We start from the raw sequence: 53,565 nt of genomic DNA on the forward strand, positions 1-53,565 counted from the left end.
AAGTATATTATCTATTACAATAACGTCAGAATTAAATCAAAATTAAACAAAATGAGTCCGATAAAATATCGAACTCATTATTATCAAAATTAATTATAAATTTGTCTAAACTTTTGGGTGCAGTCTAAATCAAGGTTTTTTTTATTCTATCTTTTATGCACCAAGTTCATTGCGAGGCACGAAGCAATCCGAAACCATAATATAAAAGCACCAAAATTACTTGTTGCTGCCATTTACAAACCTGTAGCTACCTTAATTTCTAATTTTTGTTAATGTAGCATAATTTTACCGTAAAATTACTTTTAGACACCTTCTACAATGTTGCCGAGGGCATAATTTTACAATTGTAGATAAAAAATTATAATTTTTAGGCATAAAATTAAATGTAGATGACATCTACAACATTGCCGATGGCATATTTTAATAATTTCAAGGTAAAGTAATACAACATTTTGGCATAAAAATATTTGCAGGAAATACAAATAGTAATAAAGATAATTTTCTATACAAAAGTTTTGATATAATTTAATTACTTTTGCAGTCGTAATAATTATTTTTTTATTGTGAACTAATACTACTCTAACCTGTTTCATTGATCACTTAAAACAATATTTTAACACTTACAATTAAACACCAACGACTTACACAAATACAAAATACACCATGTTTCATAAAGAAGGCGCAAAGATTATTCTTATTTCTACATTTGTTTTTACTATTTTATTACTAGCAACTCCTTATATATCTAACAATCCTTGGGTATTAAAACCAATTCAACTGTTTTTAGTAGCAATGCTTCTAATAGTTTTGCAGTTTTTTAGAAACCCAATTCGAACATTAGAGCCAAACGATAATTTGGTATATGCTCCAGTAGATGGTAAAGTTGTAGTTATTGAAGAAGTATTTGAACCAGAATATTTCAAAGACAAACGAATTCAAGTATCTATTTTCATGTCCCCTATCAATGTGCACGTTACTCGTTACGCCATTAGCGGAAAAGTAAAATACAGCAAATACCACCCAGGAAAATACCTTGTGGCTTGGCATCCAAAGGCAAGTACCGAAAACGAACGAACTACAGTAGTTATTGAAAATCGAGTTTTTGGCGAAATTTTATACCGTCAAATTGCAGGGGCTTTAGCCAAAAGAATTGTAAATTATGCTAAAGAAGGAATGCAAGTTAGACAAGGTGACGATGCCGGATTTATAAAATTTGGTTCAAGGGTAGATATGTATTTCCCACTTGGAACAACTATTAATGTAAGCTTGAATCAAAAAGCTATAGGAAATCGAACTATTATTGCAACTAAATAAATGCCAATAAACGATCTAGAAACACGTTTTGAAGAAGCCGTAGAATTAGCAAATTCTATGACACAAACTTCGTTACCTCAAGATGTTCAGTTACGACTTTATGCCTTATACAAACAATCTACTCACGGTACTATTGATACTAGAATATACCCAGTTTATGATTTAAGAAATGCCTTCAAAATGAATGCTTGGATGCAAATAAGTCATTTAACCGAAGACCAATGTAAAGAATTGTATATTGAAGCCATCCATTCATTAGTTAAAAAGAAATAACCCAATGAAAAAAATAGTAGTCCTTTTATTCAGTGCTTTTTTTATTCTTGCTGTAGGTTCTTGCAAAAGAAAAAAATATACCGAAGTGGTAGAAGTGCCGCTTCCTTCGGTTGCAGAAAAATTAACTCTTGGTTCTCCAGAAGATGCAAAAGCAGAACCTGGAGCTTTTGAAATTACTAAACTACCCTTTGGTTATGATGCATTGGCACCAAATATAGATGCTCAAACTATGGAGATACATTATTCCAAACAATATGTAACCTTTACCAATAATCTAAACAAAGCTCTTGTAGAAACTGAATCCGAAAATATCCCAATAGTAGATATCTTTAAAAAATTAGATATATCCAATACCGATTTAAAAAACAATCTTGGTGGCTATTACAACCATACCTTGTATTTTGATAATTTAACTCCAAAAGGTAATGGTAAACCAACCGATACTTTGGCAAGTTCTATCGATAAAGATTTTGGCTCGTTTGAAGATTTGAAAACCCAATTCAAAGAAGCTGCTAACAAGCAATTTGGCTCTGGATGGACTTGGTTGGTAGTAGATAAAACTGGAAAACTCCAAATAACTTCTACCCAAAACCAAGATAATCCATTAATGCCGAGAGCAGAAGTTACTGGAACTCCTATTTTAGCTTTAGATTTATGGGAGCATGCGTATTATTTAAACTATCAAAATAATCGAAAAAAATATATCGATAACTTCTTCAATATAATTAACTGGAAAAAAGTTAGTGAAAAATACGAAGAAGCTATAAATAATTAAAAATAGTTACTGAGAATATCCCAAAAAGGTAAAAACTATTTGGGATTTTTTTTTATCAATTCAGTACCTTTAAACATTAATAAAAACACCTCATTTAATTCAATAAAATGTATTCAAATACCATTAAAAGGAATTCCTTTTTTCAATTATTAGTAGTATTGGTATGCTTTAATGCTATCGGACAAGAAAAAAATCTAAAAAATATTCAAAAACTTACTTTTGGTGGCGATAATGCCGAAGCCTATTTTAGTCCGGATGGCAAAATGCTTACCATGCAAGTAAACAATCCTAAAATGGGAATGTCTTGCGACCAAATTTATCTATTGGATTTACAAAACCCACCCTATTCTACCGATAAATTAAAAGCAATTTCATCTGGAAAAGGAAGAACAACTTGTTCATATTTTATGCCTGATGGGAAGCACATTATTTATGCTTCTACTTTTGCTTCTAATGATGCATGCCCTGCACCACCAAAACCACACGATGGTAAATACCTTTGGGCAGTGTATCCAGAATTTGAAATTTATATGGCCGATTTAAATGGTAAAATTGTAAAACAATTAACCAATTCTCCAGGATATGATGCCGAAGCAGTAGTTTCTCCCGATGGTAAAAAAATAGCCTTTACCTCTATTCGTTCTGGAGATTTAGAGCTTTGGACCATGGATATTGATGGGACTAATTTGAAACAAATTACTTTCGGATTGGGTTACGATGGCGGAAGTTTCTTTTCACACGACAGTAAGAAATTAGTTTTTCGATCTTCTCGACCAAAAACCGAAGCCGAAATTGCCGATTATAAAGCTTTACTACAAGAAAACGTAGTTGCTCCTACCGAAATGGAAATCTATACATGCAATATAGATGGTTCGGATATTAAACAAATTACTCATTTAGGAAAAGCCAATTGGGCACCATTTTTCCATCCTTCCGATAAGAAAATTATTTTTTCATCCAACCACCATTCTACACATGGATATGATTTTCAGTTGTACCTGATTGATTTGGATGGCACTAATTTGAAACAAATTACTTGGGAGAGTGAATTCAATGCGTTTCCTATGTTTTCTCCAAATGGAAAAAAATTAGTTTGGTCTAGCAATCGAATGCAAGATTCTAAAAGAGAAACCAATGTTTTTATTGCAGATTGGATGGATTCTGACGAATCAGAAAATACAAAACCAGAATTACTAAAAAAACACATTTCCTTTTTAGCTTCTGAGGAATTAAAAGGTAGATTAACCGGATCTGTTGGCGAACAAAAAGCAGCCGATTATTTATCAACACAATTCAAAGCATTAGGATTAAAACCATACGAAGGAAAAAATTACATTCAAAAATTTGATTATAAAATTCGATTAAATCCTAAGGACTCCATTAACGATAGTAGCGTTACTAACACTGGAAGAAATGTAATTGCCTACCTAGACAATAAAGCTTCTAAAACCATTGTTATTGGAGCACATTACGACCATTTGGGTTTAAACGAGCACAACAATTCTACCAAAGTAAATTCGAAAGGCGAAATCCACAATGGTGCTGATGATAATGCCTCTGGAGTTTCGGGAGTGTTAGAATTGGCGCGTATGTTTAGCAAAAATAAAACAACCGAAAAAGCAAATTATATTTTCGCACTTTTCTCTGGAGAAGAAGATGGTTTGATTGGCTCCAAGCACATGGCAGAAACACTAAAAGCAAATTATCCAAATGTAGTAGCAATGATTAATATGGACATGATAGGTCGTTTAAACCCGAAAAAAGACCTAATTGTTGGAGGGATAGGAACTGCATCCGAATTTAAAGCACTAGTAGAAAAAAATAAGTCCGCAGGTTACAACATTACTCTAGAAGAAAGTGGCGTTGGTCCAACCGATCATACATCTTTTTATTTAAAAGATATTTCGGTATTGAATTTCTTTACAGGAACCCATAGCGATTACCATAAACCTAGCGATGACGAAGATAAAATAAATTATACTGGTGTTACCAATATTGTAGATTATGTTTTTAGAATTGCGAATGCTGTTGCCGATTTGGATACCGTTACTTTTACAAAAACCAAAAATAACGCTGGTAAAACAAGACCAAAATACAAAGTAACTATGGGTATCATGCCGGATTATACAGAACATGGAGACGGTTTGCATGTAGATGGTGTAACTGAAAATAGACCTGCCCAAATTGCAGGAATTAAAGAAGGTGACATCATTACCAAAATTGGAACAAATGAAATTAAAGAAGTTTACAGCTATATGGATGCTTTAGCTAAAATCACTCCAGGAGAGGAACTAGAAGTTGTTTTTATTAGGGATGGAGAAACCAAAACAGTGAAAGTAAAATTTGAATAAAACCAAAAAAACCAACTCTTTATGAGTTGGTTTTGTTTTATATTTAATAATTTAAGTTTGTTTACAAATAATTAATTACTTAATAAATTCTATTTTTTGTACTTCTTCAGTATTAACACTATCAAAGAATCCTTGCTCGTTCATCCAATCATCACTAAATACTTTACTCATATAACGTGATCCGTGATCCGGAAAAATAACAACTACATTACTATCCGCAGTAAATTCGCCTTCTTCAGCAAATTGTTTCACCGCTTGAAGAGCAGCTCCAGAAGTATATCCTACGAATAATCCTTCTTTTCTTACAATTTCTCTTGCTGTATGAGCACTTTCTTCGTCGGTTACTTTTATGAATTTATCGATAGATTCAAAATCGGTAGCGGTTGGAATTAAATTCTTTCCAATACCTTCTATTCTATAAGGATATATTTCGTCGTTATCAAATTCTTTGGTTTCATGGTATTTTTTCAAAACCGAACCAAAAGCATCTACTCCTAAAATTTTAATCTCCGGGTTTTTCTCTTTAAGGAATTTTGCAATTCCGGAAATTGTTCCACCGGTTCCACTACAAGCAACAAGGTGGGTAATTTTACCAGACGTTTGTTCCCAAATTTCTGGTCCAGTAGTTAAATAATGTGCATCAATATTTAACTGATTAAAATATTGATTAATGTAAACCGATCCTTTTGTTTCTTCGTGTAATCGTTTTGCTACATTGTAATACGAACGTTCATCGTCTGCAGAAACATGAGCTGGGCAAACATAAACTTTGGCACCCAAACTGCGAAGCATGTCAATTTTATCTTTGGATGACTTAGAAGTAACCGCAAGAATACAACTATACCCTTTAATAATACTTACCATTGCCAAACTAAAACCCGTATTTCCGGAAGTAGTTTCAATAATGGTATCACCAGGAGTTAATATTCCTTTTTTTTCTGCTTGTTCAATAATATATAAAGCGATTCTATCTTTAGAGGAATGTCCAGGATTAAATGCCTCCACTTTGGCATAAAAATTACCAACAAGATTTTCGGTAATTCGGTTTAGTTTAATAAGAGGTGTGTTTCCTATTAATTCCAGAACATTATTGTAGGCTTTTATTTCTTCTTTCATAAATAAAAAAATTTGTTTGGGCATATATTTAAATATTAGTAGCCCCGTAACTTCGCAAATTTAATAAATTATTTTTTAATTTTTTCTAAATCTAACAAAAAACTGAATTCTTTTGCCAATTCTTTTAGTGCTTCAAATCTTCCAGAAGCTCCACCATGCCCTGCATCCATATTGGTATCGAGTACTAAAATATTTTTATCGGTTTTGGTAGCACGCAATTTGGCTACCCATTTAGCTGGTTCCCAATACTGTACTTGCGAATCGTGCAAGCCAGTTGCGATATACATGTTGGGATAATTTTGAGCTATTACATTATCATACGGCGAATAAGAAAGCATGTATTTGTAAAATTTCTTTTTATTTGGATTACCCCATTCGTCGTATTCTCCTGTGGTTAATGGAATAGTTTCGTCTAGCATGGTCGTTACAACGTCTACAAATGCTACCTGGGCAATAATCCCATGGTACAATTCGGGTGCCATATTGACAATCGCTCCCATTAGTAAACCTCCTGCAGAACCACCTTCGGCATATAAATGTTGCGCGGAAGTATATTTTTCAGCAATCAAAAATTTAGAACAATCTATAAAATCGGTAAACGTATTTTTCTTTTTTAATAATTTTCCGTTTTCATACCAATGCCTTCCTAAATCTTCGCCACCACGAATATGGGTAATTGCAAAAATAAATCCGCGATCTAAAAGGGATAATCTAGTAGATGAAAACGAAGCATCTATTGAATATCCGTAAGAGCCATAGGCATATTGCAACAATGGATTTTCTCCATTTTTTACTAAATCCTTTTTATACACCAACGACATTGGCACTTTTGTGCCGTCACCAGCAGTAGCCCAAACGCGTTCTTCTTTATAGTTATTTTTATCAAATTTTCCTCCCAGAACTTGTTGTTCTTTTTGGATGAATTTTTCTCTGGTTTTCATATTGAAATCAATCACCGAGGATGGCGTTGCTAACGATTGGTAGGAATAGCGCAAAATATCCGTATCAAAATCAACATTGGAACTTGTGCTGGCAGTATAGGTTTCGCTATCGAATGGCAAGAAATAGGCTTCTTCCCCACTCCACGGTATTATTTTAATAGTATTCAATCCGTTAGCACGTTCTTCAACGACTAGAAAATTCTTAAAAATTTCAATATCTTCTAGTAATATATCTTCTCGATGCGGAATTACCTCTATCCAATTCTCTTTGGCAGTGGCAGTTTCCAAGGTTTTCATCAGTTTGAAATTCTCGGCTTTGTCTTTATTAGTAAGGATATAGAAACTATCGTTATAATGGTTGATGGTGTATTCTAAACCGCGAACTCGCTTTTGAAACATCTTAAATTTTTCATCTGGTGTATTGGCATCTAGAATTTGATACTCGGTTGTAAGCGTACTTCCCGACTCAATTGCGAGGTATTTTTTTGATTTAGACTTGGCAATTTCTACATTAAACGTTTCGTCTTTTTCAAAATAGATTAAGACATCGTCTTCTTGTTTTGCGCCTAATTTATGTTTGAAAATCTTATCCGAACGCAAGGTAACAGCATCCTGACTGGAATAAAATATAGTATGATTATCGTTTGCCCAAACGGCAGAACCAGTAACATTTTCTATAGTATCCGATAAAATTTCGTTGGTAAGTAAGTTTTTTATTTGAATGGTATAAATTCTACGTCCAACACAATCAAAACTAAATATAGCCATGGTGTTATCGGGACTTATGGACAAACCTCCTAATTGAAAGAAGGGCTTTCCTTTGGCAAATACATTTCCATCAAATAAAATTTCTTCTGGAGCTGAAAGGGTTTCTTTTTTTCTAGAATAAATAGGATAATTCTGACCAATTTCAAATCGGGTAATGTAATAATATCCATTATAAAGATAGGGTACCGATTGGTCGTCTTCTTTAATTCGGGCTTTCATCTCTTCAAACAATTCCTTTTGAAAGTCTTTGGTATCGGCAGTTACAGCGTTATAATATTCATTTTCTTTGTTAAGATAATCGATAACTTCAGGATTCTCTCTATCGTTAAGCCAATAGTAATTATCCACACGAGGATGTCCATGAATTTCTAAAGTATGCGGAATTATTTTTGCTACAGGAGGCTGGAGTTCTGTGTTCATAGTTGAATTTATAATAGTACCAAATTTACGGTAAACCAAACAATATTAAAGGTAAATCAAAATTTTATTATTGACATTGCTAAATTTCAAAAATAAATACTATTTCTCTATCTCTCGCATAGAATCCATTTTCTTGTGAGCCAAAAATCCTTTAATATCTTCAAAATGTTCTTTCACACGTTTATGACCAAATTCAAATACTTTAGTGGCTAATCCGTCAAGGAAATCTCTATCGTGCGAAACTAAAATTAAGGTTCCATCAAAGTCTCGAAGCGCATCTTTAATAATATCTTTAGTCTTCATATCCAAGTGGTTGGAAGGCTCGTCTAGAATCAATAGATTAACTGGTTCCAACAATAATTTTATCATTGCCAAACGGGTTTTTTCACCACCCGAAAGCACTTTTACTTTCTTAGTAACATCGTCACCATGAAACATAAAAGCACCTAATATGTCTTTTATTTTGGTACGAACATCGCCTACCGCAACATCGTCAATAGTTGAAAATATAGTACCATTTTCATCTAATAAAGACGCTTGGTTTTGAGCAAAATATCCAATTTGAGCATTATGTCCAATTTCAACCGAACCACTGTTGATTTCAATTTCTTTCATAATGGCTTTAATCATGGTAGATTTTCCTTCGCCATTTTTTCCTACGAATGCTACTTTGTCGCCACGTTCAATTACGATATTGGCATCTTTAAAAATAAGATGATCACCATACGATTTTTCTAAATCCTTAACAATTACTGGGTAATTCCCAGATCGAACTGCTGGAGGAAATTTTAATTTTAATGCCGAGGTGTCTACTTCGTCTACTTCAACAATAACCAATTTTTCTAACATTTTAACCCTCGATTGTACAGCATCCGTTTTAGAGAAAGTTCCTTTAAATCGATCAATAAACGCTTGATTATCGGCAATCATTCTTTGTTGCTCGTCGTAGGCTTTTTGTTGGTGAATTCGTCGGTCTTTACGCAATTCTAAATAATGTGAATATTTGGCTTTATAGTCGTAAATTCTTCCCATGGTAACTTCAATAGTTCTATTGGTAATATTGTCTACAAAGGTTCTATCGTGCGAAATTACTACTACTGCTTTGGCCGAATTGATTAAGAAATCCTCTAGCCATTGGATACTTTCAATATCCATATGGTTAGTTGGCTCATCCAGTAAAATCAAATCGGGTTTTTGCAAAAGGATTTTTGCCAATTCAATACGCATTCTCCAACCACCTGAAAACTCGGAGGTTTGACGCGTGAAATCTTCTCTTTCAAATCCAAGTCCTACTAATATTTTCTCAACTTCTGCTTCGTAATTAATTTCTTCAATAGCATAAAACTTCTCGCTTAAATCGGAAACACGCTCAATAAGTTTCATATACGCATCACTTTCATAATCGGTACGAATGGTTAATTGTTCGTTGATTTCGTCAATTTCCGATTTCATTTTGAAGATTTCTCCAAATGCTTTCGATGCTTCTTCCATAACGGTAGCGCCATCAGAAGCTAATAAATGCTGCGGTAAATAGGCAACAACAGCATCTTTTGGAGTAGAAACATTTCCGGTGGAAGGTTTAGATTCACCCGCAATAATTTTCAAAAGTGTCGATTTTCCGGCGCCATTTTTACCCATTAGGGCAATTTTATCGTTTTCATTGATAGCAAAAGTTACATCGCTAAATAAAGTCGTTCCGCCAAAATTTACGGAGATATCGTTAACTGTAATCATTTTTTGGGTGTTGGGTTTGAGGTTTAGGGCATTGGAACTGTACTTAGAACCAAATACCTAAAACCAAGTATTTTTTTAAAGGTGCAAATATAACTTAATAAAGGAAATAGGCAATTTGGAATAATGAAAAAAAGAAGGGGTTTTCAGCTGATTTTATAAAATGCTGGCTAATTTTTTAAAGTTTACATAAAAAGAGAACTTTTGTCGTTTAAAAATTAAAATCAACAAGATTATTCCATTAATTTCGCACCTCAAATAGTAGAGATATGCCCTTAATTGACTACCATTTTTTGGATAAAATGTTGCCAAAAGCTAAGATTAAAAAGTCTTTTACAAAACTAAAAAGTTCTTATTTAATCCGAGTACGATTTGCAACAGCCTTATTTTATTTTGGAATGGGATTTTGTTTTGCTACTTGGGCAAGTCGGATTCCAGATTTAAAATTGAGTTTAAAATTAAGCGAAGCCGATTTAGGAACATTATTGTTTGCTTTGCCAATCGGACAATTGCTTGCAATGCCTTTATCCGGAAAAGTTGTAGCCCATTATGGAAGTCGGAAAATTGCAATTATAGGATTATTTGTTTATGCCTTATTTCTTTCCTTTCTCGGATTAGCAACCCAAAGTTGGCACTTAGGATTGGGATTATTTCTCTTCGGATTTTTTGGGAATTTCTGTAATATTGCGGTCAACTCGCAAGGCGTTTTCACCCAACAATTGTTTGACAAACCCATTATTGGCTCGTTTCATGGCTCTTGGAGTTTAGCCGGATTTTCGGGTGCCTTATTGGCTTTGCTAATGTTATTTTTAAAACTAACTCCTTTTCAACACTTTTTGGTAGTGGTGGTTTTAATAAGTTTACTAATCGTCTTCAACTATAAATTTCTAGTAAAATTCAAGCCTCAAAAAATAGAAGTAAAAGAAAAAACTTCTTTTTTTAAAATCCAAGATACCTCCTTAATTTGGTTTGGAATCATTAGTTTTTGTTGTATGGCTAGCGAAGGGATTATGTTTGATTGGAGTGGTGTTTATTTTAAAGAAATTGTGAAAGCACCGGGAGCATTAGTGATTTTAGGGTATACTTCTTTTATGATAACTATGGCAATAGGACGATTTTTGAGTGACCTATTGGTTCGGAAATTTGGCTCAAGAAACGTATTAATCACTAGTGGAATTATGATTTCAACAGGATTGTATAGTGCTGTTTTATTTCCTTATTTGATAAGTTGCACCATTGCTTTTATGCTAGTTGGTTTTGGAGTTTCTAATGTGATTCCGATAGTTTTTAATGCTGCTGGAAATAGCAAAAAAGTTCCCACGAGTATTGCCTTAACAATAGTTTCCAGTATTAGTTTTATGGGCTTTTTAATTGGCCCACCCGTAATTGGTTACATTGCCCAAATGACTAGTTTGAGATACTCTTTTGCATTTATAGGGATTTTCGGAATCGTAATTTCCTTGCTAACCTATAAATTGAAATTGTTTAGATAGATTTTTTTGTATCCATATATAGATAACACCAAATTATTTCATTGCCATTTAAGTTTTGAAGAAACCTATTATTATGCAAGTTAAATACATTGGAGTTACTTTTTTAGTTTTATTGGATTTTGACGAGAATCAAAAATTTGTAATATTCGAATTTCGGATTCCGAATGAATTTTATAAATGAGTTTGTAATTACGCACAACCATTCTCCTGTAGGGTTCTCCTAAAAATTCATCTACTTGAAATTGTTCTGTAAAATATATTTTTTTACTTTGATTTACAATATCACGTATTACATTTTTTGCTGCTTGCGGCGATTTTAATTTGAGATATTCAAAGATTAATTTCAAATCTGCTTTTGCTTCATTATCCCACAAAATTTTTATAGGCCTAGACATTTTACCAATTTTCAATTTCTGTTTCTAAATCTTCAATTGTAGTAAATTTTCCTGAGGAAATTCTAGAGTCGGCTTCCTTAACCATTTTAATATATTCCAACCTATCCACTGGATAGCCACTTATGGTGTGAGCAACCACTTCTTTATCTAAAACCGATTTTAATGCAATCAATTTCTTAAGTTTACTTTCATCCTGAATATGAAGTAACCAGTCCATAAGTTCCTTTTTGGCAGCAGTTATGTCCATAATATAAAATTTGAATTACAAATATACAAAAATTACATATTCATTCTAAACTCCTCAATAACAGGATTTGCTTTTCCGAAATCAGTTTCTTGTATGAATAACTCTACTGCTTTTGAAGTTGCAATACTTGGCAATACGTTAGCTTGATTATTGTTTCTAAGTACTACATTAATATCCGATTCTTCTAGTCTTTCTTTTAAAGTTACTGCTAGAATTTCTTCTCCTGAAAATATTTTTATTAAGCCCATTTTATGTTTATTGTTTGTTGTTTGTAGTTTATTGTTTGTAGTTTGTTGTTTGTAGTTTGTTGTTTGTAGTTTGTTGTTTGTAGTTTGTTGTTTATTGTTTGTTGTTTATTGTTTGTTGTTTATTGTTTATTGTTTATTGTTTGTAGTTTGTAGTTTATAGTTTTTGGTTTGTTGTTTTGCTTTCATTTCATCTGCTCTCAATGTAAACTGCTGATTACTGAAAAACTGAACACTGAACACTGAGCACTGAAAAAACTGAGCACACTGAATACTGATTACTGAACACTACTCCTCCTCTTCCATTTCGAAGAAAATAGGCTCTATCATTATGTTATTGGCTAACGACTCTACTCTTTCGGTAATTTCAGAGCAAAAGAAAATGCGTTGGGTTTTATCGATACTTGAGGACAATCTCAAAATCACTGCATCTACGCGGTTTCTAAAAAGTACTTCGGAGTCGTCTACAACAAACATTTTAATAGTATTAATATTAAATCCTGCAGAAGAAAATAAGGCATTTATTCTATTTGGAGTTCCGATAAGTACATCCAAACCTAAAGAAATGATGTTTTTATCGTAGTCAATATCGCCTTTATCGTGAACTCCTAAAATACTTAAATCGGTGTAGGTTCCAAGTTTTAAGAAAAGTTCTTCCATTTCAAGTACTTTTTCTTTATTCTCAACAATAATCAAAGCACGGGTGCTTTCGCCCATTGTTTTTTGCAAACGTTGGATGACGTTCAAAACAATAGTAGTTGTTTTTCCGGTTCCAATTGGAGATTGAATTACAGCATCAGCACCACTTTTTATAGCAGAGAACGTTTCTTGTTGCATTTCGTTAGCCTCAATTAAATCAAATTCAATTAGTGCTTGTTGCAGATCGGGGTTTATTTTTTTTAATTGCATTTTTTGGGTTCTAGGTTTTGGGTTCTAGGTTTTGGGTTTTGGGTTTTGGGTTCTAGGTTTTGGGTTCTAGGTTTTGGATTATAAAAACCTTTTTAACTTTCAACTTTCAACTCACAACTTTCAACTCACAACTCACAACCCACAACTTTTATTATTTACTAGCAAACAACTTAACATCTAGTTCGGATATTTCGCTTCCGCCTAGTATTATCAATCGTTCTACTACGTTTCTTAATTCGCGGATGTTACCCGTCCAGTCGTATTCTTGCAGTAATTTAATGGCTTCTTTAGAGAATATTTTGGTGGCATTTCCTTGTTCTTCTGCTATTTTTACAGCAAAATGTTCGAGCAGCAAAGGTATGTCATCCCGACGCTCATTCAATGCAGGAACTTTAATTAATATTACTGCCAATCGATGGTATAAATCTTCCCGAAAACGTCCTTCTTCAATTTCTTTTTTAAGGTCTTTGTTGGTTGCAGCAATAACCCGAACGTTAACTTTAATATCTTTATCGGCACCAACACGTTGTATCAAACTTTCTTGTAAAGCACGCAAAACTTTGGCTTGAGCCGCCAAACTCATATCGCCAATTTCATCCAGAAAAATAGTACCGCCATCGGCTGCTTCAAATTTTCCTGCTCTGTCTTTTACTGCCGATGTAAAGGCACCTTTCACGTGACCAAACAATTCGCTTTCAATTAATTCGGATGGAATTGCAGCACAATTCACCTCGATTAATGGATAGGCAGCACGTTCGCTTTTTTCATGTAATTGGTGGGCAACGAGTTCTTTTCCGGTTCCGTTTGGGCCTGTGATTAAAACCCGAGCATCGGTTTGGGCCACTTTTTCAATCATTTGCTTGATATGATTGATAGGTTCTGAGTTGCCTATCATTTCATAGTTTTTGCTAACTTTTTTCTTTAGAATTTTATTTTCAACTACGAGTTGTTTTTTGTCTAATGCGTTGCGAACGGTATTCAATAACCTGTTTAAATCGGGTGGTTTTGAAATATAATCAAAGGCTCCCAAACGCATGGTTTGGATTGCGGTTTCCATGTCGCCATGCCCAGAAATCATTACCATTGGAATTTCGGGTTTGATTTTTTTAACGGCTTCTAGCAGTTCTACCCCGTCCATTTTTGGCATTTTGATGTCGCACAAAACCAAATCGTAATCGGTGTTTTTTATTTTTTCAAGTCCTTGAATTCCATCTTCGGCCTCTTCTACTTGGTAGGTAACGCTTTCTTCGGAAAGTATTTTAGTCAATACTCTTCGGATGGATGCTTCGTCTTCTATGATTAGTATTTTGGACATTTTTTGGTTGTATGTTTTTATGTTGTGTGTTGTGTTGTGTGTTGTGTGTTGTAAGTTTACAAAAATACAAAGGGTTTTTTAAATAAGCCGCTTATTTCAAGTGTCTTTTAATGGAATATAAAACCTATTATGCTGCGTTGTTCTCAATTGGTTTGATATTTTCAAAACTAAGTTTATTGGTAGTACTTTCTTCTTCCAAATCATAATCATCTTGGAGTCCAAGCCAAAACTTTGCGCTTGTTCCTAAATATTTAGAAAGACGTAAAGCAGTATCTGCAGTAATTCTGCGATTACCTTTAATAATTTGACTTACTCTTGTTTGCGGAATAAATGTTTCTTTTGACAAGCGATAAGCCGTTATCCCTAATGGATCTAGAAATTCTTCTTTTAAAATTTCTCCAGGATGTATGTTTTTTAAATTTTCCATGATTTTTATATTTAATGATAATCTATAATTTGCACTTCAAAAGCAGTATCGTTTTTCCATTCAAAAATAATTCTCCATTGGTTATTAATTCGTATGCTATAAAACCCAGCTAGATTGCCACTTAATTTTTCAAGATGGTTTGCTGGCGGAATCCTAAGGTCTATTATATTTTGAGAGTTATGGATCATTCTCAATTTTCGTCTTGCAACATTTTGAATTTCACTAGGTAATTTTTTGGATGGTATACCGTTCCAAATTTTTTCCGTTTCTTTATTTCCAAAACTATTAATCACGTTTTAAATATTAAATACTAACGCCAAAGATAAGTATTTATTTTTGAAAACAAAAAAGTGTTTCCTAAAAAAACCACATTGTTTAGATGTGGCTTTAGGTTTAATTTCTTTGTGATAGTGCACTCGAATAGATGCGAAATTTCTAAAAACCTCCACAAAATATCGAAACAACGTGGTTCGCCTCGCTCTTAACGTGGTAAACCACGTATTGAAGGTAATTATCCACGTTGTTTAACGTGGTTAGCCACGTCTTGAATGTGGTAAGCCAGGTATAGAACGGGGATTGCCACGTTACACAACGGGGTAAACCATGTCTTGAACGAGGTGAACCACATTTTTCGCCAAAACTATTGTCTAAAAATGAATATTATTTTACATCCACCCAACTTTAAAAGCAGTCAGGATACTTACCGCTAGGAGAGGGAAATGAAAAGCGGATGTTTCATAAAAAAACCACATTATAAAATGTGGCTTTAGTTTTAATTTCTTTGAGGGCACGAAGTCAGAGACTTCGCGCAGCTGGGTTTCAAAAAAAAACCACATTATAAAATGTGGTTTTAGTTTTAATTTCTTTGAGGGCACGAAGTCAGGAGACTTCGCGCAGCTGGGTTTTAATTTCTTTGTGGGCACGAAGTCAGAGACTTCGCGCAGCGGGGGTACCAGAAAGAACAGGTTTACCTAGTTAGCTTTGGAAGCACAACGAAACCATATCTATTAGTGGTCGGTATTTTATTTAATTTCATGTTTAAGAATTAATCTCTTGCTTGAAAATTTAATGACATCATAATAATTTTCTATTTTATTGGTAGAACAATTCTGTCATTGGGCTCAGCTGACCATTGAACTTGCCAAACACGTCCATCAATTTGGTCAAGCAAAATGAAATTATATATGTTTGTTGTTGGATAAAGGAAAAATCTTCCATTTTTCTCATCTTCTTTTGTAACTCTTGTTATTAGTGATAGTGGAGTTTCAAACTCATTACCTTTTGTAGACCATTGAGCTTGCCACATTTGTCCATTTTTTGTATTCAATTTTATAAATGTATACATGTTTTTTGTACCGAATAGCCTATACTCAACATTACTATCAGTAGAAATATTTTGACTTGGTGTGTCAGATGTACTTTGGGCATATGAAGAAATTGTTGTCAAAGTAATAATTGTTAAAAAGAATAATTTTCTCATCGGTTTCATTGTTTTAATTGCCTTTATATCTATTACGTTTTTTTAGGCTGACCGCTAACATGTATATACTCTATAAAATTCGTCAATCTACCTTTTTTTTCGGTGTATATACGAATGTTTGCATCGCTCTATTTTTCAAATATATACATTATTTTAATTTTATAAAAAGATGCCGCTATTATTTAATTATTGTTTCTTTTGAAATTCTATTTTCACAAAAGACATAACCTACCTAGCCCCGATTGCAGTGGAAATCCTGGCATTGCGATAACGAAAAGTGCAAGTAGATTGCTTCGTGCCTCGCAAGGACAGATTGCAACGAAAAGCGGGAAAGACGTTTACTAAAATGCCCAAGCCATTCGCTACTAATTATTAATATTTAAGCCATTTGTAGAGTTCTTTCCAAGATGGTTTTTTGCCGTACATTAAGATTCCTACACGGTAAATTTTGGAGGCAAACCACACTACTCCGAGGAAGGTGCCAAATAATAAGGTTACGGAAATTGCAATTTGCCACCATGGCACTCCAAACGGAATTCGCATCATCATGACGATTGGAGAGGTTAAGGGTATCATGGAAAATACGGTTGCGATGGTGCCATGGGGATCGTTCATGACGGTGAAAAAACCGATGTAAACTCCTAAAATTAAAGGCATAATGATGGGTAGAAGAAATTGTTGGGAGTCGGTTTCGTTATCGACTGCTGCTCCGATGGAGGCATAAAAGGAACTGTACAGAAAGTAACCGCCAATGAAATAAATGATAAAACAAATTAGGATAGTGGCTATTGGTAGGTTCCAGATTTCTTTTAAATACATTTGCAATTCGCCTCCCATTTGGTGTTGGGCTGCCTGTAGTGCTTGAGTTTCGGCTCCGGAAGTGGCACCCATTTGCACTCCGAAAACGGATGACAAAACGAACATTGCGGTCAAGCCAAGTAGTGCCCAAATGAGAAATTGTAGGATTCCTGCTAAGGAGGTTCCGATGATTTTTCCCATCATTAGTTGGAATGGTTTTACCGAGGAGATAATGACCTCGATAATTCGGGAGGTTTTTTCTTCAATGACGCTGCGCATTACCATATTTCCGTACAAAATGATGAACATCATAATGAGGTAGCCAAAGGCACCGCCAATAATGATTTTGATTTCGTTAAGCCCTTTTAGTGCCGCTTCGCCGGAGGCTTTGGTAAGACTGATGGAAACATTGGCTTTGGCTTTGTTGATTTTTAGGGTATCGAGGCCTTCTCTTTGGAAGTTTTCGGAGGTGATTTTCTTGGCAATAACGTCTTCTAAATCGTTGATATAACTCACACTTGGGCTGTCGCTAGAAATGTATTGGACCTTGTTTTGTAGAGAATCGTTGTTGGCGCTAATAGGAATTACCAACAATCCTTGGTAACTTTCTTTGACAATGCTGTCTTTAAGAATTTTTAAATCGACGCTGGATAAATTAACGTATTTGTATTCTGTATCGCTTTTGAATTCGTTTACAAATCTTCCGGTGGCATCGTGAATTACGATGGTTTTCATTTCGGATTTCATGGTGCTTAAATAGCCCACAAAAACACCAATTCCTACAAACAATAACGGACTTAAAAACGTCATTACGATAAATGATTTATTGCGGACTTTGGCAATAAATTCTCTTCTTATTATTAGTGCTAATTTGCTCATAAATTTTAAATTCCAAATTTTAAATTCCAAATTCCAATGATTTTGGAATTTGAAAATTATTTATTTTATTCGGTTACTGTTTTAATAAAAATATCGTTTACACTAGGGATTTTTTCCATAAAATGGGTTACTTGCCCACGTTGCAATAAAAGCTGTAGTAGTTCATTAGGAGCCGTGGTTCCGAGTTGAATTTCTAGTTTTAGTTCGTCGTTTAGGGATTTGAAATCGGTGGTGGAAAGGGTGAATTTTTGCGATAATTCTTGTACTAAACCTTCGTTGTTTTCGCTAAGAATTCCTACTTCGTAACTGTTGGTTCGGAATTGTTTTTTCACATCGGTTAGTTTGCCTTCAATCAATTTATTCGATTTGTGAATTAAAGCAATGTGGTCGCACATTTCTTCTACGCTTTCCATACGGTGGGTAGAAAAAATAACCGAAGTTCCCTGTTTGTTTAATTCGATAATTTCGTCTTTAATTAAATTGGCGTTTACTGGGTCGAAACCGGAGAAAGGTTCGTCTAGAATTAGCAATTTGGGTTTGTGTAAAACCGTAACCACAAATTGAATTTTCTGTGCCATTCCTTTAGAAAGTTCTTCAATTTTCTTGTTCCACCACCCTTGGATTTCCAATCGTTCAAACCAATATTCGAGTTGGGTTTTAGCATCGTGTTTGGACAACCCTTTTAGTTGTGCCAAATACAAACATTGCTCCCCTACTTTCATTGATTTGTACAAGCCACGTTCTTCGGGCATGTAACCAATGTATTGAACATCTTCTGGTCTTAATGGTTTTCCATCCAAAATAATCTCGCCACTATCGGGCATGGTTATTTGATTGATGATTCGTATTAAGGATGTTTTTCCCGCACCATTTGGACCTAAAAGTCCGTAGATGCTTCCATCAGGAATGGATAAAGAAACTTCGTTAAGGGCAGTGAAATTGCCGTATTGCTTTACTACTTTGTGTACTTCGAGTATGTTGCTCATAAATTGTATTAAATTTCAAATTTAATGGTGGGTTCTATTTTATACCAATTAACACCTAAAAATGTTTTTTTTTCTCGAAAAGACGCTAAGGCGCAATTTATAAAAAATCCTAAGTTTTTTGTGAGAACATTTTAAAAAAAATAGATTAATTATTTTTCCACTTCCAAACCCTCTAGATTGCTTCATCCTTCGCAATGCCAGGAAAGGGAGAAAAGATTGGAGTATATTATATTTATTATTGCAATTGATTTTTGCTTTTGCAATTGATTTTTGCTTTTGCAATTGATTTTTGCTATTGCAATTGATTTTTGCTATTGCAATTGATTTTTGCTATTACAATTGACTTTTGCTATTGCTTTTGATTTTTGACATTGCAATTGTGAATTGTAAATGTAAAGAATTAGTATTTAATTCGATTGTTTTGTTACAAAAAAAACCCACCCTTATTAAGAAACAAGGATGGGAAAAATTGCAAATTAATTGCAAAAAAAAAAAAAATTATGAGAACATGTCTTTTACTTTATCAAAGAAAGATTTGTCTCCCTTTTCAGGATGTGGTATGAAATTTTCATCGGTAAGTGAATTTTCAAAGAAAATACGTTGCTCTTTGTTTAAGGTTTTAGGAGTCCATACATTTACATGTACTAGTAAATCGCCGTTTCCGTAACTGTTTAGGCTAGGGATTCCTTTTCCTTTTAAACGCAATATTTTACCCGATTGGATTCCTTCTTCGAGTTTGATTCGTACTTTTCCGTTTACAGCTTCAATTTCTTTAGAAACTCCTAATGCTGCTTCTGGAAAACTAATGTATAAATCAAAGTGTAGATTTTCACCTTCGCGTTTTAAGAATTCGTGTTCTAATTCCTCAATAGCAACAATTAAATCGCCCGGCACACCGTTTCCAGGAGCATCGTTACCTTTGCTAGAAACTTTAAGTTGCATGCCGTCTACTACTCCTGCGGGAATTTTTATGGATACAGTTTCGTCTTCCATTATCATCCCGTAAGCATCGGCGTTAGTAGGTTTGCTTTCGATAGTTTGCCCAGCACCACCACAAACAGTACAGGTTGCTGCAGATTGCATTCTACCCAAAATGGTATTGGTTACTCTAAGCACTTGCCCTTGCCCATTACACGTAGAACAAGTTTTATATTTTACGCCAGATGCTTGTATTTTACGTTTCACTTTTACCTTTTTCTCCACGCCATTGGCAATTTCTTCTAGGGTAAGTTTCACTTTGATACGCAGGTTGCTTCCTTTTACGCGACGTTGTCCTCCAGAGTTTCCTCCGAATCCACCGCCTCCGAAACCACCACCACCGAAAATATCTCCAAACTGGCTGAAAATATCGTCCATGTTCATGTGGTGACCGCCACCTCCGCCACCGCCACCATCAAAGGCTTGGTGGCCATATTGGTCGTATTTGGCTTTTTTACTTGCGTCACTTAATATTTCATAAGCTTCGGCACACGCTTTGAAATTTTCTTCGGCTGCTGCATTTCCCGGATTTTTATCTGGGTGAAATTCTAACGCTTTTTTGCGGTAGGCCTTTTTTATTTCTTCGGGTGTGGCACTTTTTGAGATGCCTAATATTTCGTAAAAATCTTTTTTCATTTTTAATATTGAATTAAAGTCCCGCTACTGCGCTCGGGGTGACAGTAAAGGAATTAATTTCCTAAAACTACTTTAGGGAAACGAATAATTTTGTCTCCTAATTTGTATCCTTTTTCAAGAACATCTACAATTTTTCCTTTTAAGTCTGCAGTTGGTGCAGGAATTTGGGTGATTGCTTCGGCATAATCGGCATTGAAAGCATCTCCTTTTCTAACTTCTACTTCTTCTAATCCTTTAGAAAAAAGGGTGGATTTAAATTTTTCGTGAATTAATTCAACTCCAAGTAACAAGGCTTTGTCTTCGGATTTAGAAATTTCGGTAAGTGCTCTGTCAAAATCGTCCAAAACTGGCAACATGGCTTGTAAAACTTCTTGGTTGGCAGTTTTAAAGGATTCGATACGTTCTTTGGTTGTACGTCTTTTATAATTTTCGAATTCGGCAAAAAGTCGTAAATGTTTGTCTTTTTCAGTTGCTAAATCTGCTTCTAATTGTTGTTCTAAAGTTAATTCTACTTCAGGTTCAACTCCTGTAGCACCATTAACTGAAGGATTTTCTTCGGTTAGGTTTTCTTCTGTTGGAAGGTTAGTTTCGTTTTCAACAATTTCTTTATCCGTTTTGTCCGTACTCATCGTGCTTTTGTTTTTAAATATGTCTTTGAAGTTCATGGCTTATTTTATTCCGATTTATCGGATTGCAAAAGTACTGCCATTTCTGTAAAAATGTCAAATTGTCACTTATTTTTTGAAGTTGCATTCGAATCTGATTTTTATTCTTGTTTTTTTTACTTTTTGTTTCATTAATTTGTTAGTACTTTTGTGGCATAATGATAAAAGTTGCCAACATACTTAACAAGAGAGCCAAATTTGATTATGAAATAATCGAAACGTATTCGGCTGGAATTGTTTTAACTGGTACCGAAATAAAATCTATCCGATTAGGAAAAGCTCAAATTGCGGAAAGCTTTTGCGAATTTAGCAATGGGGAACTTTTTGCAATCAATACTTATATAGAAGAATACGCCTTCGGAAATCAATTCAACCATAAATCGAGAAGCGAACGCAAACTATTATTAAACAAAAAAGAACTAAAATCACTTGCCCGAAGTGTTGAATCTAAGGGTTTAACTATAGTTCCTCTTAGATTATTTACTAACGAAAAAGGTCTTGCCAAACTTGAAATTGCACTTTGCAGAGGTAAAAAAACCTATGACAAACGGGAATCACTAAAAGAGCAAGACACCAAACGCGACTTAGCGCGAATTAAAAAAGATTTTAATTAATTTTGATAAAAAAGTATAATATTTTTTTTGTTCAAATAATTATGACTAAATTTGTCAAGAAATAAAAAGTCATCAAAATGAAAACTTTATTAAAAAATGCAAGAGAACAAAAAAACATTAAAACTCGTGAGTTAGCACAACTTATTGGTATTGATCAAGCATTGATAAGTAAATTTGAAAATGGAACTAGAAAACCAACCCGTGACCAAGTTGCTAAATTGGCACAAGTTTTAGAAATAGATTATGAAACCTTAATGGTGTTATGGCTTAAAGAAAGAATACTGTATGAAATTGGCGATGATAATTTAGCACTAAGAGCCATGAATATGGTTAGTGAAGCTATTGAAAACAGTTATATCTCCCGAAAATCTATAATTTCTAATAATTTAAAAAGGATACTAGATGAAATTGACACTCTAAAAGCTTCTTTAAATAATTTTAGAGAGTTGGATAGTTTTAGAATTGCACAAGCATTAGAACTAGAATACACCTTTGAAAGCAACCGCATTGAAGGGAACACACTTACCCTCAGAGAAACTGATTTGGTAATTAATGAGGGGTTGACAATTTCTGGGAAAAGCATGCGGGAGCATCTAGAAGCCATTAACCACGTAGAAGCTGTTGCTTATATTAAACAATTAATAGAACGCAATTTTTCTTTTAATGAACGAGAACTTCTTTCGGTTCATAACTTGATATTAAGAGGAATTATTCCGGAAGATGCTGGTCGTTACCGAAAAGTTCAAGTAATGATAAAAGGTAGTAGTCACATGCCACCACAACCTTTTTTAGTACCAAAGCAAATGGAAGATTATTTCCTTTGGATGGAAGAAAATAAAAGTAAATTACATCCTGTTATTTTAGCAGCTGAAATGCACGAGCGTTTAGTAACTATTCACCCTTTTATTGATGGCAATGGCAGGACTTCTAGATTAATAATGAACTTGATATTATTGCAAAATGGCTATGTAATTGCCAATATTAAAGGGGATTATGAAACTAGAATGCAATATTATCAATCGCTAGAAACGGCACAAACATCAGGCAATAAAGAAGATTTTCTTCTTTTGATTGCTCAAATTGAAAAAGAGTGTATGCAACGTTATTTAGATATTATTAGCAAATAAAAAACCCATCCTGTTACGATTTACAGTGATGGGTTTTGGTTTAATTTTTATTTTCTAATAAAGGGACGAATTTAAAATCTCCAAGTTCGTGTTTTTCAAATTGAGTTTCATTTTTTCGGATGAGCATCGTCATAATTTGATCTTTTTCGCCTACCGGAATTACGAGCTTCCCTCCTATTTTTAATTGTGCCATTAGGGCTTGTGGAATTATTGGAGCTCCTGCCGTAACAATAATACTATCAAATGGAGCATGATTTGGCAAGCCTTTATAGCCATCGCCAAACGATAAATGTTTTGGTCGAATTCCTAATTTTGGTAATAAAGCAGAAGTCGATTTAAACAATTCATTTTGACGTTCTACTGAATATACTTTAGCACCAAGCAAACATAAAACTGCAGTTTGATAGCCACTTCCAGTTCCAATTTCTAATATTTTTTGATCTTTTTTTACTTCCAAAATTTGAGTCTGATAAGCAACAGTATAGGGCTGTGAGATCGTTTGCCCAGCACCAATAGGAAATGCCTTATCTTGATAAGCAAAATCTTCAAAGCTGGAATTTAAAAATAAATGACGCGGGATTTTCTTAATGGCTTCCAACACATTTTTATCGATAATCCCTTTATCTTCTAGGATTTTAGCTAATTGATTTCGTAGTCCTTGGTGCTTATTCGTATCTTTCAATTTGATTGTAATTATTATTCTGTAAAAATAGAAAACAAATTATCAATTATCAATTACCAATTATCAATTAATTACTATTTTTGATAAAATTTAATTTTATGCTTAAAGTTGGCGTTTTAGGTGCCGGTCACCTGGGAAAAATACATCTACGATTATTACAACAATCGGACAAATACGAATTGGTTGGTTTTTATGATGAAAATCAAGAAAACGGAGCCAAAATTGCTACCGAATTCGGATACAAACAATTTGAAACCATTGCTAAGTTAATTCATGCTGTGGATGTTATTGATATTGTAACCCCTACCCTTTCGCATTACAAATGTGCCAAAGTTTCCATTAAATCGGGGAAGCATGTTTTTATTGAAAAACCAATTGCTACTACTGTAGCTGAAGCGGAGGAAATCATTGCTTTATCAAATGAATATAATGTAAAAGGACAAGTTGGTCATGTGGAGCGTTTTAATCCTGCATTTACTGCTGTGAAAGACATGATTGAAAGTCCGATGTTTATTGAAACCCATCGTTTGGCCGAGTTTAATCCTCGTGGAACTGATGTTCCTGTGGTTTTAGACTTGATGATTCACGATATTGATGCCATTTTAAGTGTGGTAAAATCCAAAGTGAAGGCAGTTCACGCAAGTGGTGTATCGGTTTTGAGTCAATCACCAGATATTGCAAATGCTCGAATTGAATTTGAAAATGGTTGCGTAGCCAACATTACTTCTAGTAGAATTTCGATGAAAAACATGCGTAAATCGAGGTTTTTTCAAAAGGATGCTTATATCTCTGTAGATTATTTAGATAAGATTTGTGAAGTAGTAAAAATGAAAGAAGCTCCAGAAGTTCCTGGAGATTTTGATATGATTTTACAAAATGCCGAAGGCGAAAAGAAACAAATTTATTTTGCAAATCCAGAAGTGGAACCTAACAATGCCATTTTAGATGAATTGGAATCTTTTGCTGATGCCATTACTAATAATACTACTCCTATAGTTACTTTACAAGACGGAACGGAAGCACTTCGAGTGGCGTATATGATTATTGATAGTATGAATGAAAAATAAAAAATGAATCTTTCCCAAAACCTAATACATGAAATTAAATCTTTAATAGCTCAAGCTAAAGAAGGTGCAATTCGTTCGGTAGATCATCATCGAACAGTAATGTATTGGCATATTGGCGAACGTATTTTTAACGAAGAACAACAAGGAAAAGATAGAGCAGATTATGGTAATTATTTAATAAAATATTTATCTGAACAATTGCAACCAGAATATGGAAGTGGATTTTCTTATCGCCAATTGCATCGATACAGACAGTTTTATAGAATGTTTCCAATTGTGTCCACACTGCGGACACAATTGAGTTGGTCTCACTACAAATTGCTTTTAAGTATTGACAATGAAGACAAAAGAGAATATTATATTGCCGAAACCAGTAAAAATAATTGGTCCGTTCGTCAAATGGAACGACAAATAAACAGCCAATTATTTGAACGATTATTGTTGAGTAATGACAAAGAAAGCGTTTTGGCTGTTGCCAGAAATGAAGTCATTCCAACCAATCCAAATGAGATCATTAAAGATCCATTAGTATTAGAATTTTTAGGATTAAAACGTGAAAGTGCTTATTATGAAAAAGATTTTGAACAAGCAATAATCACCAATCTTCAAGATTTTCTTTTAGAATTAGGAAACGGCTTTTCATTTGTTGCAAGACAAAAAAGAATTCATTTAGATGGAGATGAGTTTTTTATAGATTTAGTTTTTTATAATAGATTATTACAATGCTTTGTTATATTTGAAATCAAAACTCATAAATTAACACACGAAGATTTAGGTCAACTTCAAATGTATGTGAATTATTATGACCGAGTTGAAAAAGTAGATCACGAAAAACCAACTATTGGAATTTTACTTTGTGCAGATAAAAACGATGCTGTTGTAAAATACTCACTACCAGAAAACAATAATTCCATTTTAGCAAGTCAATACCAATTATACCTTCCAACAGAAGAACAATTATTGACAGAAATTAGAAAAGAAATAGAAATTTTAAAACAAAAAAACTAAACAAAAATAATGAAAACAATAGCAGTAATAGGTTCAGGAACAATGGGCAACGGAATTGCGCATACCTTTGCACAAAGCGGATTCACCGTTAAACTTATCGATATTTCTGAAAAATCTTTAGAAAAAGGAATGGCAACCATTGCTTCTAACCTAGACAGAATGGTTGCAAAAGGAACCATCACGGAAGAAGACAAACATAAAACCATTGGAAACATAATTACGTACACCGATATTAAAGATGGTGTGGTTGGAACCGATTTAGTAATTGAGGCCGCTACTGAAAATGTCGCTTTAAAACTAAATATCTTCAAACAATTAAGTGAAATTTGCGACCCTAATGTAATTTTGGCAACCAATACTTCGTCTATTTCCATTACTCAAATAGCAGCTCAAGTGGTACATCCTGAAAGAGTTATTGGAATGCACTTTATGAATCCTGTGCCAATTATGAAATTGGTAGAAATTATTCGTGGGTATTCAACTTCTGATGATGTGACTAAAATTATTATGGATTTATCTGTGAAATTAGGAAAAACTCCAACCGAAGTTAACGATTATCCAGGATTTGTGGCAAACAGAATTTTGATGCCCATGATTAACGAAGCAATTGAAACGTTATACAACAAAGTAGCAGGTGTTAACGAAATTGATACCGTAATGAAACTCGGAATGGGACACCCAATGGGGCCTTTACAACTAGCCGATTTCATAGGATTGGATGTATGTCTTTCCATCCTAAATGTTATGTACGACGGATTCAAAAATCCAAAATATGCTCCTTGCCCACTGTTAGTAAATATGGTTATGGCAGGAAAACTTGGAGTAAAATCAGGAGAAGGTTTCTATGATTATGCTGAAAGTAAAAAAGCAGAGAAAGTTTCTAAACAGTTTAAATAAGAGTGCTCAGTATACAGTGTTCAGTGTTCAGTTTGGATACTGAACACTGATAACTGAACGCTGATCACTGAACACTTATCACTGAACACTAAATTATGTCCAAAATAATTCCCTTCCAAGCTGTTCGTCCTACACCCGATAAAGTAGCGCTGGTAACGTGTAGAAACTATGATGATTATTCCCCTGCTGAACTTGCTTCGTGGTTGGATTTTAATCCGTATTCGTTTTTACATGTCATTAATCCGGCATATGTGCATTCGCAAAAAATTACTTTAGACAAGCGTTTTAAAGGGGTTGCTCATAAATACCAAGATTTTAAAAATGAAGGTGTCTTTTTAGAAGATGAAAACCCTGCTTTCTTTTTGTATCAAATTCAAACTAAATCGCAATCTTTTACGGGTATTGTTGCTGGGACTTCTATAGAAGATTACAAAAATAATACCATCAAGAAACACGAAGATACTTTGCAATATCGGGTAGAATTATTTAAAGATTATTTACAACAAACTGGATTTAATACCGAACCTGTTTTAATTACTTATCCAGATAATTTGGAGATAAATAACTGGATTTCTGAAAAGAAAAAAGAACAACCTATTTACCATTTTTCTACTACCAATAAAGAAAAACATACCCTCTGGAAAGTAGATTCGGAAACAGAAATAAATTGGTTGCAAAAACAATTTGAAACCATTCCCGAGTTATATATTGCCGATGGACACCACCGCTCGGCATCTGCAGAATTGTTATACGATCAAAACAAGACTTTAGATAATGGAAAACTAAATTATTTTATGAGTTTTTTAATTGCCGAAAGCAATGTGAAAATTTATGAATTCAATAGAATTGTTCGGGATTTGAATGGCAATTCTAAAGAAGATTTTATGGATAAATTATCCGAACATTTCATTCTACTATCCAAAGAACAAGAATTGTGGAAACCACAAAGTAAGTTTGAATTTGGAATGTATTTGGACGGTAGTTTCTATGCATTATTTTACAAACAGGGGAACAATGGCAATTTCAATGACAAGAACAACAACAAAAATGAAATTCTTGAAAATCTGGATGCCCAAATTTTATACGATAAAGTCTTGCAACCCATTTTAGGAATTGAAGATTTACGAAACGACGAGCGTATTGAATATATCCCTGGGAAACAATCCATACTAACTCTAAAAGAATTAGTAGACGAAGGCGAATTTGAAGTTGGCTTTATGTTATATCCTTCCGATATTTCTGAAATCAAATCCTTGGCTGACAACAATTTAATTATGCCTCCAAAAAGTACTTATATTGAACCAAAGTTCCGAAGTGGACTGATGGTATATGAATTGTAAAATTATAACGCTTAAAAATAAAATCAAAAAACCCGATAAATATTAATTATCGGGTTTTTTGATTCTGTTAATGACTCACATTTGCCACTTCTTCCGGATTGTGTTTGTGTTTAAAGAAAACTGCAAACAAAACTGCAATTATTAAGGCATATCCTGAAAAGGCTAGCCATATTGTATGCCAATCTCGCATTCCGTCATGGGTAAAGAATTTATCAATAACTATTCCGCTTAACAATCCGCCAAAGAATGCTCCAAATCCGTTGGACATCATCATAAACAAACCTTGTGCCGAAGAACGAATTTTAGAATCGGTAGTTGTTTCTACAAACAACGAACCCGAAATGTTAAAGAAATCAAACGCCATTCCGTAAACAATACAAGAAAGAATAATCATCCACAAACCATCTACTGGGTTTCCATAAGCAAATAATCCAAAACGCAATACCCAAGCCAACATCGAAATTAACATAACTTGTTTGATTCCGAATCGTTTCAAGAAAAATGGAATTGCCAAGATAAATAACGTTTCTGATATTTGAGAAATCGACATAATGATAGTCGAGTATTTTACTACAAATGAATCGGCATATTGCGGAACTTTAGAAAATTCAGATAAATACACATCGCCATACATATTGGTTAATTGCAAGGCACCTCCAAGAAACATGGAGAAAATAAAAAACAATGCCATTTTGTAAGTTCCAAATAATTTAAAGGCATTTAATCCTAATTTTTCTACTAAAGAAGCATCGGTTGCAATTAATTTTTGTGGTGGACATTTAGGCAGTGTAAACGAATAAATACCTAATACAAATGCTGCAATCGCCGAAAGATAAAACATGTTGTAAGATGCTTTATTTCCGGTTAAGTTGGTTATCCACATGGCAGAGATAAATCCGATAGTTCCCCAGACGCGTATAGGAGGAAAAACCTTAACTACATCGTATTTATTGGTTTTTAGTATATTATAAGCGATTGAATTGGATAAAGAAATAGTTGGCATATAGCACAACATTGCTGCAAAAATAACATAATAAAAAGTGGTTGGATCCTCCACTTGTGGAAGATACAACAACGCCATACCTCCTAAAATATGTAAAATTCCATACAATTTTTCGGCATTAATCCACTTATCGGCAATAATACCGGTCACAGCAGGCATAACAATAGACGACAATCCTAAGGTAGAAAAGATAGCTCCAAATTCGGCACCACTCCAGTGTTTTGTTCCAAACCAATAATTTGCAACGGTAATTAACCAAGCCCCCCATACGAAAAATTGCAGGAAACTCATTAAAGTTAATTTGAACTTTATAGTCATAATAGTGTTAGGTTTTTGTAAATAGATTGTAAATCTACTATTATTATCTAAATTTCCAAATGAGATATCCCAAATTCCAAAAAATTATATTAAATGATTTTTTGGAAATTTGGGATTTGAAATTTAAATATTGTGGTTTAGATGTTAATTATTTCTTCAACCAATTCTAAAACTGCATCAAATTGCTCTTCTCGGGTCAAATACGAATTGTCAATTTCTATAGCATCTTCAGCCATTATTAAGGGAGAATCGTCTCTATGGGTATCTATATAATCGCGTTCTTGTACATTTGCTAATACTTCTTCATAAGTTACAGCATCGCCTTTGGCTTCCAATTCGTCAAATCGTCTTTGAGCTCGCGTTTCTGGACTAGCAGTCATGAATATTTTCAATTCGGCATCCGGAAAAACTACAGTTCCAATATCCCTTCCATCCATTACAATGGCTTTGTTCTTACCCATTTCTTGTTGTTGTTCCACCAATTTGGCTCGAACTTCCGAAATTTCAGCAATTTTACTCACAAAACTAGAAACGGCAATAGTTCGGATTTCTTTTTCGACATTCACCTCGTTCAAATACATTTCGGCAAAACCTATATCGGCATTGAACTGGAAATGTAATTTAATACTTGGAAGACTATTAATTAAAGATTCTTTATCTAAGAAATCTTTAGAAATATAGCCGTTTTCCATTGCAAATAAAGCAATGGCACGATACATAGCACCGGTATCTACATAGATATATCCTAAATGTTTGGCTAATTGTTTGGCTAAAGTACTTTTCCCTGTAGAAGAAAAACCATCAATGGCAATTGTAATTTTTTTCATATTTTTATGCTGCAAAGTCGCTAAAGACTGCGTTTTATTTTTACAAAGATAAGTAAGGAAAGTAGAAACTAAAACCTAATCTTGAAAATTCATGGTCAAGCCAAAAAGACTCGTGTTTCCTGCTAAAGAATATCTGGAATAGGAATAATTGAATTTGATAGTTCCCATTTTCAATCCGAAACCTAAAGATATCCCAGAGAAATTACGTTGGTCTACCACTCGAAGTTCTTCGGCACGTCGGAAATTATAACCAAAACGTAAATTAAATGCTTTTTTAGGAAACATCTCAACTCCAAAAACCACGTGGCGAAGCGCATTGTTCATAAAACCAACTTTTTCAGGAGTAACAGATCCATCGATACTTCCAATGGCTCTATTAGGATTGGAAAAGCCAATATTCCATTGTTGTAGATTTTCTAAAGTTAAATGCCATCGCACCGGAACATTCTCTACTTCTTGCGAAACCCCTACCAAAACTTCTAAAGGTAATTTTTCTTTTGTTCCCGAATAAGTAGTTATTTGAGTTCCGATATTCCGAACTACCAAAGCCCAATTTACATCGTTTCGTCTATCAATAAATAAAGCACCTAAATCGGCTGCAGCTCCATAAGAAGTATAAGTTTCTAGTGAAGAAGATATAAATTTGGCATTACCACCAAAATAAAAATCGGTATACGGAACGTTATAAGAATATCCCATTGAAAGTGCCATTTCGCTGCCTGTAAAAGAAGAGGTTGCAGTTCCGTTTTCATCATAACCATCCAATTTTCCATAATTTACATAATTCACACCAACATGCAAAGTTTGCAAATGACGATCGTAGGTATAAGCATAAGCAGCAGTCCCATAGGTAACGGCACCAAAATAACTACCATAATTTACAGCCAGATGGTTATCCATTTCCGGATTGATAGTTGCGGGATTAAAATGTGCTTGGTTGACATCTTCGTCAAAAATTGTTAAGACTTTTCCTCCTAAAGCTGCTTGCCTTGGCGATGTAACCAAATTTAGAAATTGGTATACCGATTTACCTCCTATTTGTCCATAACTAATGGCACAAAAAAGCAATACAAAGGAGATAAATAGTTTTTTAATCATACTAAAATCGGTACTAAACTTAACCTATAACGAGAATGCGAAGATATTATTTTTAAAGTTAAGACAAAAGTGAAAATAAAAAAGGCATGGGAGTAAAATTCTCATGCCTTTTGGATTCTATTTAGTGCTTACTAATCTATTATTTTAGCGTTTTTAACCTTTTCGTTAGTTAATGCAATGGCAATAACTTCACTCATTTCTTTTACATAATGAAAGGTCAATCCTAGCAAATAATCAGCTTTTATTTCTTCTATATCGCTTTTATTCTCCTGGCAAAGGATGATTTCTTTAATGTTGGCTCTTTTAGCCGCAAGGATTTTTTCTTTAATTCCACCTACTGGTAAAACTTTTCCACGAAGGGTTATTTCGCCGGTCATCGCTAATCCTTTTTTGATTTTGCGTTGGGTATATAAAGAAACCATAGAGGTTAACATAGCAATTCCAGCACTAGGTCCGTCTTTGGGTGTTGCTCCTTCTGGAACGTGAAGATGAATATTATATTTAGATATTACGTCTGGATTTAATCCGAAGATTTCAGCATTTGCTTTAATATATTCCAATGCAATTGTTGCCGATTCTTTCATAACCGTACCTAAATTACCAGTTAAGGTAAGAGTTCCTTTTCCTTTGGAAATCAAGGATTCAATAAAAAGAATATCACCTCCTACAGAAGTCCAAGCTAAACCAGTAACAACTCCAGCAACCTCATTTCCCTCCGATTTATCGCGTTCTAATTTTGGAGCACCGAGAATTTTTACAATATCTTCATCGGTTACTTTTTTATTATATTCTTCCTCCATTGCAACCGATTTGGCAGCATTTCGAATTACTTGTGCAATCTTTTGTTCCAAACTTCTAACTCCCGATTCACGAGTATATCCTTCTACAATTTTTTCAAATTGTTTTTTCCCAATTGTTAAATTTTTGGAAGTTAATCCGTGCTCTTTTAATTGTTTTGGAAATAAATGTTGGCGTGCAATTTCTACTTTTTCTTCGGTGGTGTAACCGGTCATATTGATTACTTCCATTCTATCTCTCAAGGCAGGCTGAATGGTTGACATGGAATTAGACGTAGCAATAAACATCACTTTTGATAAGTCGTAACCCAATTCAAGGAAATTATCGTAGAACGAATTATTTTGTTCTGGATCCAATACTTCTAACAATGCCGAAGACGGATCGCCTTGATTGCTAACGGAAAGTTTGTCTATTTCATCCAATATAAATACCGGATTGGAAGTCGTTGCTTTTTTAATACTTTGAATAATTCTACCAGGCATAGCACCAATATAGGTTTTTCTATGTCCGCGAATTTCTGCTTCATCTCGCAATCCACCTAAGGAAATACGAACGTATTCTCTGCCTAAAGCCTGAGCAACCGATTTTCCAATGGAGGTTTTTCCAACTCCTGGAGGTCCTGTCAAACATATAATTGGTGATTTCATATCGTTACGCAATTTCAAAACTGCTAGATGTTCAATCATTCGTTTTTTAACATCTTCTAGTCCAAAATGGTCACGATCTAATATTTTTTGAGCATGTTTTAAATCGAAATTATCTTTTGAATATTTGTTCCACGGTAAATCTAAAAATAAATCTAGATAGTTTCTTTGGATGCCAAAATCAGGTGCTTGCGGATTCATGCGTTGCATTTTGGAAAATTCTTTTTCAAAATGTTTTTGCGTTTTATCGTCCCATTTCTGGGTTTTGGCACGTAAACGCATTTCTTCAAATTCTTGCTCGTTAGAAACTCCTCCCAATTCTTCTTGGATGGTTTTCATTTGTTGGTGCAAGAAATATTCGCGTTGCTGTTGGTCTAAATCAAATCGAACTTTAGATTGGATATCGTTTTTCAACTCCAATTTTTGCAACTCTACGTTCATATAACGCAAGGTTTCTAAAGCTCTTTCTTTAAGAACGTGCATCATTAATAAATTTTGTTTTTCTTCTACAGAAAGATTCATGTTAGAAGAAACAAAATTGATTAGAAACGATTGGCTCTCAATATTTTTTATTGCAAAAGTTGCTTCGGTAGGAATATTCGGACTTTCGCGTATAATTTCAATTGCTAATTCTTTAATTGAATCTACAATTGCAGAAAATTCTTTGTCGTTCTTTTTAGGACGTTTTTCAGGAACTTCCTTAATAGCAGCAGTAATATAGGGTGTTTCTGAAATAACCGAATCAATTTCAAAACGTTTCTTTCCTTGAAGAATTACGGTAATATTTCCATCAGGCATTTTTAAAACACGAAGAATTCTAGCAACAGTTCCCACATGGTGGATGTCGTTTTTAGTTGGGTCTTCGTCTTCTTCATTTTTTTGTGCAACTACTCCAATAATTTTATTCCCTGCGTAGGCCTCATTTATTAACTTGATCGATTTATCTCTGCCAGCAGTAATCGGAATTACTACTCCTGGAAATAAAACAGTATTTCGTAAAGGTAAAATTGGTAAGGAATCTGGAAGTTCTTCGTTGGTCATTTCCTCTTCATCTTCCGGAGTTAAAAGCGGAATTAACTCTGCTTCGGAATCAAATTCTTGAAGTGACAAACTGTCAAAAGTTATAATTTTTTGGTTTGACATAGTATAAATTAAGTCAATATGACATTATTAGATTAGTAATTATTTAGCAAATATAAGGTTTGCTTTAGTTTTATTAAAGTAAATTTGATTAGTAACCTTATAATAGTTACTTTCAAATTAATTTTTAATATCTTCCTTAGTAGTCAAGGATTATGCCACTAAAAAAAATCCGCCATAAAGACGGATTTAAATAAGCCTTTTTCTTATTTTATTGTTTCGTATATACAATTGTAATATTACAAGTTAAATAAACTGGAGAATTGGTTACCGTATCGTATCCTACAACTTCACCATTATTAGCCGTTGCAGAAATAGTGTTTCCGGAAACCGTATAAGTATCAACAACTGGAGGTGTTCCTGCTGTAGTTAATGTTAATGTATTTCCTACTAAACTCCATGTTCCGGTATCATCTGGGTCTGTAAAACAGGACATTGTTTCTGTGGTACCATTAGAAACAATATCAATACCTTTAGAATTTGCAACAAAAGTATTATTAGAATTTAATGTTAAAAGCATATTGTTATAACAATTCGTTTCTAATAATTGATTAGTTGAAGCTGTTCCATCTGAATTTAAATCGGTTGGAACAGATGTATTAAAAGCAGTTAACATATAAGTACCTGAAACACCGCCAACTGTTCCAGAAGTAGTTGTATCACTAAAAGAAACATTTGTAAAAACTCCATTAGAAATTTGTTTTGTTAAAGTTGTGTTACTTAAAACATAACCAGTAAAACTAAAGGTTCCAGAAACTTTTTTATTTATCAAATCTAAAGAAGAAACAGTCAATGTTCCTGTAGGCTGAGCTGTAGTAGGATTAAATGCGGAATATACATCCGTTGTTGTAGAATTTTCTCTGTAAGACAAAGTTTGATTTCCGCCTAAGGCATTTACAACAAATGTTCCAACTGTAGGATTGATAAGTTGAATTCCAATATATTCACCTGAAGATTTTATTCCTGTTATTGTCAAAACATTGCTAGAATTTACTGTTGCATAAGTTCCAGCAGTAGCATCAGCAACAAAACTTTGTCCCGCAACAGTTGCTGTAAAATTTCCGGAAACAATTGTACCTCCACCTCCAGTATTTCCGCCACCACCACCAGTAGAATTATTATATTCGTCAAGCTGAGCAGCCAAAACCGAATCTATAGGTTCATCACTACAAGATGTAAAAATAAGAATAAATGCACCTAATATAGTTGCTAGAGAAAGTCGTTGTTTATACATGATATTAATTTTTTTCAAATATAATTATTATTTTTTAAGATTTAAATTATTTTTTTGGGGAACTCGTGTTAACAGAATCAATCCAATTACAAAAAACACTCCAAGAAATACAATTGCATTTCGCATGGAACCAGTTATTAAATCTACAGTACCATATATAGTCATTCCAATAACAATTCCAACCTTTTCGGTAACATCATAAAAACTAAAGAACGAAGCGGTGTCTTTTGTTTCTGGTAATAATTTAGAATAGGTGGATCGTGCTATCGATTGGATTCCTCCCATTACCAATCCAACAAATCCTGCGGTAGCATAGAATTCAATTGGAGTGTGAACAAAATAAGCAAAAGCACATAATATGGCCCAAACACCATTCAGAAAAATTAAGGTATTAATATTTCCAAATTTTTCGGAAGCTCTTGAAGTAATAAATGCACCAATTACAGCAACTAATTGAATTAAAAGAATGCTAATAATTAAACCCATAGTTTTATCATCACTTCCCCAATCTATTTCGGTTGCACCAAAATAAGTAGCTATAAGCATAACCGTTTGAACTGCCATTATAAAAACAAAGTAACTGTACAAATACCTTTTTAAAGCAAGATTTTGTTGCAACTGTTTCCAAACTAATTGCAATTCATGAAATCCTTTAAATATAAAATCTCGAGTTAGTGGAACTTTATTTCTGTTTCCTTTTGGCAAATAATAATACGTAACATGACTAAAACCAATCCACCAAACACCTACCATTACAAAGGAAATACGCATTGCCATTTTAGAATTTTCTATTCCAAAGATATCCGGAAACATCACCATCATCAAATTGATTACTAATAAAATAGTGCTCCCAATATACCCCATCGAAAATCCTCTAGCACTCACTCTATCTTGTTGTTCTGGGAAAGCAATATCTGGTAAATACGAATTATAAAAAACCAAACTAGCCCAAAAACCAATCAATCCAAAGAAATAAGCAGCATAACTCCAAAACAAATTATCTACATTAAACCAATATAATCCGATACACGAAAGACCTCCTAGATAACAGAAAAATCGCATGAATGCTTTTTTGTTTCCTAAATAATCGGAAATTCCAGATAGAATTGGAGAGCAAATTGCTACGATTAAGAAAGCAAAAGCTGTAACAAAACTAATCATTGCAGTGTCTTTGCACTTCATACCAAAAAACAGAACATAGTTTTTACCAGTTTCATTAAATATCAATTCATAAAATATGGGAAATACTGCGGATGCAATTACTAAACTATAAACAGAATTAGCCCAATCGTAAAATGCCCAAGCATTAAGTAGTTTTGGATGACCTTTTGGTAAATTTGGCATAAAAAAGAATAAAATTAAAAAACCATTCTAATAGTAGAATGGTTTCAAATATACTCTTTTTTTATAATTGGTAACTATTATTTAAACGTTACGCCGAATTTAGCAGCTTCTGCTTTTGCTTGCGGAATTAACGCTTTTAAATCGGCAATTCTCGTAGCATCCGATGGGTGTGTACTAGCAAATTCTGGTGGTGCTTTTCCAGACGCAGCAGCATTAGCCGACATTCGTTCCCAAAAAACAACGGATTGTTCCGGATTATAACCTGCTATAGCCATTAATGTTAATCCTATTTTATCGGCTTCACTTTCGTGGCTTCTGCTAAACGGAAGCATACCGCCATATTGGGTTACTGCACCATAAGCCGTCATTGCTATTTGTTGGGTTTGTGCGGTTTTAGTTCCAACTGCTGCTTGTACACCAGCAGACCCTAATTGCTGTAGCAAACCAGCGCTCATTCGTTGCTGCCCGTGATTGGCAAGAGCATGAGAAACTTCATGACCTAAAACAGTGGCCAAACCTGCTTCGTCTTTGGTGATTGGTAATATTCCAGAATACACAACAATCTTTCCACCAGGCATACACCAAGCATTAACTTCCTTGCTGTTTACCAATTTATATTCCCATTGGTAGTCTTTAAGATAACCTTGATAACCATTGGCATTCAGCCATTTTTCGGCAGCATCTTTTATTTTGGTTCCAACCAATTCTACTCTTTTAGCATCACTAGTTCCTGCAATGACTTTATTTTCTGTTAAAAACTGTCCGTATTGCTGAAAAGCGGATGGCAAAATTTCACTATTTGGAACTAATGCCAAAGTGTTTTTACCCGTGAACGGATTTTTGGCACACGAAAAAAAAACTAACAAAACGAAAAAACTAATTACTATCTTTTTACATTTCATTTTTTAAAATATTTGTAAACAAATTTACATAATTATTATGTTATTAAATTAAGTAATTATTATTTACAATAATCTATATCTTAATAAATTTTAAAATACTATTTTCTGAATTATTTTCAGAGCTAATTTGCACAAAATAAATTCCATTTGATAACTCCGATACGTTAATTCCATTCTTAAAATCAGTGTTAACCAATTTTATTTCTTGTCCAAATTGATTAAATACCTTAATTTTTGAAATCAAATTATTATTTAATTCTTTAATAAATAAAGTATTTGAAACTGGATTTGGGAATAATTTAAATAATTCCTTCTCAAAGCTAGAATTAGACAAAGATGGACCAATGGTAACATTAAAATCATACATGCAACCATAAGCTGCTTGACTTGTTGAAGAGCAACTAGGAAGTGTAAATGTAGAACTATAGGCACCGTAAACATTAGCATCATTAGTAGCTCTCTTAATTCGCATTCTAGTAACACCTGTGGTTGCAGTGGTAGGAATTGTAATTGTTTTAGTAACTGGTGTAACTCCACCTCCATATGTTGGCAAATCCGCATTAATTGTATTGTTGTTTTGCATTACAATTTCAGAATTTTCAAATGAATTATTGTTATTGAAATCAATCCAAACAGCAAAATAATTTGGTTCCACATCATTAACATTAAAAAAATCTAAAGTAAAACTATATCCAGATCCTTTAGCCAAAGTTGGTAAAATAGTAGTGCTATAATATTTAAAAGTATTGATAACATTGTGGTAAGAACCCATAGGTCCAAAAGATTGTATAACTGCTCCACCTATTTTAAAATCTTGCATCATATTATAAGTTGCATTAGTTGGATAAACAGGTGTACAATAGGGAGCTGCGCTTGTTAATTGTGCCTGTAATGCATTGGCAAGCAATAAAGTCATTATTGTAAAAGTAATTTTTCTCATAAGTAATTTATCTATGTTAATAGATTGAAATATATAATTTCAAACAAAGCATAAAATATTTTCTTGTTAAAGAGCAAAAATAATCGACAAAAGTAAGAGTCGCTTCATTTTTTCTTTATTTTAATATGAAAAATACTACACTATTAAAAAACACAAATCCCTTATGGAGGCCAAATTATTTCTGCAGAAAATGCTTTACCATTCCATCTAATTTTCTCAATATTAATTGGTTTACTATTTAGAAACGTCACTTCCATTATATTATATTCTATTTTATCAGAATTGAAAATTTCGGTTAGTTTTACTTTATTTGGAAGACCTATTCGGTATTTTTCATGAATAACCAGAGTCATATTACATACAGTAATCAAGTTTTCTTTTTCTTGAGTTTGACCTCTCCTAAAATTACTTGACACTTTTTGTTGTTTAGTTGAAGATGAATTGGAAAATCCAATTGCCAAATAGTCGCTTAAGTAAAAGAAACGGTTATTTCCTATAAAACTAAAGTGAAATGACAATTTTTCATTAAAAGTAATTCCCAAGGCAGTTACCAATTCATCTTTTCTAAAGAAGGCTATGAAATCCAAATTAGCACGTTATCAGATACTTATAACATAGAAACTGACATAAAAATAACCTTAGTTGCTACTACTTGATTAAAGTAACTCACCTATTTACATAACATCAAAAATCCATTTTGCATCTACAAAATGGATTTTTTATTAATTCTTAATTCTCTAATCTTAACTCACCATCCGTGCTTCCAAATCTTTCAAAATATCTCTTCTACCAAGAATTCCGTTATAATTTTCAATGACTTTTTCCATGATTGCAACGTCATCTTCATCAATCAAAACCAAGTTGGGATCTTTTTCATGTTTAGAAATAGCGCTTTTAAAATCTTTCCCTTTGATGTATTTCGGAATCCGATCAAAAATTAAATCGTTGTAACGCTCGGCAATAGTATTCAAATTCATATAACAAGTATAGGCCTCATCTTCCGTTTTATCGTATAAATAAGATTCGATGGCTTCTTCCATATAACATTCATAAAGTTCTATTGAACCTTTTAAAACCGCAGTTTGAAAAAAACAATTATCTGGGAAATTAATCATAGCCAAATCGTCATTGCTATTAAGAATAATCTCTAGCAACTTGGCGGTAGCATTAGAATTAGAAGTTGTATGCCTATTTAATAAAAATGCCGATAATAAAAGGCTAGCATTAGTAACATCGGTCACCAGTAATAACTCGTCTATACAAGAACTAAACCCCTGAAGATCGTTAGTATCCGCACATTTTTCTAATTTGGAAAGTATCTGTTTATCGGCGCTCATTTTTTTAACAAATTTAAGGTATCTTTTCACTAAGTACACTTTAATTTTAAAAGAAATGATTAAGTTCTAAAAACTAAACAGTTATACTATGTTCTTTACGCCTCTGCGCCTTTGCGAGAAGATTTAAACAAACCAAGTGGACACTATGTTTCTGCAATAGATTAAAAGGATTATAAGGATTTAAAATCTGTGCTAATCATTAGAATCCTTTTAATCTGTGGCAAAAAAATTATTCTTCTTTTTTATCATCAAATGTGAAATTTCGCAATTGCGGTACTTTTACAAAAGTAAAAGCAATAACCCCTAAAGTAAGACAGCCACCAACTACCACAGCCCTAACGGTTCCGAGCCAATTGGCCATAACGCCACTCTCAAAATCTCCAAATTCATTAGAAGAACTAATAAAAATAGTGTTAACCGACGACACACGTCCCCTCATAGCATCGGGAGTAACCAGTTGCAAAATTGTACTCCGAATTACCACACTCACAGCATCCAACATGCCAGAAAGTAAAAGCATCGCAAACGAAAGATAAAAATTTGTAGATATTCCAAATACAATTATAGACAAGGCAAAGCCAGTAACGCAAAGAAAAAGTTTTTTTCCGGGATTGGTTTTCAATGGCATAAATGCCAATAATCCTAAGGTAAGTAATGCTCCTATTCCGGGTGCTGCACGCAAAACGCCAAAGCCTATTTCATTAACATGCAATATTTCTTTTTGATACACTGGCAACAAGGCTACGGCACCACCAAAAAGCACCGAAAACATATCCAAACATTGTGCTGCTAATAATGTTGGAGTTTGAATAACAAATTTCAAGCCCTCTTTAATACTATATAATATTGGCTCTTTTTCTCTTTTCAAAATTGGTTTCACTGTAATGTGAAAAAGCGGAAAATAAATTAGAATAAAAACAATAATTACTGCAAAAAGTCCTGCGGCAATTCCGAAAAAAGCAATAAAAACCCCAGCAACAAGAGGTCCCAAAACCGATCCCATTTGCCAAGACATACTACTCCAACTCGTGGCATTCGGAAAATGTTCTCTAGGAACCACTAATCCGAAAAGGGAAAACATCGACGGACTAAAAAACGAACGAAGTATTCCGCCAACAAACACAAAAAAGTAAATTAATCCAACTAGTAAAGAAACCGAAATCTTTTTCTCAACAAATGGTACTGCTATTGCAAATAAACAAATTGCAGTAAACAAGTACCCCGAAAGGCATCGAACTACCATCTTTCGCTTTTCACTTTGGTCCACATAATGCCCTGCAATCAACGAAAACCCTATTGCTGGAATTACTTCGGCAAGACCAACAAAGCCTAAAGAAAGTTTGTTATTGGTAACATGATACACCCAATAATATAAAATGGTAGATTGCATGTTCAATGCAAAAATCAATCCGAATCGAGTAGAAAGAAAAGCCAAGAACTCCTTTATTTTCAACACTGGATTTTTATAAAAAAAGCCCGATACAGCAACCGATGAAGGATTTTCCTTTTTCATATATTAATTTCAATCTAATAGAAATAATTATAAATAAAAACTAGTATATCTATTTTTCAAATGTATTAATTTCAATAATCTGCATGCACAACAATAAATTATTTATTTGAAAATTTATTAACAATGTAGAGCAGTGGTATGTTTCTATTTTCAGTAGTTTTACAGTCTTAAAAAAACAATATGCGCGCTGATTATATCCTTGACCAAGAATTTAGAGATCAAATTCTAGACGATACCAATACCAAATACAAAGATTTTGAAAATTGCAACTTCTATAATTGTGATTTTAGAAAGTGTACCTTCCAAACAGTAACCTTCATCGATTGCAATTTCTTTGATTGTAATTTTCAAGAAACCAAAATTAATTATGTGTCGTTGCGTGGCGTATTTTTTAACCGATGTAATTTTACAAGCGTTAATTTTGCCATGACCGATCAAGTAATTTTCGAATTTCACTTTATCGATTGCCTACTCGATTATGCCAAATTTTATGCTTTAAAACTCAAAAAAATGCAATTCATTAATTGTAGCATGATTGCCATCGATTTCATGTCGAGTGATTTAACCGAAGTATTATTTGATAATTGCAACTTGCGTAGAGCCGTTTTTATTGACACTATTGCTAACAAAGCCGATTTTTCTACCAGTTACGACTATGTTATTGACCCCGAAAAAAACAAAATTAAGAAAGCAGTTTTTTCTGTAGATGGTTTAAAAGGTCTTTTAGAAAAATACGATATTGTAGTGCGCTAGGGGAAATTAAGATAGTAATCTAATTAATTTCTTTATTAAATCACTTCAATTTGCGGGTTTATCTTTTTCATTTCTGCAATAAAAATATCGCTTTGAATAGGCGAAATAAATAAATCATCAAAAGCATTATAGGTAATAATAAAACCTTTGGTATCTAGAGCAGGTTTTAACATTACAGGAACATTCAATCCCGAGTAATGTTTGATAGATTTGATTTTAGAAATATCTATTCTACCGCGAATAGGTCCCGAACGGTACAACAAAAAGTTGTTTTTAATCACATATCGGGTATCTAGCAAAACCCAAAGAACAAATACAGCAACTAATGCAACAATAATCATCGGAATAATTGGATCGTTTCCTTTTTCAAAATTTAAGGCAAGCATCACAACAAAAAATAAAACTATTCCCCAAAGAATAGCAATAGTAAAGGTGTTTTTGGTAGATAAAAATCGATTCATAATATTTTTAAAAGGGCTTTTAGTGATAGAAACTAAAAAATCGTTTATTTTTACGCTAAATTAGTACAAATTAGTAATACAATCGAAATTAAATAATAAATAGTTTTCAATGAGTGCAATAAATTGGGTAACCGTAAGAGAATTTGAAGATATTACCTATAAAAAATGCAATGGCGTAGCCCGAATTGCCTTCAACCGTCCGGATGTGCGCAATGCCTTCCGACCTAAAACTACTGCCGAATTACTCCAAGCCTTTCACGATGCACAAGAAGACACATCAATCGGAGTGGTTTTGCTTTCTGCCGAAGGTCCTTCAAGTAAAGACGGAGTGTATTCATTTTGTAGTGGTGGCGATCAAAAAGCGCGTGGCCATCAAGGTTATGTTGGTGAAGATGGTTACCATAGATTGAATATTTTAGACGTGCAACGGTTAATTCGTTTTATGCCTAAAGCCGTGATTTGCGTAGTTCCAGGTTGGGCCGTAGGTGGCGGTCATAGTTTGCACGTGGTATGCGATTTAACTTTAGCCAGTAAAGAACATGCCATTTTCAAACAAACCGATGCCGATGTAACCAGTTTTGATGGTGGTTATGGCTCGGCTTATTTGGCTAAAATGGTGGGACAAAAAAGAGCGCGAGAAATTTTCTTTTTAGGAAGAAACTATTCCGCTCAAGAGGCTATGGATATGGGAATGGTAAATGCCGTAATTCCGCACGACGAATTAGAAGATACTGCCTACCAATGGGCACAAGAAATCCTTGCCAAATCGCCTACCTCTATAAAAATGCTTAAATTTGCAATGAATTTAACCGACGATGGCATGGTTGGCCAACAAGTTTTTGCTGGCGAAGCAACCCGTTTGGCCTACATGACCGACGAAGCTAAAGAAGGCCGCGATGCTTTCCTTGAAAAACGCAAACCCAACTTTGTAAAAAAATGGTTACCTTAGTGTAGTGGTTAGTGGTTAGTGGTTAGTGGTTAGTAGTCAGTATTCAGTGGTCAGTGCTCGGTATACAGTGTTCCGTTTTCGCGCTAAGTTCACACCTAGTTTGTCATTCCGTAGGAATCTCAAAAAAATCAAATTGCAGTATTTTCAAATAGTCTGTTGTATAAATATCTTTAATTTTTTTATTTATGAAAAAGAAAATAATTTTAAGTTTAGTTCTCTTAGTTACTTTTAATTTCTATTCACAAGATCCAAAAGCGACTAATTCCAATAAAGAAAATAAATATTCTGTTTCAATTCATTACATAGGTAATTTACGAAACAACAATTTTGTAAGTGACAATTACAATGGTATTGCAGGAATAGATGCAAAATACAATCTTTACAGCAATGCCGATTTAAGCATCCAAGCCGGATTAGGGCTTGACTATTTTAAAGCCAGAGAAATTGGCTATCAATTAGATTTAAAGAATTCGTTAATGATAAACCCAAATATTGGAATTGTTTTAGAAGTAAATAAAGTATTTAAACCCTTTTTCAATTTGGGATACTCCTTTTTTACTTCAAAATATAATATACAACAATCCTATATAAATAGTTTTGACCCTAGCGATCCCGCTTTTATTACTAATCTAAATACAGTGAAATATAATTACGATAGTGTATCTATTAATCCTGGTTTTAGACTTTTTATGGACAAAAGCCTTTATTTCCAAACCGATTACAAGTATTTACCCGTTAAAACCAATTTTAATTTGCATTTATTCACAGTAGGAATAGGAATACAATTTTAATTTATGGAAAGATTTACCAACCAAACATTAGATACCAAGCAACTTCCTCGATATGAAGAAGTGCAACTCTCAGCATTGCATCCCAAATACAAAAGAGTAACATTAATTAATGTTGCATTAATAATTGCAATTTTAATTATAACATTTGCTGTTTTTTATTTTGTAAATAAAGGAAACATTTCCAACAAAATTTGGATTTCGTTGGCTATTGCAACCATGGTTATTTCAGGGTTAATTTGGTTTTTTTCTATCTTAGCATTTAAAAAAAAAGCATTTGCATTTAGAAACCATGATGTAATTTACAGAAGTGGCATTGTCGCAACAAACACAATGATAATTCCTTACAATAGAGTGCAACACGTAGCATTACATGAAGGATTTATTTCAAGAATTTTCGGATTGGCAAAAGTAGAAATTTTTACAGCTGGAGGAAATAATAGTGACCTTGAAATTCCAGGTATTGCCAAAGAAGAAGCTGAAAACATCAAACAACTCTTAATGGGTAAAATCCAAAAACAACTTTAATGGAAGTAAATTTCAATCAACCTCAAAGACAATCTTCTATCGGAATTTTGATTTTATTTGTTGATTCTTTGCAGAAATTCGCTAAGGCTTTATTACCTATTATTTTTATTTGGTTTTTTAAATCAGATGGATTAAGTAAACTTTTAGTTGTATTCGGAATTATCGGATTAATTACAATTATTGGATTGGTTGCTTATTTGCGATTTTTGAACTTTACCTTTTACATTGATGTTGCCAATGATGAATTTATTGTAAATGACGGAATAATTACGAAAACCAAAACAACAATTCAGCTCAACAAAATTCAACAAGTAAATATCCATCAAAATATAATTCAAAGACTTATTGGGGTATATTCATTGAGCGTCGACACAGCAGGAAGTGATAATAAAGAAGCCAATATCAAAGCCATCTCTCACAATTTAGCTTTGGCTTTAAAATCTATATTACTTAACAATGAAAATTTAAAAGCATCAACTGAAACCAGTGATACTAAATTGGCAACCGAAGACGAATCGGTAGCAAATCCTTTTTTGAAAATAAGTATTTTAAGTTTACTTAAAGTAGGAATTACCTCCAACTATGTTCAAAGCATTGGTTTAATTCTAACTTTCTTTTTTACAATAATTGAAAATCTTAAAAATATTGGCAAAGATGATATTATTGACAAGGACAAAATAGAAAAAGTAATTGATAGTTATCCTACATTTTATGCCATATTTTTCTTTATTTTAGTCTTGTTTACAATAATTTTTACAATAAACATTGGAAGAACTATATTCAAATATTTTAATTATACTTTGACCAAACAAAAAGGTTCTTTATTATTATCTTACGGATTAATCAATACGGAAAGTACCATTTTAAAACCCGAAAAAGTTCAAATTGTTACCATTTCAAGAAATTATTTCCAAAAGAAATTAAACGTACTCGAAATCAAAATAAAACAAGCTATAAGCGACGAAAAACAGCAGAAAAAAGCTATAATTGAAATTCCAGGATGTAATATTCTTGAACGCGATGAAATTCTAAAATTAATCTTCAAACAATTGCCCGCAAAAGGGGAGATGATGCAACCAAATTTTCGTAAATTAGTTTTCTCAATCTTTCTAACAATTGTATTACCTTTATCAGGTTTTTTTATCTTTGGTAATACAATTTATGTTAAGCTATTTCAATATACCAATTTTGCAATTTTTTACACTATATTATTTCTATTAATTCATTTTTTTGGATTTAGAAATTACCGATTATTCATCAATAATAATTATATTATTAAGCAAAGTGGCTCTTGGGATGTTGAAAACGAAATTATTGAAATCAAGAAAATACAAGCCATCACAACATCACAATTGTTTTGGCATAAAAACCTAAATATAGGTTCGTTAACTTTGCACACAGCAGGAGGAAGTTTAACTTTTAACTTAGGAAAATACAATAAAATTCAAGAATACGTTAACCTCTGGCTCTACGAAATAGAAACGTCAGACAGCAACTGGATTTAGTAATATGTTTAGTACCTGATAGTATATATATAAAATAAAAAATCTAAAATTTAAAATAAAAAATGAAACACTGGATTGAAGCCGCACGAGTACGCACCCTACCCCTTTCGGTTTCCGGAATTTTAGTAGGTAGTTTTTACGCCATGTCGCAAGGAATTTTCAATTGGAAAATTGTAATTTTTGCTTTATCAACCACACTTGGTTTGCAAATTCTTTCCAATTTTGCCAACGATTATGGCGACGGCATGAAAGGCACCGATAACGAAGATCGCGTGGGCCCAATGCGATCTATTCAGAGCGGAAAGATTACCCCGGCAGCCATGCGTTTTGCCATTTTTATTACAGCATTTCTAACCTTAGTTTCTGCCATGTTGCTCATTTATTTTTCTTTTAAAGGAAAATATTTATACTATTCTATCATTTTCTTTGTTTTAGGAATCCTAGCAATTGCATCTGCAATTCGTTACACCGTAGGCAAAAACCCCTATGGTTACCGAGGTTATGGCGATGTTTTTGTTTTTATTTTCTTCGGAATTGTAAGCACCTTCGGAACCTACTTTATGTTTTCCAAACAAGTAGATTGGCTGTTATTTCTTCCTGCAACTGCAATTGGTTTTCTAAGCGTTGGTGTGTTGAATTTAAACAACATGCGCGACGAAGAATCCGATAGAAAATCCAATAAAAATACCATCGTAGTTAAAAATGGTGGTGCTTGGGCAAAAAAATACCATTTCTTTCTAATCGTTTCTGCAATGGTTTTGATGTTGGTTTTTGCACTAATTTTCGATTTTAGTTACCGTGATCCAAGTCCGGAAACCTTCAATTTTGACATCTATTTCTTCCTAATTGCCTACATCCCAATTATTGCGCATTTAGTGCGAGTAGCCAAAAACAAAGAACCAAAACTATTGGATCCCGAATTGAAAAAATTAGCGTTAAGCACCTTTTTATTATCCATATTATTGTCGCTTTCGCTAATCTATTTTATCTCCGATTTAATCATTTATTACACTAATTGGCCATGAAAATAACCTTCTACGGGCACGCCTGCATTGGCATTGAAATAAGCGGCAAACACATTTTGGTAGATCCGTTTATCACTGGAAATCCCAAAGCCAGCCATATTGATATTAACACGATTGCCGCAGATTATATCTTGCTAACCCACGCACACAGCGACCATATTCTCGATGCCGAAGCCATCGCAATACGCACCAATGCTACAATTGTTTCCAATTACGAGGTAGCGGTACATTTCGGCAACAAAGGTCTAAAATACCACCCAATGAACCATGGCGGTAGTTGGCAGTTTGATTTCGGAAAAGTAAAGATGGTCTGCGCCATACATTCTAGTTCCTTTCCCGACGGTACTTACGGAGGTAATCCTGCCGGTTTTGTCATCGAAGGCGAACACAAAAACATCTACATCTCAGGCGATACGGCACTTACCATGGACATGAAACTCATTCCCATGCGCACCAAACTCGATTTGGCCATACTTTCCATCGGCAACAATTTCACAATGGATGTTGAAGATGCTATTATTGCAGCCGATTTTGTGGCATGCGATAAAGTGCTGGGCGTGCACTACGACACCTTTGGCTACATAGAAATTAACCACGACCAAGCCAAAAAGAAATTCTTTGATGCTGGAAAAGACCTAATGTTGCTCGAAATTGGTCAAAGTATAGATCTTTAGGAGCGAATGGCATGGGCTTTGCAGTAAACGTCATTCCCGTTTACCGTTACAATCTGTCCTTGCGAATAACGAAACAATTCCACCAGAAATTTCGTTTCGCAAGGCCAGGATTTCCACTTCACCCGGGGCTAATTAATAATCGTATTGAATAAAATTAAAATGCTTAAGAAAATCTATTTTATACTACCACTTATGTCGGTTGCACTAGCAACAGCACAATCCAAAGACGGCTATTGGGACAACATAAGAACTACCAACGAAACCATAAGCCTCCGCGCAGGAGAGAAGAAAGTAGTTAAAACTGCCGACTTCCCCGAAGGAACCACCGAAGTAGTGTACAGAATCACCCTGCTAGACGACAATCAAAAACTATCTTCTAGTTTAGTTTCCGTATTAAAAGCCATTCCCGATCCAACAGGAATAAGCCAAGGAGCCGCAGGAGCCGTATTTTTAGCCTCCACCATTTCGGGAGACGACAAATGCAAATACGCTATTTTCACAGACTCTAAAATTTCCGATGCTTTTCTTACCTCTGGTAAAACTACCAATGCTTGTTTGGTGCAAGACACGCCCATAAACAAAGAAGCCCGAATTTTAAAAATGAAAGGTTCCGATTGCATGACATTGAAAACGCAAAACTTGTATTTTGCAATTCAAAGTGACAATTGGGTAATGAGCGAAAAAGTAATTTTAGAAGTCGTGCCATGGGTAGATACCAAAGCAAGCCGTGGTTGGAATTCGGATACCAAAAATGAAATCATCACTTTAAGCAAAACCTTAAAAGTCTATGCTTTATTGACCAATAAAGATTCTTTTTCTGCTGCTTTTCTGGATAAATTATCCCAAAAATATACCTATAAAGAATTCATCAATCTTATTCCAATTGAAAGAAGTACTAGTATTGAATCGGTTACGGAAGAGGCTTTGAAAAAAACTGGGGAAGAGAAAAAATACTTCGGCCTTTTTAGAGACCGAGCCAATGCAGCCATCAACCAAGGTAAATTTGACGATGCCATCACCATCATACAATCGGAACTGATAAGTAAAAACAGAGCCGAATCGATAGATTATGCAACCCTAGCAAACTATTACATCTTATCCAAACAATTCGACAAAGCCGAAAAAGTTTTGAATGAGGCTATTGCTAAAGATGCGACGGATATTAATTTGCAATTACAATTAGCCCACCTATATACCTTCACCGACCGCTTATCGGAAGCCAAAGACATTCACAAGAAATACAAAGACCAATTCATCAATCCGAATATTTCTTGGATACAACAAACCAATAAAGACTTTGCGCTATTTAGCAAATGCCATTTACCCGATGCTAATTTGAAAAAAATCCTTCGCATTTTAGAATAGCTTCCAGTCTATTTTCTATATTCTATTTTCTATATTCTATTCTCTATATTCTATTCTCTATCTTCTCCACAAATGAAAGCCTCCTATCAAAAATACCTTCTAAATTTTAAACGCCCTTCTGGAACCTCCAGAGGAGTTATGAATGTAAAAGAAACTTGGTTTTTAGTTTTAGAGCTGGATGGCAAAAAGGGCATTGGAGAATGTGGAATTCTGCGAGGTTTGAGTGCCGATGATCGACCAGATTATGAAGAAAAAATCCAATGGACTTGCCAAAATATCCACCTAGGAAAAGACCAACTTTGGGAAGCCTTAATAGAGTTTCCTTCCATCCAATTTGGAGTCGAAATGGCTTTCCAATCGTTAGCATCCGAAACCCCATTTTTATTGTTTTCATCTGCCTTTACTGAAGGCAAAAAAAACATGGTTATTAATGGCTTAGTTTGGATGGGAGAAGCAGCGTTTATGAAGCAACAAATAGAAGAAAAACTAGCCCAAGGTTTTCATTGCATCAAACTCAAAATAGGTGCTATCGATTTCCAAAAAGAACTCGATTTATTGCACTTTATCCGACAAAATTTTGATGCGGACACTATTGAAATTCGGGTAGATGCAAACGGTGCTTTTGATGAGTCCGATGCTTTAGACAAATTAAACCAATTATCTGGTTATAAATTACATAGTATCGAACAACCTATTCCTAAAAACCATACTGACAGTATGGCAGAGCTATGTAAAACTACCCCAATTCCTATTGCGCTCGACGAAGAACTAATTGGAGTATTTTCGTATGCCGAAAAAGAGGCTCTTTTGATAAAAATAAAACCACAATACATCATTTTGAAGCCTAGTTTTGTAGGCGGTTTTCGAGGCACAAAAGAATGGATTGACCTTGCTAAAAAACACCAAATTGGGTGGTGGATTACCTCCGCTTTAGAAAGTAATATCGGATTGAATGCCATCGCACAATGGACCTTTTTACAACAAAATTCTATGCCACAAGGACTCGGAACTGGAGGTCTTTATACCAATAATTTTGACTGCCCGTTAGAAGTTAAAAACGGGCAACTATCCTATAATCCAAACTTGGATTGGAAAGTGGAATTGAACGATTTTTAGCTTGGATTAGTTCCTTACTATTAAAAACATTTTCAATGGATTGCTAAGTAAATTTTTCGTACATTTGAGTTGGTATCCTAATATAAAGCTCATGCGCTATTCTTTCATTATATTTACAGTCCTTACTTTTTCTTTTACTTCTTGCTCCAACAAAGACTCTGGAGAAATTCAACCTACCAAGGGAAACATCACAGAGAGTGTTTATGCATCAGGAGTTATCAAAGCCGAAGACCAATACACCGTTTTTTCAACCGTTAGTGGTGTTCTACAACAAACAAACGTTGTTGTGGGACAATCTATAACTCTAGGGCAACCTTTGTTTCAAATTGATAGCGATAAAGCAGCATTAACTACTGAAAATGCGCGTTTGGCTTTCCAACTAAGTCAAGAAAACAGTCGTTACATTCAGGATAAAATTTCCGATATGGAAACTAAAGTGCAAGCAGCCAAAGATAAATTGGCCTTGGACCAATCGGTTTATAATCGAAATAAAAACATCAAGCAATACAATATCATTTCGGAAGTAGAATATGAAAAAGTAGTATTGTCTTATAAAAATTCCAAATCCAATTACGAATCGGCTTTGAAACAGTTGTCCCAATTGAAAATCCAATTGCAAAACGATCAAAATCGAAACAACAACAATCTTAAAATTAGTGAAAAATCGCAAGGAGATTACACTATTAAAAGTGCCTTTACTGGTTCCCTTTTTGATGTTTTAGTTAAAGACGGAACTCTTATTACGCCACAAACCCCATTGGCAATCATAGGGAAAAAGAATGCTTATTTACTAGAATTGGATGTAGATGAAAACGATATGGTTCGAGTAAGTCTTGGACAAAAAATTGTGGTTACTCTCGATAGTTACAAAGGGAAAGTTTTTGATGCTATTGTAGATAAAATTTATCCAATTATGGGCGAGCGTTCCAGAACATTCAAAATAGAAGCCCATTTTGTAACTACTCCAGCTAAATTATATCCTAATCTTACTGCAGAAGCAAATATTATCATCCAAATTAAAAAAGAGGTGATCACCATTCCTAAAAGTTATTTAATAGATAATCAATATGTTTTGGTTAATAAAGACGAAAAACGCAAAGTAAAAATTGGATTAAGTGATTACCAAAATGTAGAAATTCTGGATGGATTACAAGCAACCGAATCTATTTATCGCCCAAAATAATGGATAGTAAACTCCTATTTAATATTGCTTTTCACTTGCTTCGAGCACGACTAAAACAAAGTATTGTTGCCGCCGTTGGGGTAACCTTTGGTATTGCGATGTTTATTGCATTGGTGAGTTTTATGCACGGATTGAATAATTTATTAGATGGTTTGATGCTTAATAGAACACCCCATGTTCGTTTGTATAATGAAATAAAACCATCTGAAAACCAACCGATATCGTTGGCTGCAGAGTACAAAAACAGTGTGAACTTTGTAAATTCGGTTAAACCAAAAGACCGCGGGAAAGCAATTTACAATAGCAAAGTAATAATTAATTTTCTAAAAAAAGACCCAAGAATTATTGATGTGGCGCCCAAAATTACAACACCTGTTTTCTTTAATTCAGGAACCATTGAAATTTCTGGGGTAATTAACGGAATTGACGTTTTAGCAGAAGAAAAATTATTTGCTATAAGCGATTATATTATTGAAGGAAAAATTGCCGATTTGAATCAAAACAACAGCATCATCATCGGAAAAGGTTTGGCAGACAAGATGCTTTTGGTGGTTGGTGACATTTTAAAAATAACCACTTCCAAAGGAAATTTAGCTTCTTTAAAGATTGTTGGAATTACTCAGGTTGGTATTGCAGAAATTGATGACGTGATGAGCTACTCTTCTTTAGATACTGCTCAAAAACTATTAGGAGAACCAACTAATTATATCACAGACATTCAAATAAAATTGTATGACATTACAACTGCTCCTGTTTTAACAAAAGAATTCAGCACCAAATTTGATGTGGATGCTATAGATTACCAAACCACCAATTCGCAATTTGAAACTGGTAGCACTGTTCGAAGTATTATTTCTTATTCTGTAGGTATTGTATTACTTATCGTAGCGGGTTTTGGCATCTATAATATTTTGAATATGATGATTTTTGAAAAAATGGACAGTATTGCCATACTAAAAGCAACTGGTTTTTCGGGCGATGACGTGAAATGGATATTCCTCTTTTTATCTATGATAATAGGAATTACAGGAGGAGTATTTGGCTTGTTATTTGGCTTTATTTTTTCCTATATCATTGATTTAATTCCATTTGAAACTTCTGCTTTGCCAACCATTACAACCTATCCTATCGACTATAGTATAATATATTACGTTATTGGGATTATATTTGCGCTAGTGACAACATTTGTTGCTGGATTATTACCTGCCCTGAAAGCCAGTAAAGTAGATCCTGTGGAAATAATTAGAGGTAAATAACTTGACTAAAAATGAGTAATATAGTTTTAAAAACCGAAAATCTTTCCAAATACTTTTACGACCCTGTCAAGTTTCAAGTATTGAAAGAAATCAACATGAGCATTGATCATGGGGAGTTTGTTTCTATTGTGGGAAAATCAGGTTGCGGAAAATCTACATTATTGTATTTACTTTCCACTATGGATACCGATTATGAAGGCAAATTGTATATACACGAACAATTAGTAACGGGAAAGTCGGATCCAGAATTTGCTAAAATTAGAAATGAGAACATTGGGTTTGTATTCCAATTTCACTATTTACTTAATGAATATAGCGTATTGAAAAATGTAATGTTACCAGGGCTTAAATTAGGTAAATTCTCAACCGAAGAAGTGGAACACAATGCTATGGAGCATCTTCGCACCTTAGATATGCAAGAACAAGCACTTAAAATGCCAAATCAGTTGAGTGGAGGACAAAAACAACGTGTGGCAATTGCTAGAGCATTAATAAATAATCCTTTAATTATTATGGGGGATGAACCAACCGGTAATTTAGATAAAAAAAATAGCGACATGGTTTTTGATATTTTTCAACAACTAACTTTAGATTTTAATCAAACCCTATTAATAGTTACCCACGATCTAGATTTTGCTAATAGAACTAATAGGATAATTACTATGGAAGACGGAATGATTATTTAACGTCTTTTAATGTAGATTGCAAAAAATAAAACAGCATCAAAAAGATTTTTGATGCTGTTTTTAGTTTAATTATTATTTTAAATAAATAGGCAACCTTTTTTAAAAATAAACCTATTTCTTATTATTTATCTCTTAATCACCCTTACGGTTTTAAGATTATCGCCTTGGCTTACAATCACGTTGTACACGCCAGAAGGATAGTTTGCTCCAATTTCAAATGCTTCTACTTGAGTAGCATCCATAATTTGGTTGTCCACTAGTTTTCCTAACATATCGTATACTTTCACTTGTAAAGCTTCTT

Annotated in this window: 53 protein-coding genes; 24 read left to right on the top strand and 29 right to left on the bottom strand. The window is 33.8% G+C overall.

Annotation, left to right across the window (positions count from 1 at the left end):
• From ACIQ2J_RS11885 to ACIQ2J_RS11905, 5 genes are all read left to right on the top strand, one after another.
• On the top strand, nt 1-93 hold a 93-nt coding region (locus tag ACIQ2J_RS11885; RefSeq protein ID WP_396167308.1), incomplete at its 5' end, for an IS3 family transposase.
• 570 nt (nt 94-663) lie between these two features.
• A complete protein-coding gene (locus ACIQ2J_RS11890) occupies nt 664-1,314 on the top strand; it encodes a phosphatidylserine decarboxylase family protein (RefSeq protein ID WP_396170060.1) in 651 nt (216 codons plus the stop codon).
• Complete coding sequence (locus ACIQ2J_RS11895; protein WP_396170062.1) at nt 1,315-1,587, top strand: acyl-CoA-binding protein; 273 nt, start codon at nt 1,315-1,317, stop codon at nt 1,585-1,587.
• A 4-nt stretch (nt 1,588-1,591) separates the two neighbouring features.
• Nucleotides 1,592-2,362, top strand: coding sequence for a superoxide dismutase (locus ACIQ2J_RS11900; RefSeq protein ID WP_396170064.1), 771 nt, complete (start codon nt 1,592-1,594; stop codon nt 2,360-2,362).
• 107 nt (nt 2,363-2,469) lie between these two features.
• Nucleotides 2,470-4,713 carry a M20/M25/M40 family metallo-hydrolase gene (locus ACIQ2J_RS11905; RefSeq protein WP_396170067.1) on the top strand — a complete coding sequence of 748 codons (2,244 nt, stop codon included), beginning with the start codon at nt 2,470-2,472 and terminating at the stop codon, nt 4,711-4,713.
• A 75-nt stretch (nt 4,714-4,788) separates the two neighbouring features.
• On the opposite strand, the gene ACIQ2J_RS11910 is transcribed toward ACIQ2J_RS11905, so the two are convergent.
• The 3 genes from ACIQ2J_RS11910 to ACIQ2J_RS11920 all read right to left on the bottom strand — a co-directional run bounded on the left by ACIQ2J_RS11910 (nt 4,789) and on the right by ACIQ2J_RS11920 (nt 9,692).
• Nucleotides 4,789-5,829, bottom strand: coding sequence for a PLP-dependent cysteine synthase family protein (locus ACIQ2J_RS11910; RefSeq protein ID WP_396170069.1), 1,041 nt, complete (start codon nt 5,827-5,829; stop codon nt 4,789-4,791).
• Between the two features lie 68 nt (nt 5,830-5,897).
• Nucleotides 5,898-7,958, bottom strand: a complete 2,061-nt coding sequence (locus tag ACIQ2J_RS11915; RefSeq protein ID WP_396170071.1) for a S9 family peptidase — start codon at nt 7,956-7,958, stop codon at nt 5,898-5,900.
• A gap of 99 nt (nt 7,959-8,057) precedes the next feature.
• Nucleotides 8,058-9,692 carry an ABC-F family ATP-binding cassette domain-containing protein gene (locus ACIQ2J_RS11920; RefSeq protein WP_396170073.1) on the bottom strand — a complete coding sequence of 545 codons (1,635 nt, stop codon included), beginning with the start codon at nt 9,690-9,692 and terminating at the stop codon, nt 8,058-8,060.
• Nucleotides 9,693-9,958: 266 nt separating this feature from the next.
• Here ACIQ2J_RS11920 and ACIQ2J_RS11925 point away from each other — a divergent pair, with 266 nt between their 5' ends.
• On the top strand, nt 9,959-11,182 hold the full coding sequence (locus ACIQ2J_RS11925) for an MFS transporter (protein WP_396170075.1): 1,224 nt from the start codon (nt 9,959-9,961) through the stop codon (nt 11,180-11,182).
• Between the two features lie 95 nt (nt 11,183-11,277).
• On the opposite strand, the gene ACIQ2J_RS11930 is transcribed toward ACIQ2J_RS11925, so the two are convergent.
• From ACIQ2J_RS11930 to ACIQ2J_RS11985, 12 genes are all read right to left on the bottom strand, one after another.
• On the bottom strand, nt 11,278-11,577 hold the full coding sequence (locus ACIQ2J_RS11930) for a type II toxin-antitoxin system RelE/ParE family toxin (RefSeq protein ID WP_396170077.1): 300 nt from the start codon (nt 11,575-11,577) through the stop codon (nt 11,278-11,280).
• Between the two features lies 1 nt (nt 11,578).
• On the bottom strand, nt 11,579-11,824 hold the full coding sequence (locus tag ACIQ2J_RS11935) for a hypothetical protein (protein ID WP_396170079.1): 246 nt from the start codon (nt 11,822-11,824) through the stop codon (nt 11,579-11,581).
• 32 nt (nt 11,825-11,856) lie between these two features.
• A complete protein-coding gene (locus tag ACIQ2J_RS11940) occupies nt 11,857-12,072 on the bottom strand; it encodes a putative signal transducing protein (RefSeq protein ID WP_396170081.1) in 216 nt (71 codons plus the stop codon).
• Nucleotides 12,073-12,357: 285 nt separating this feature from the next.
• Nucleotides 12,358-12,978: a DEAD/DEAH box helicase gene (locus ACIQ2J_RS11945; protein WP_396170083.1), complete on the bottom strand. Its 621-nt coding sequence runs from the start codon at nt 12,976-12,978 to the stop codon at nt 12,358-12,360.
• A 151-nt stretch (nt 12,979-13,129) separates the two neighbouring features.
• Complete coding sequence (locus tag ACIQ2J_RS11950; protein ID WP_396170085.1) at nt 13,130-14,293, bottom strand: sigma-54-dependent transcriptional regulator; 1,164 nt, start codon at nt 14,291-14,293, stop codon at nt 13,130-13,132.
• Between the two features lie 127 nt (nt 14,294-14,420).
• Nucleotides 14,421-14,720 (bottom strand): HigA family addiction module antitoxin, encoded by a 300-nt coding sequence (locus ACIQ2J_RS11955; RefSeq protein WP_396170087.1) that lies wholly within the window; start codon nt 14,718-14,720, stop codon nt 14,421-14,423.
• 11 nt (nt 14,721-14,731) lie between these two features.
• The gene (locus ACIQ2J_RS11960) at nt 14,732-15,013 is read right to left on the bottom strand and encodes a type II toxin-antitoxin system RelE/ParE family toxin (protein ID WP_396170089.1); all 282 of its coding nucleotides are present in this window, start codon (nt 15,011-15,013) and stop codon (nt 14,732-14,734) included.
• 794 nt (nt 15,014-15,807) lie between these two features.
• Nucleotides 15,808-16,200, bottom strand: a complete 393-nt coding sequence (locus ACIQ2J_RS11965; RefSeq protein ID WP_396170091.1) for a hypothetical protein — start codon at nt 16,198-16,200, stop codon at nt 15,808-15,810.
• 372 nt (nt 16,201-16,572) lie between these two features.
• Nucleotides 16,573-17,877: an ABC transporter permease gene (locus ACIQ2J_RS11970; RefSeq protein ID WP_396170093.1), complete on the bottom strand. Its 1,305-nt coding sequence runs from the start codon at nt 17,875-17,877 to the stop codon at nt 16,573-16,575.
• Nucleotides 17,878-17,942: 65 nt separating this feature from the next.
• A complete protein-coding gene (locus ACIQ2J_RS11975; RefSeq protein WP_396170095.1) occupies nt 17,943-18,863 on the bottom strand; it encodes an ABC transporter ATP-binding protein in 921 nt (306 codons plus the stop codon).
• Nucleotides 18,864-19,361: 498 nt separating this feature from the next.
• A complete protein-coding gene (gene dnaJ, locus ACIQ2J_RS11980; RefSeq protein WP_396170097.1) occupies nt 19,362-20,477 on the bottom strand; it encodes a molecular chaperone DnaJ in 1,116 nt (371 codons plus the stop codon).
• Nucleotides 20,478-20,530: 53 nt separating this feature from the next.
• Nucleotides 20,531-21,142 carry a nucleotide exchange factor GrpE gene (locus ACIQ2J_RS11985; RefSeq protein ID WP_396170099.1) on the bottom strand — a complete coding sequence of 204 codons (612 nt, stop codon included), beginning with the start codon at nt 21,140-21,142 and terminating at the stop codon, nt 20,531-20,533.
• 158 nt (nt 21,143-21,300) lie between these two features.
• Between ACIQ2J_RS11985 and smpB the strand changes: the two genes are divergently transcribed.
• Both smpB and ACIQ2J_RS11995 read left to right on the top strand, forming a co-directional pair.
• Nucleotides 21,301-21,756 carry an SsrA-binding protein SmpB gene (gene smpB / locus ACIQ2J_RS11990; protein ID WP_396170103.1) on the top strand — a complete coding sequence of 152 codons (456 nt, stop codon included), beginning with the start codon at nt 21,301-21,303 and terminating at the stop codon, nt 21,754-21,756.
• 77 nt (nt 21,757-21,833) lie between these two features.
• Entirely contained in the window at nt 21,834-22,883 is a 1,050-nt protein-coding gene (locus ACIQ2J_RS11995) for a Fic family protein (protein ID WP_396170106.1), read from the top strand.
• 40 nt (nt 22,884-22,923) lie between these two features.
• Here ACIQ2J_RS11995 and ACIQ2J_RS12000 read toward each other — a convergent pair whose 3' ends face one another.
• Complete coding sequence (locus ACIQ2J_RS12000) at nt 22,924-23,565, bottom strand: protein-L-isoaspartate(D-aspartate) O-methyltransferase (protein WP_396170108.1); 642 nt, start codon at nt 23,563-23,565, stop codon at nt 22,924-22,926.
• Between the two features lie 98 nt (nt 23,566-23,663).
• On the opposite strand from ACIQ2J_RS12000, the gene ACIQ2J_RS12005 reads away from it, so the two are divergent.
• The 4 genes from ACIQ2J_RS12005 to ACIQ2J_RS12020 all read left to right on the top strand — a co-directional run bounded on the left by ACIQ2J_RS12005 (nt 23,664) and on the right by ACIQ2J_RS12020 (nt 27,877).
• The gene (locus tag ACIQ2J_RS12005; RefSeq protein WP_396170110.1) at nt 23,664-24,632 is read left to right on the top strand and encodes a Gfo/Idh/MocA family protein; all 969 of its coding nucleotides are present in this window, start codon (nt 23,664-23,666) and stop codon (nt 24,630-24,632) included.
• 3 nt (nt 24,633-24,635) lie between these two features.
• Nucleotides 24,636-25,640 carry a YhcG family protein gene (locus ACIQ2J_RS12010; RefSeq protein WP_396170112.1) on the top strand — a complete coding sequence of 335 codons (1,005 nt, stop codon included), beginning with the start codon at nt 24,636-24,638 and terminating at the stop codon, nt 25,638-25,640.
• A gap of 9 nt (nt 25,641-25,649) precedes the next feature.
• A complete protein-coding gene (locus tag ACIQ2J_RS12015; protein WP_396170114.1) occupies nt 25,650-26,537 on the top strand; it encodes a 3-hydroxyacyl-CoA dehydrogenase family protein in 888 nt (295 codons plus the stop codon).
• A 95-nt stretch (nt 26,538-26,632) separates the two neighbouring features.
• Nucleotides 26,633-27,877, top strand: coding sequence for a DUF1015 domain-containing protein (locus tag ACIQ2J_RS12020; RefSeq protein ID WP_396170116.1), 1,245 nt, complete (start codon nt 26,633-26,635; stop codon nt 27,875-27,877).
• Nucleotides 27,878-27,944: 67 nt separating this feature from the next.
• Here ACIQ2J_RS12020 and ACIQ2J_RS12025 read toward each other — a convergent pair whose 3' ends face one another.
• The 11 genes from ACIQ2J_RS12025 to ACIQ2J_RS12075 all read right to left on the bottom strand — a co-directional run bounded on the left by ACIQ2J_RS12025 (nt 27,945) and on the right by ACIQ2J_RS12075 (nt 40,975).
• Entirely contained in the window at nt 27,945-29,198 is a 1,254-nt protein-coding gene (locus ACIQ2J_RS12025; protein WP_396170118.1) for a nucleoside permease, read from the bottom strand.
• 137 nt (nt 29,199-29,335) lie between these two features.
• Nucleotides 29,336-30,025 carry a (d)CMP kinase gene (gene cmk, locus ACIQ2J_RS12030; protein WP_396170121.1) on the bottom strand — a complete coding sequence of 230 codons (690 nt, stop codon included), beginning with the start codon at nt 30,023-30,025 and terminating at the stop codon, nt 29,336-29,338.
• Nucleotides 30,026-30,100: 75 nt separating this feature from the next.
• Nucleotides 30,101-31,123, bottom strand: a complete 1,023-nt coding sequence (gene porQ, locus ACIQ2J_RS12035; protein WP_396170123.1) for a type IX secretion system protein PorQ — start codon at nt 31,121-31,123, stop codon at nt 30,101-30,103.
• Between the two features lie 131 nt (nt 31,124-31,254).
• Nucleotides 31,255-33,708, bottom strand: a complete 2,454-nt coding sequence (lon, locus tag ACIQ2J_RS12040; protein ID WP_396170125.1) for an endopeptidase La — start codon at nt 33,706-33,708, stop codon at nt 31,255-31,257.
• A 208-nt stretch (nt 33,709-33,916) separates the two neighbouring features.
• Nucleotides 33,917-34,939: a lipocalin family protein gene (locus ACIQ2J_RS12045; protein WP_396170127.1), complete on the bottom strand. Its 1,023-nt coding sequence runs from the start codon at nt 34,937-34,939 to the stop codon at nt 33,917-33,919.
• Nucleotides 34,940-34,966: 27 nt separating this feature from the next.
• Nucleotides 34,967-36,283 carry an MFS transporter gene (locus ACIQ2J_RS12050; RefSeq protein ID WP_396170129.1) on the bottom strand — a complete coding sequence of 439 codons (1,317 nt, stop codon included), beginning with the start codon at nt 36,281-36,283 and terminating at the stop codon, nt 34,967-34,969.
• Between the two features lie 77 nt (nt 36,284-36,360).
• Entirely contained in the window at nt 36,361-37,185 is an 825-nt protein-coding gene (locus tag ACIQ2J_RS12055) for a M48 family metallopeptidase (protein WP_396170131.1), read from the bottom strand.
• A gap of 73 nt (nt 37,186-37,258) precedes the next feature.
• A complete protein-coding gene (locus ACIQ2J_RS12060) occupies nt 37,259-38,125 on the bottom strand; it encodes a T9SS type A sorting domain-containing protein (protein ID WP_396170133.1) in 867 nt (288 codons plus the stop codon).
• A gap of 161 nt (nt 38,126-38,286) precedes the next feature.
• Nucleotides 38,287-38,712, bottom strand: a complete 426-nt coding sequence (locus tag ACIQ2J_RS12065; protein WP_396170135.1) for an alpha amylase C-terminal domain-containing protein — start codon at nt 38,710-38,712, stop codon at nt 38,287-38,289.
• Between the two features lie 156 nt (nt 38,713-38,868).
• Nucleotides 38,869-39,462, bottom strand: coding sequence for a hypothetical protein (locus ACIQ2J_RS12070; RefSeq protein WP_396170137.1), 594 nt, complete (start codon nt 39,460-39,462; stop codon nt 38,869-38,871).
• Nucleotides 39,463-39,691: 229 nt separating this feature from the next.
• Complete coding sequence (locus ACIQ2J_RS12075; protein ID WP_396170140.1) at nt 39,692-40,975, bottom strand: MFS transporter; 1,284 nt, start codon at nt 40,973-40,975, stop codon at nt 39,692-39,694.
• Between the two features lie 180 nt (nt 40,976-41,155).
• Between ACIQ2J_RS12075 and ACIQ2J_RS12080 the strand changes: the two genes are divergently transcribed.
• The gene (locus tag ACIQ2J_RS12080) at nt 41,156-41,728 is read left to right on the top strand and encodes a pentapeptide repeat-containing protein (RefSeq protein ID WP_396170142.1); all 573 of its coding nucleotides are present in this window, start codon (nt 41,156-41,158) and stop codon (nt 41,726-41,728) included.
• Nucleotides 41,729-41,763: 35 nt separating this feature from the next.
• On the opposite strand, the gene ACIQ2J_RS12085 is transcribed toward ACIQ2J_RS12080, so the two are convergent.
• Nucleotides 41,764-42,189, bottom strand: coding sequence for a PH domain-containing protein (locus ACIQ2J_RS12085; protein WP_396170145.1), 426 nt, complete (start codon nt 42,187-42,189; stop codon nt 41,764-41,766).
• Nucleotides 42,190-42,298: 109 nt separating this feature from the next.
• Here ACIQ2J_RS12085 and ACIQ2J_RS12090 point away from each other — a divergent pair, with 109 nt between their 5' ends.
• The 11 genes from ACIQ2J_RS12090 (at nt 42,299) to ACIQ2J_RS12140 (ending at nt 53,264) form a co-directional block, all read left to right on the top strand.
• Nucleotides 42,299-43,138, top strand: a complete 840-nt coding sequence (locus tag ACIQ2J_RS12090) for a 1,4-dihydroxy-2-naphthoyl-CoA synthase (protein WP_396170147.1) — start codon at nt 42,299-42,301, stop codon at nt 43,136-43,138.
• A gap of 185 nt (nt 43,139-43,323) precedes the next feature.
• Nucleotides 43,324-43,929, top strand: coding sequence for an outer membrane beta-barrel protein (locus ACIQ2J_RS12095; protein WP_396170149.1), 606 nt, complete (start codon nt 43,324-43,326; stop codon nt 43,927-43,929).
• 3 nt (nt 43,930-43,932) lie between these two features.
• Nucleotides 43,933-44,454, top strand: coding sequence for a PH domain-containing protein (locus ACIQ2J_RS12100; RefSeq protein ID WP_396170151.1), 522 nt, complete (start codon nt 43,933-43,935; stop codon nt 44,452-44,454).
• Nucleotides 44,454-45,959: a PH domain-containing protein gene (locus tag ACIQ2J_RS12105; RefSeq protein ID WP_396170154.1), complete on the top strand. Its 1,506-nt coding sequence runs from the start codon at nt 44,454-44,456 to the stop codon at nt 45,957-45,959. Before ACIQ2J_RS12100 ends, ACIQ2J_RS12105 begins: the two co-directional genes overlap by 1 nt.
• A 62-nt stretch (nt 45,960-46,021) precedes the next feature.
• Complete coding sequence (gene menA, locus ACIQ2J_RS12110; RefSeq protein ID WP_396170156.1) at nt 46,022-46,984, top strand: 1,4-dihydroxy-2-naphthoate octaprenyltransferase; 963 nt, start codon at nt 46,022-46,024, stop codon at nt 46,982-46,984.
• Nucleotides 46,981-47,658 (top strand): metal-dependent hydrolase, encoded by a 678-nt coding sequence (locus tag ACIQ2J_RS12115; RefSeq protein ID WP_396170158.1) that lies wholly within the window; start codon nt 46,981-46,983, stop codon nt 47,656-47,658. Before menA ends, ACIQ2J_RS12115 begins: the two co-directional genes overlap by 4 nt.
• Before the next feature lie 159 nt (nt 47,659-47,817).
• Nucleotides 47,818-49,023, top strand: coding sequence for a tetratricopeptide repeat protein (locus ACIQ2J_RS12120; RefSeq protein ID WP_396170160.1), 1,206 nt, complete (start codon nt 47,818-47,820; stop codon nt 49,021-49,023).
• Between the two features lie 72 nt (nt 49,024-49,095).
• Nucleotides 49,096-50,139 (top strand): o-succinylbenzoate synthase, encoded by a 1,044-nt coding sequence (locus tag ACIQ2J_RS12125; protein WP_396170162.1) that lies wholly within the window; start codon nt 49,096-49,098, stop codon nt 50,137-50,139.
• A 91-nt stretch (nt 50,140-50,230) separates the two neighbouring features.
• Nucleotides 50,231-51,322, top strand: coding sequence for an efflux RND transporter periplasmic adaptor subunit (locus ACIQ2J_RS12130; RefSeq protein ID WP_396170164.1), 1,092 nt, complete (start codon nt 50,231-50,233; stop codon nt 51,320-51,322).
• Nucleotides 51,322-52,578 carry an ABC transporter permease gene (locus ACIQ2J_RS12135; RefSeq protein ID WP_396170166.1) on the top strand — a complete coding sequence of 419 codons (1,257 nt, stop codon included), beginning with the start codon at nt 51,322-51,324 and terminating at the stop codon, nt 52,576-52,578. The genes ACIQ2J_RS12130 and ACIQ2J_RS12135 overlap by 1 nt, the downstream gene beginning before the upstream one ends.
• Before the next feature lie 11 nt (nt 52,579-52,589).
• Nucleotides 52,590-53,264: an ABC transporter ATP-binding protein gene (locus tag ACIQ2J_RS12140; RefSeq protein ID WP_396170168.1), complete on the top strand. Its 675-nt coding sequence runs from the start codon at nt 52,590-52,592 to the stop codon at nt 53,262-53,264.
• 125 nt (nt 53,265-53,389) lie between these two features.
• On the opposite strand, the gene ACIQ2J_RS12145 is transcribed toward ACIQ2J_RS12140, so the two are convergent.
• The gene (locus ACIQ2J_RS12145; protein ID WP_396170170.1) at nt 53,390-53,551 is read right to left on the bottom strand and encodes a T9SS type A sorting domain-containing protein; all 162 of its coding nucleotides are present in this window, start codon (nt 53,549-53,551) and stop codon (nt 53,390-53,392) included.
• Between the last annotated feature and the right edge of the window lie 14 nt (nt 53,552-53,565).

Source organism: Flavobacterium sp. (genome assembly GCF_044357305.1).
Taxonomy (GTDB): domain Bacteria; phylum Bacteroidota; class Bacteroidia; order Flavobacteriales; family Flavobacteriaceae; genus Flavobacterium.

Coding starts and splice junctions, on each gene's coding strand:
- ACIQ2J_RS12025 (WP_396170118.1), bottom strand. CDS start 29,198: ATGACTATAAAGTTCAAATTAACTTTAATGAGTTTCCTGCAATTTTTC.
- ACIQ2J_RS12050 (WP_396170129.1), bottom strand. CDS start 36,283: ATGCCAAATTTACCAAAAGGTCATCCAAAACTACTTAATGCTTGGGCA.
- ACIQ2J_RS12055 (WP_396170131.1), bottom strand. CDS start 37,185: ATGAAATGTAAAAAGATAGTAATTAGTTTTTTCGTTTTGTTAGTTTTT.
- ACIQ2J_RS12100 (WP_396170151.1), top strand. CDS start 43,933: ATGGAAAGATTTACCAACCAAACATTAGATACCAAGCAACTTCCTCGA.
- ACIQ2J_RS12015 (WP_396170114.1), top strand. CDS start 25,650: ATGAAAACAATAGCAGTAATAGGTTCAGGAACAATGGGCAACGGAATT.
- ACIQ2J_RS11930 (WP_396170077.1), bottom strand. CDS start 11,577: ATGTCTAGGCCTATAAAAATTTTGTGGGATAATGAAGCAAAAGCAGAT.
- ACIQ2J_RS11910 (WP_396170069.1), bottom strand. CDS start 5,829: ATGAAAGAAGAAATAAAAGCCTACAATAATGTTCTGGAATTAATAGGA.
- ACIQ2J_RS11950 (WP_396170085.1), bottom strand. CDS start 14,293: ATGTCCAAAATACTAATCATAGAAGACGAAGCATCCATCCGAAGAGTA.
- ACIQ2J_RS12080 (WP_396170142.1), top strand. CDS start 41,156: ATGCGCGCTGATTATATCCTTGACCAAGAATTTAGAGATCAAATTCTA.
- ACIQ2J_RS11975 (WP_396170095.1), bottom strand. CDS start 18,863: ATGAGCAACATACTCGAAGTACACAAAGTAGTAAAGCAATACGGCAAT.
- ACIQ2J_RS12010 (WP_396170112.1), top strand. CDS start 24,636: ATGAATCTTTCCCAAAACCTAATACATGAAATTAAATCTTTAATAGCT.
- ACIQ2J_RS11925 (WP_396170075.1), top strand. CDS start 9,959: ATGCCCTTAATTGACTACCATTTTTTGGATAAAATGTTGCCAAAAGCT.
- cmk (WP_396170121.1), bottom strand. CDS start 30,025: ATGAAAAAAATTACAATTGCCATTGATGGTTTTTCTTCTACAGGGAAA.
- ACIQ2J_RS11900 (WP_396170064.1), top strand. CDS start 1,592: ATGAAAAAAATAGTAGTCCTTTTATTCAGTGCTTTTTTTATTCTTGCT.
- ACIQ2J_RS11905 (WP_396170067.1), top strand. CDS start 2,470: ATGTATTCAAATACCATTAAAAGGAATTCCTTTTTTCAATTATTAGTA.
- ACIQ2J_RS12130 (WP_396170164.1), top strand. CDS start 50,231: ATGCGCTATTCTTTCATTATATTTACAGTCCTTACTTTTTCTTTTACT.
- ACIQ2J_RS12095 (WP_396170149.1), top strand. CDS start 43,324: ATGAAAAAGAAAATAATTTTAAGTTTAGTTCTCTTAGTTACTTTTAAT.
- ACIQ2J_RS12045 (WP_396170127.1), bottom strand. CDS start 34,939: ATGTATAAACAACGACTTTCTCTAGCAACTATATTAGGTGCATTTATT.
- ACIQ2J_RS12125 (WP_396170162.1), top strand. CDS start 49,096: ATGAAAGCCTCCTATCAAAAATACCTTCTAAATTTTAAACGCCCTTCT.
- menA (WP_396170156.1), top strand. CDS start 46,022: ATGAAACACTGGATTGAAGCCGCACGAGTACGCACCCTACCCCTTTCG.
- ACIQ2J_RS12105 (WP_396170154.1), top strand. CDS start 44,454: ATGGAAGTAAATTTCAATCAACCTCAAAGACAATCTTCTATCGGAATT.
- ACIQ2J_RS11970 (WP_396170093.1), bottom strand. CDS start 17,877: ATGAGCAAATTAGCACTAATAATAAGAAGAGAATTTATTGCCAAAGTC.
- porQ (WP_396170123.1), bottom strand. CDS start 31,123: ATGATTAAAAAACTATTTATCTCCTTTGTATTGCTTTTTTGTGCCATT.
- lon (WP_396170125.1), bottom strand. CDS start 33,708: ATGTCAAACCAAAAAATTATAACTTTTGACAGTTTGTCACTTCAAGAA.
- ACIQ2J_RS12075 (WP_396170140.1), bottom strand. CDS start 40,975: ATGAAAAAGGAAAATCCTTCATCGGTTGCTGTATCGGGCTTTTTTTAT.
- ACIQ2J_RS11895 (WP_396170062.1), top strand. CDS start 1,315: ATGCCAATAAACGATCTAGAAACACGTTTTGAAGAAGCCGTAGAATTA.
- ACIQ2J_RS11940 (WP_396170081.1), bottom strand. CDS start 12,072: ATGGGCTTAATAAAAATATTTTCAGGAGAAGAAATTCTAGCAGTAACT.
- ACIQ2J_RS11935 (WP_396170079.1), bottom strand. CDS start 11,824: ATGGACATAACTGCTGCCAAAAAGGAACTTATGGACTGGTTACTTCAT.
- ACIQ2J_RS11890 (WP_396170060.1), top strand. CDS start 664: ATGTTTCATAAAGAAGGCGCAAAGATTATTCTTATTTCTACATTTGTT.
- ACIQ2J_RS12140 (WP_396170168.1), top strand. CDS start 52,590: ATGAGTAATATAGTTTTAAAAACCGAAAATCTTTCCAAATACTTTTAC.
- ACIQ2J_RS11945 (WP_396170083.1), bottom strand. CDS start 12,978: ATGCAATTAAAAAAAATAAACCCCGATCTGCAACAAGCACTAATTGAA.
- ACIQ2J_RS12085 (WP_396170145.1), bottom strand. CDS start 42,189: ATGAATCGATTTTTATCTACCAAAAACACCTTTACTATTGCTATTCTT.
- smpB (WP_396170103.1), top strand. CDS start 21,301: ATGATAAAAGTTGCCAACATACTTAACAAGAGAGCCAAATTTGATTAT.
- ACIQ2J_RS12060 (WP_396170133.1), bottom strand. CDS start 38,125: ATGAGAAAAATTACTTTTACAATAATGACTTTATTGCTTGCCAATGCA.
- ACIQ2J_RS11915 (WP_396170071.1), bottom strand. CDS start 7,958: ATGAACACAGAACTCCAGCCTCCTGTAGCAAAAATAATTCCGCATACT.
- ACIQ2J_RS12090 (WP_396170147.1), top strand. CDS start 42,299: ATGAGTGCAATAAATTGGGTAACCGTAAGAGAATTTGAAGATATTACC.
- ACIQ2J_RS11965 (WP_396170091.1), bottom strand. CDS start 16,200: ATGAGAAAATTATTCTTTTTAACAATTATTACTTTGACAACAATTTCT.
- dnaJ (WP_396170097.1), bottom strand. CDS start 20,477: ATGAAAAAAGATTTTTACGAAATATTAGGCATCTCAAAAAGTGCCACA.
- ACIQ2J_RS11955 (WP_396170087.1), bottom strand. CDS start 14,720: ATGGAAAATTTAAAAAACATACATCCTGGAGAAATTTTAAAAGAAGAA.
- ACIQ2J_RS12070 (WP_396170137.1), bottom strand. CDS start 39,462: ATGAGCGCCGATAAACAGATACTTTCCAAATTAGAAAAATGTGCGGAT.
- ACIQ2J_RS11985 (WP_396170099.1), bottom strand. CDS start 21,142: ATGAACTTCAAAGACATATTTAAAAACAAAAGCACGATGAGTACGGAC.
- ACIQ2J_RS12115 (WP_396170158.1), top strand. CDS start 46,981: ATGAAAATAACCTTCTACGGGCACGCCTGCATTGGCATTGAAATAAGC.
- ACIQ2J_RS12020 (WP_396170116.1), top strand. CDS start 26,633: ATGTCCAAAATAATTCCCTTCCAAGCTGTTCGTCCTACACCCGATAAA.
- ACIQ2J_RS12005 (WP_396170110.1), top strand. CDS start 23,664: ATGCTTAAAGTTGGCGTTTTAGGTGCCGGTCACCTGGGAAAAATACAT.
- ACIQ2J_RS11995 (WP_396170106.1), top strand. CDS start 21,834: ATGAAAACTTTATTAAAAAATGCAAGAGAACAAAAAAACATTAAAACT.
- ACIQ2J_RS12120 (WP_396170160.1), top strand. CDS start 47,818: ATGCTTAAGAAAATCTATTTTATACTACCACTTATGTCGGTTGCACTA.
- ACIQ2J_RS12135 (WP_396170166.1), top strand. CDS start 51,322: ATGGATAGTAAACTCCTATTTAATATTGCTTTTCACTTGCTTCGAGCA.
- ACIQ2J_RS11920 (WP_396170073.1), bottom strand. CDS start 9,692: ATGATTACAGTTAACGATATCTCCGTAAATTTTGGCGGAACGACTTTA.